General features: G+C 60.0%; 46 protein-coding genes, 4 tRNA genes and 1 pseudogene. 23 read left to right on the top strand and 28 right to left on the bottom strand.

Annotated elements, in window-relative coordinates; all coding sequences use genetic code 11:
* Positions 1-184: 184 nt before the first annotated feature.
* Positions 185-448 carry a DUF4113 domain-containing protein gene (locus LHU53_RS18650; RefSeq protein WP_227334284.1) on the bottom strand — a complete coding sequence of 88 codons (264 nt, stop codon included), beginning with the start codon at positions 446-448 and terminating at the stop codon, positions 185-187.
* Positions 449-581: 133 nt separating this feature from the next.
* On the opposite strand from LHU53_RS18650, the gene LHU53_RS18645 reads away from it, so the two are divergent.
* Positions 582-803, top strand: coding sequence for a hypothetical protein (locus LHU53_RS18645; RefSeq protein ID WP_227334283.1), 222 nt, complete (start codon positions 582-584; stop codon positions 801-803).
* A gap of 657 nt (positions 804-1460) precedes the next feature.
* On the opposite strand, the gene LHU53_RS18640 is transcribed toward LHU53_RS18645, so the two are convergent.
* Positions 1461-4379, bottom strand: a complete 2919-nt coding sequence (locus LHU53_RS18640; protein ID WP_227334282.1) for a CHAT domain-containing tetratricopeptide repeat protein — start codon at positions 4377-4379, stop codon at positions 1461-1463.
* A 183-nt stretch (positions 4380-4562) separates the two neighbouring features.
* Between LHU53_RS18640 and LHU53_RS18635 the strand changes: the two genes are divergently transcribed.
* From LHU53_RS18635 to LHU53_RS18625, 3 genes are read left to right on the top strand one after another with little or no spacing between them, the layout of a single operon-like run.
* Positions 4563-5144 (top strand): RNA polymerase sigma factor, encoded by a 582-nt coding sequence (locus LHU53_RS18635; protein ID WP_227334281.1) that lies wholly within the window; start codon positions 4563-4565, stop codon positions 5142-5144.
* The gene (locus LHU53_RS18630; RefSeq protein ID WP_227334280.1) at positions 5137-5790 is read left to right on the top strand and encodes a hypothetical protein; all 654 of its coding nucleotides are present in this window, start codon (positions 5137-5139) and stop codon (positions 5788-5790) included. The genes LHU53_RS18635 and LHU53_RS18630 overlap by 8 nt, the downstream gene beginning before the upstream one ends.
* A gap of 53 nt (positions 5791-5843) precedes the next feature.
* Positions 5844-7124: a caspase family protein gene (locus LHU53_RS18625; RefSeq protein ID WP_227334279.1), complete on the top strand. Its 1281-nt coding sequence runs from the start codon at positions 5844-5846 to the stop codon at positions 7122-7124.
* 55 nt (positions 7125-7179) lie between these two features.
* Here LHU53_RS18625 and LHU53_RS18620 read toward each other — a convergent pair whose 3' ends face one another.
* Positions 7180-8316: a DMT family transporter gene (locus tag LHU53_RS18620; RefSeq protein WP_227334289.1), complete on the bottom strand. Its 1137-nt coding sequence runs from the start codon at positions 8314-8316 to the stop codon at positions 7180-7182.
* 33 nt (positions 8317-8349) lie between these two features.
* On the opposite strand from LHU53_RS18620, the gene LHU53_RS18615 reads away from it, so the two are divergent.
* From LHU53_RS18615 to LHU53_RS18580, 8 genes are all read left to right on the top strand, one after another.
* Positions 8350-8772, top strand: a complete 423-nt coding sequence (locus LHU53_RS18615) for a hypothetical protein (RefSeq protein WP_227334278.1) — start codon at positions 8350-8352, stop codon at positions 8770-8772.
* 534 nt (positions 8773-9306) lie between these two features.
* On the top strand, positions 9307-10053 hold the full coding sequence (locus LHU53_RS18610) for a hypothetical protein (protein ID WP_227334277.1): 747 nt from the start codon (positions 9307-9309) through the stop codon (positions 10051-10053).
* A 132-nt stretch (positions 10054-10185) separates the two neighbouring features.
* Entirely contained in the window at positions 10186-10536 is a 351-nt protein-coding gene (locus LHU53_RS18605) for a hypothetical protein (RefSeq protein ID WP_227334276.1), read from the top strand.
* 198 nt (positions 10537-10734) lie between these two features.
* Positions 10735-10944: a hypothetical protein gene (locus tag LHU53_RS18600; protein WP_227334275.1), complete on the top strand. Its 210-nt coding sequence runs from the start codon at positions 10735-10737 to the stop codon at positions 10942-10944.
* 8 nt (positions 10945-10952) lie between these two features.
* On the top strand, positions 10953-11012 hold the full coding sequence (locus tag LHU53_RS19910; protein WP_370632347.1) for an NINE protein: 60 nt from the start codon (positions 10953-10955) through the stop codon (positions 11010-11012).
* 300 nt (positions 11013-11312) lie between these two features.
* Positions 11313-12794, top strand: coding sequence for a CHASE2 domain-containing protein (locus LHU53_RS18590; RefSeq protein WP_227334274.1), 1482 nt, complete (start codon positions 11313-11315; stop codon positions 12792-12794).
* The gene (locus LHU53_RS18585; RefSeq protein ID WP_227334273.1) at positions 12791-13153 is read left to right on the top strand and encodes a hypothetical protein; all 363 of its coding nucleotides are present in this window, start codon (positions 12791-12793) and stop codon (positions 13151-13153) included. Before LHU53_RS18590 ends, LHU53_RS18585 begins: the two co-directional genes overlap by 4 nt.
* Positions 13116-14783, top strand: a complete 1668-nt coding sequence (locus LHU53_RS18580) for a M48 family metallopeptidase (protein ID WP_227334272.1) — start codon at positions 13116-13118, stop codon at positions 14781-14783. The genes LHU53_RS18585 and LHU53_RS18580 overlap by 38 nt, the downstream gene beginning before the upstream one ends.
* Before the next feature lie 901 nt (positions 14784-15684).
* Here LHU53_RS18580 and LHU53_RS18575 read toward each other — a convergent pair.
* The 5 genes and pseudogenes from LHU53_RS18575 to LHU53_RS18555 form a co-directional block, all read right to left on the bottom strand.
* Complete coding sequence (locus tag LHU53_RS18575; RefSeq protein WP_227334271.1) at positions 15685-16020, bottom strand: hypothetical protein; 336 nt, start codon at positions 16018-16020, stop codon at positions 15685-15687.
* 84 nt (positions 16021-16104) lie between these two features.
* A complete protein-coding gene (locus LHU53_RS18570; RefSeq protein ID WP_227334270.1) occupies positions 16105-16737 on the bottom strand; it encodes a glutathione S-transferase family protein in 633 nt (210 codons plus the stop codon).
* On the bottom strand, positions 16734-17609 hold the full coding sequence (gene yghU / locus LHU53_RS18565; protein ID WP_227334269.1) for a glutathione-dependent disulfide-bond oxidoreductase: 876 nt from the start codon (positions 17607-17609) through the stop codon (positions 16734-16736). Before yghU ends, LHU53_RS18570 begins: the two co-directional genes overlap by 4 nt.
* Before the next feature lie 176 nt (positions 17610-17785).
* Positions 17786-18160 (bottom strand): annotated as a pseudogene (locus LHU53_RS18560) (universal stress protein).
* 140 nt (positions 18161-18300) lie between these two features.
* Positions 18301-18729, bottom strand: a complete 429-nt coding sequence (locus LHU53_RS18555) for a DUF2383 domain-containing protein (RefSeq protein WP_227334268.1) — start codon at positions 18727-18729, stop codon at positions 18301-18303.
* Positions 18730-19461: 732 nt separating this feature from the next.
* Between LHU53_RS18555 and LHU53_RS18550 the strand changes: the two genes are divergently transcribed.
* Both LHU53_RS18550 and LHU53_RS18545 read left to right on the top strand, forming a co-directional pair.
* On the top strand, positions 19462-20130 hold the full coding sequence (locus tag LHU53_RS18550; RefSeq protein WP_227334267.1) for a c-type cytochrome: 669 nt from the start codon (positions 19462-19464) through the stop codon (positions 20128-20130).
* On the top strand, positions 20127-21206 hold the full coding sequence (locus LHU53_RS18545; protein WP_227334266.1) for a c-type cytochrome: 1080 nt from the start codon (positions 20127-20129) through the stop codon (positions 21204-21206). Before LHU53_RS18550 ends, LHU53_RS18545 begins: the two co-directional genes overlap by 4 nt.
* A gap of 99 nt (positions 21207-21305) precedes the next feature.
* Here LHU53_RS18545 and LHU53_RS18540 read toward each other — a convergent pair whose 3' ends face one another.
* From LHU53_RS18540 to LHU53_RS18520, 5 genes are all read right to left on the bottom strand, one after another.
* Positions 21306-21869, bottom strand: coding sequence for an MgtC/SapB family protein (locus LHU53_RS18540; protein ID WP_227334265.1), 564 nt, complete (start codon positions 21867-21869; stop codon positions 21306-21308).
* Between the two features lie 62 nt (positions 21870-21931).
* The gene (locus LHU53_RS18535; protein ID WP_227334264.1) at positions 21932-22348 is read right to left on the bottom strand and encodes a CBS domain-containing protein; all 417 of its coding nucleotides are present in this window, start codon (positions 22346-22348) and stop codon (positions 21932-21934) included.
* Positions 22349-22362: 14 nt separating this feature from the next.
* On the bottom strand, positions 22363-22851 hold the full coding sequence (locus LHU53_RS18530) for a hemerythrin domain-containing protein (protein WP_227334263.1): 489 nt from the start codon (positions 22849-22851) through the stop codon (positions 22363-22365).
* A gap of 120 nt (positions 22852-22971) precedes the next feature.
* Positions 22972-23538: a hypothetical protein gene (locus LHU53_RS18525; RefSeq protein WP_227334262.1), complete on the bottom strand. Its 567-nt coding sequence runs from the start codon at positions 23536-23538 to the stop codon at positions 22972-22974.
* Positions 23539-23556: 18 nt separating this feature from the next.
* Entirely contained in the window at positions 23557-23949 is a 393-nt protein-coding gene (locus LHU53_RS18520) for a BON domain-containing protein (RefSeq protein ID WP_227334261.1), read from the bottom strand.
* A gap of 424 nt (positions 23950-24373) precedes the next feature.
* Between LHU53_RS18520 and LHU53_RS18515 the strand changes: the two genes are divergently transcribed.
* Genes LHU53_RS18515 through LHU53_RS18500 form a run of 4 tightly spaced genes read left to right on the top strand, consistent with a single transcriptional unit; the run spans position 24374 to position 27806 of the window.
* On the top strand, positions 24374-25387 hold the full coding sequence (locus tag LHU53_RS18515; protein ID WP_370632346.1) for a UDP-2,3-diacylglucosamine diphosphatase: 1014 nt from the start codon (positions 24374-24376) through the stop codon (positions 25385-25387).
* A gap of 7 nt (positions 25388-25394) precedes the next feature.
* The gene (locus tag LHU53_RS18510) at positions 25395-26519 is read left to right on the top strand and encodes a ceramide glucosyltransferase (RefSeq protein WP_227334260.1); all 1125 of its coding nucleotides are present in this window, start codon (positions 25395-25397) and stop codon (positions 26517-26519) included.
* 7 nt (positions 26520-26526) lie between these two features.
* Complete coding sequence (locus LHU53_RS18505) at positions 26527-27102, top strand: DedA family protein (protein WP_227334259.1); 576 nt, start codon at positions 26527-26529, stop codon at positions 27100-27102.
* Positions 27069-27806: a glycosyltransferase gene (locus LHU53_RS18500; protein ID WP_227334258.1), complete on the top strand. Its 738-nt coding sequence runs from the start codon at positions 27069-27071 to the stop codon at positions 27804-27806. The genes LHU53_RS18505 and LHU53_RS18500 overlap by 34 nt, the downstream gene beginning before the upstream one ends.
* 68 nt (positions 27807-27874) lie before the next feature.
* On the opposite strand, the gene LHU53_RS18495 is transcribed toward LHU53_RS18500, so the two are convergent.
* Entirely contained in the window at positions 27875-28984 is a 1110-nt protein-coding gene (locus LHU53_RS18495; RefSeq protein WP_227334257.1) for a sensor histidine kinase KdpD, read from the bottom strand.
* 547 nt (positions 28985-29531) lie between these two features.
* Positions 29532-30236: an HTH-type transcriptional repressor FabR gene (fabR, locus tag LHU53_RS18490; protein WP_227334256.1), complete on the bottom strand. Its 705-nt coding sequence runs from the start codon at positions 30234-30236 to the stop codon at positions 29532-29534.
* 170 nt (positions 30237-30406) lie between these two features.
* Here fabR and LHU53_RS18485 point away from each other — a divergent pair, with 170 nt between their 5' ends.
* The 3 genes from LHU53_RS18485 to LHU53_RS18475 all read left to right on the top strand — a co-directional run bounded on the left by LHU53_RS18485 (position 30407) and on the right by LHU53_RS18475 (position 33180).
* Positions 30407-30907 (top strand): hypothetical protein, encoded by a 501-nt coding sequence (locus LHU53_RS18485; RefSeq protein ID WP_227334255.1) that lies wholly within the window; start codon positions 30407-30409, stop codon positions 30905-30907.
* A 25-nt stretch (positions 30908-30932) separates the two neighbouring features.
* The gene (locus tag LHU53_RS18480; RefSeq protein ID WP_227334254.1) at positions 30933-31370 is read left to right on the top strand and encodes a hypothetical protein; all 438 of its coding nucleotides are present in this window, start codon (positions 30933-30935) and stop codon (positions 31368-31370) included.
* Positions 31371-31473: 103 nt separating this feature from the next.
* Positions 31474-33180 (top strand): AMP-binding protein, encoded by a 1707-nt coding sequence (locus LHU53_RS18475; protein WP_227334253.1) that lies wholly within the window; start codon positions 31474-31476, stop codon positions 33178-33180.
* Positions 33181-33183: 3 nt separating this feature from the next.
* On the opposite strand, the gene LHU53_RS18470 is transcribed toward LHU53_RS18475, so the two are convergent.
* The 8 genes from LHU53_RS18470 to LHU53_RS18435 form a co-directional block, all read right to left on the bottom strand.
* Positions 33184-33258: transfer RNA gene (locus tag LHU53_RS18470), tRNA-Thr, on the bottom strand.
* A 4-nt stretch (positions 33259-33262) separates the two neighbouring features.
* Positions 33263-33338, bottom strand: a tRNA-Gly gene (locus LHU53_RS18465).
* A gap of 13 nt (positions 33339-33351) precedes the next feature.
* A tRNA-Asp gene (locus LHU53_RS18460) sits at positions 33352-33428 on the bottom strand.
* A 23-nt stretch (positions 33429-33451) separates the two neighbouring features.
* A tRNA-Asn gene (locus LHU53_RS18455) sits at positions 33452-33527 on the bottom strand.
* Positions 33528-33765: 238 nt separating this feature from the next.
* Positions 33766-35763 (bottom strand): family 2A encapsulin nanocompartment cargo protein cysteine desulfurase, encoded by a 1998-nt coding sequence (locus LHU53_RS18450; RefSeq protein WP_370632345.1) that lies wholly within the window; start codon positions 35761-35763, stop codon positions 33766-33768.
* A 9-nt stretch (positions 35764-35772) separates the two neighbouring features.
* The gene (locus LHU53_RS18445; protein ID WP_227334252.1) at positions 35773-36702 is read right to left on the bottom strand and encodes a family 2A encapsulin nanocompartment shell protein; all 930 of its coding nucleotides are present in this window, start codon (positions 36700-36702) and stop codon (positions 35773-35775) included.
* Positions 36703-36822: 120 nt separating this feature from the next.
* Positions 36823-37770, bottom strand: a complete 948-nt coding sequence (gene epsC, locus LHU53_RS18440; RefSeq protein WP_227334251.1) for a serine O-acetyltransferase EpsC — start codon at positions 37768-37770, stop codon at positions 36823-36825.
* Between the two features lie 23 nt (positions 37771-37793).
* On the bottom strand, positions 37794-38261 hold the full coding sequence (locus LHU53_RS18435; protein ID WP_227334250.1) for a rhodanese-like domain-containing protein: 468 nt from the start codon (positions 38259-38261) through the stop codon (positions 37794-37796).
* A gap of 376 nt (positions 38262-38637) precedes the next feature.
* Between LHU53_RS18435 and LHU53_RS18430 the strand changes: the two genes are divergently transcribed.
* On the top strand, positions 38638-40032 hold the full coding sequence (locus tag LHU53_RS18430) for an FAD-binding oxidoreductase (RefSeq protein ID WP_227334249.1): 1395 nt from the start codon (positions 38638-38640) through the stop codon (positions 40030-40032).
* On the opposite strand, the gene LHU53_RS18425 is transcribed toward LHU53_RS18430, so the two are convergent.
* Entirely contained in the window at positions 39955-41439 is a 1485-nt protein-coding gene (locus LHU53_RS18425) for a PLP-dependent aminotransferase family protein (RefSeq protein ID WP_227334248.1), read from the bottom strand. The two genes, LHU53_RS18430 and LHU53_RS18425, sit on opposite strands and share 78 nt — an antisense overlap.
* A 74-nt stretch (positions 41440-41513) precedes the next feature.
* On the opposite strand from LHU53_RS18425, the gene ccoG reads away from it, so the two are divergent.
* Entirely contained in the window at positions 41514-42956 is a 1443-nt protein-coding gene (gene ccoG, locus LHU53_RS18420) for a cytochrome c oxidase accessory protein CcoG (protein ID WP_227334247.1), read from the top strand.
* A 32-nt stretch (positions 42957-42988) separates the two neighbouring features.
* Here the strand turns inward: ccoG and LHU53_RS18415 are convergent, their stop codons facing one another.
* The 4 genes from LHU53_RS18415 to LHU53_RS18400 all read right to left on the bottom strand — a co-directional run bounded on the left by LHU53_RS18415 (position 42989) and on the right by LHU53_RS18400 (position 49026).
* Positions 42989-44215, bottom strand: a complete 1227-nt coding sequence (locus LHU53_RS18415) for a DUF2325 domain-containing protein (protein WP_227334246.1) — start codon at positions 44213-44215, stop codon at positions 42989-42991.
* 334 nt (positions 44216-44549) lie between these two features.
* A complete protein-coding gene (locus LHU53_RS18410) occupies positions 44550-46160 on the bottom strand; it encodes a GMC family oxidoreductase (protein WP_227334245.1) in 1611 nt (536 codons plus the stop codon).
* A 129-nt stretch (positions 46161-46289) separates the two neighbouring features.
* Complete coding sequence (xsc, locus tag LHU53_RS18405; protein WP_227334244.1) at positions 46290-48107, bottom strand: sulfoacetaldehyde acetyltransferase; 1818 nt, start codon at positions 48105-48107, stop codon at positions 46290-46292.
* Between the two features lie 70 nt (positions 48108-48177).
* Positions 48178-49026, bottom strand: a complete 849-nt coding sequence (locus tag LHU53_RS18400) for an ABC transporter permease subunit (RefSeq protein ID WP_227334285.1) — start codon at positions 49024-49026, stop codon at positions 48178-48180.
* Between the last annotated feature and the right edge of the window lie 139 nt (positions 49027-49165).

The raw sequence follows: 49165 nt of genomic DNA, 5'->3' as shown, positions 1-49165 counted from the left end.
CCGCCAGCGGGTCTTGCACAACCTCGCCCAGCGTGCCAAGACCATGGGGATGCAACTCGTGGCTACTGAAAATCCCGTTTGAAAACACCATGCAAATCAATCAGTTGTGTGGTGTTTCTTGAGAGGCGCCTCCATTGATGGGATTTGCGCAGGTAGCGCTGACTCTGGCATGGTGCCCTCCCCCTCAAGCCCGCGCCACAGGCATATCTGCCAGGCAGGTGGTGTAGCCCGGTGTGCGACGTTGCTGCTTCATCGACCAGATGCGTTTGTCACCAGCCAGTCCGGCACTGGCCATTTTGAGTGTGCCGCGGCCATAACGGCGGTTCAGTCCATCCATGGCTGACATCAATTGGGTCTTGTCCACTTCTTGATTCTGGTGGTGATTTGCGTCAGTTTGCAGATCCAGTTCACCCTGCACCTCGGTGTTCGACTGCAGGTCCAGCAGCATGACACCAGCTTTGGCCAGTTTGAAGCCGGGTCGGTAGAGGTGCTCTGTGTGTCACGCGAAGATTCGTTTGAATGCGTGCCTGGACTTGTGGTTGGGCAAAGACTATAGAAGCCGTGAATACCGAAATCGCCCCTTGATTGAATTTGCGACTTTGCCTACAAATTTGCAAATGCTGATTTCCAAAAGCAAGTTGAGGAGCCTGAAGCTGGATTCACAGGGCGGAAACATTGAATACGTGACGCCGGACATGGTGCTGGCGCAAAAGGTCACGCTCGAGCTGATGAAAAGATATTTGCTGCATATCGACGCCAATCGTGGCCATAAAAATCCTGAAAGCGGGCAGGCGTTGCTATGAATTAACCAACAACACCGGCCCCTCCCTCCCCTTTTTCGATGAAATACTCGAATCTCCTCTGGAGTCGGTCGAATCAAATCACGCCGTGAAGTGGACCCCGGAGACAGGACAAACTTGATGGCAGTTTAAGTTGCACTCGACCTCTCGCAGCTGGACGGCGCTGCCCCGGTTTTTGCATTTGGTATGTCTGACTCATTGTCAAACCTGACTTCCTCGAACGCAGTCCCGCGGGAGCGCAGCGCAACTGGGAGTCTTTCTGTGCTCTGGAATTTGTCCACGATCATCGCACCGCCCCCGCTTGAAGTCTTGTGAACCTCATGGGAGGTTCGGTTTTCCAAGGACTGGTGCGGGCGCTCGGCGTTGTAGAAGGTAAAGTATTTCGTCAGCCCAAACAGCAACTCACCCATCGTGGCGTAACGAACCAATGGTTTCCCATGAACTTCAATGGGTTCATCTCCCAGTAGCAATTAGTTTCCAGACGAGTGGCTGGTATCAGGCAGGCAGTTTTGGAATCTGGGTGACTCTTGACGACCATCTGCTGCCAGTGAGGATTAGCCGCTGCAGGGAAGGCAAATTTCTAGAAGAAAACGGTCATCACTGACCCTAAGCGCTTCAGTCACCCCAAATAAAAGTTTAGCGTTTGCACCTACCCAAAAATCAAGACTTATCTGATACCTGACGATGCCACGACCCGCCTTCACCCACCACCACAAATGGTGCCCAAAACATTGGGTGGGCATAGTCAGACATGTGAATCAGCCTCAGCATCGCTTTACGATGCGCAGATGCCTTACCATGGCTCGGGCTGGCCTGATATTCCCTCAACAGAGCCGTGGTCAACTGCACTGTGGCGTCAGAGTCAACCGACCAATGTGACACCAGCAAACTTCTGGCACCGGCATACAGAAACGCCTTGGCCAGGCCAGAGAAACCTTCTGCACCAGGGGTGCCATCAGCAGCAGCGGTGTTGCACGCCGACAGCACCACCAGATCGGCGCTGAGCTTGAGACCAGCAATTTCACTGGCCGACAGGTAGCCATCGTCAGCAAGGCTGCCCAAACGCGGTGGCGTCAAGATCAATCCAGGCTCACCCGCCCCAGGAATCTCCCCCGCCATCACGCCATGGGTAGCAAAGGCAAGCGTTCGAAATTTCGTCAGATCAAGCTGTTTCAATTCGGCCTCGGTGAAGCGCTCAGCCAGCCAGAGAAATTGTTGGCCGCCCTTGAGTGAACGGGCCATGGCACGCAGCTCATCTGCCGTTTCGGGCAAACCCGTTTTCTCACGGATCACCTCAACATCCGCAAGGTCTGGCGCGCCAAGTGCGGCAGCCGTTCCCGCGGCTTGGACATTGGTTGAACGAAAAATGTCTTGCACATCGATGCCGCGACGTTTTCCTGGTGTTGTGTTCAGTCGATCTCCAATCACCGGGTCACCAAAGCCAGCAAATGGTTCTTGGGCATCACCCTTCTTGGGAAAACGGCGCAAAGCTTCCAGCGAGCTGACCGCCGGAAGCGCCGAGAGAGCGTACCGTTTGGTCAGCCAATCCACACTGGCATAGTCCGGCGTCTGGCGAACCTCCGGCACCGGCGAAGTCACCAGCATGGCCAATGGCAAGCTCTGCAACGGACCCGATGCCACCACCATGATGTGTTGGATGTCGGCCAGCTGCGGCTCAATGGGGGCAAATAGTCGCTGGTAAAGATCGTGCAGCGTGTCCAAGCTCACGTGCTTTGGGCGCCCGTTGGCATCCAGATCCATTTCAGAGCGAACCTTTGCCACTTGGGCTTCGGTCTCCTTGAAATTGACATTGAGTGGCAAAAACTGAGTGCGCTCAGGCGTGATGACCCAGACAAAACTACGGGATGGCGCCAATTCATAGACCAGCATGGCTTCTTGCGGTTGCAGCCGTGTCTGCACCTGACGCAGAGATAACGGCAGCGGACGGGTCAGCAACTGGTAGCTGGGAAAGCGTTGTGCCAGTTCCGCATCGATCCAGCCAACGAATTCTTCCAAAATGCTGATGTCATCACGTAAACGCTTTTCATCGGCGACCTGACGCAGTTGCGGCTTCATGCCAGCGGCAATGCGCAGTTGTGTTTCCGCTTTGGTGATGCGATCTGCGGCATCTTGCTTGTTTCTGATCAGGCCGGCCAGCGCATCATCGCCACTGGCAAAGCGGGAAGACATTTTGGCCACGGCGGCCGCGGTAGCAGACGTTTGTGCCAGTTGCACCACTTGGAAGGCCTCGTTAGCCACCCGTTCTGCGGGCTCTTGGTCAGGATTGCGCGCCAGAAGGTCCAGATGGGAGGCAAACCCATGTTGATTCCACTTGGCTTCCGCCACGATGTTGTCCGTCGTCACCCCAGCAAGGATGCGATGTTGATGGATGGCAGTCACGCGGCGTGCGGTGTCAAGCGCCCTCGACGCGTGTCCCTGGGCGCTTGACACCTTGGTCAGCAAGTTCCAGATCATGGCCATGCCCGGGTGATCCACCAAGCCCATGCGTTCCTCGATAAGCAACGCGCGCTTTAAAAGTTGCTCTGCCTGATCCAGTTTGCCTTGGACGCGACAAATGTCTGCCAAATTGATCAGGTTGTTCAGCAATTCCGGTGCTTCTGGGCCCAATTGTGTTTCCTGGTCGGCGAGGAAACGTCGAAACACTTGTTCCGCTTTCGTTAGCTGGCTACTGGTCATGTCTTGCGGTGCCAGATGCAGCATGAGCGGGAGCATCACTGGGTCAATGGGTGCCTTGAGCTTGATCAGGTTGGCCAACACCCGGTCATAAAGAAGATTGGCTTTGCTGGTCTGGCCAAGTTGGAGGTACACCCTGACCAGCCCGTACAGATTTGCCGTGGCGATGGGGTGATCAACACCAAGGCGCTTGTCACTGATGGCCATCGCGCGTTTGAACAAGGGCTCAGCCTGGCTTGGCTTCGATTGGGTCAAGTACATTTCGGCGAGCCGGTACAAGCTGATCGCCACATCGACGTGCTCCAAGCCCAAGTTCTCTTCCCGCAACGACAGCACACGTTTGTAAAGCGACTCCGCCAAAACATACTGGCCCAGGACCTCATGAACCGACGCCAACGCTTCCATGCTGACCAGCGTTTGCGGATCGCTTGGCCCCAGCCCCTTTTCCTGCAATATCACGACGCGCTTGAACAGGGGCAAGGTCTGTCCGTATTGCCGCTTCATGCGGTAAACGGTTCCCAGGAGCGCCAATGGCTTTGCCAGATAGGGGTGGTCCGGACCCAGGTAGTCTTCCCAAAAAGTCACCGCCCGACGCGCTAACGGCTCTGCCAGCTCAACTTGATTTTGGAGGCGATACATATGCGCCAGGTTCTCCAGACTGGTCCCCAGGTGGTTGATGTTGGGGTCAAGTGACTTCTCTGCCAAAGCCAGCGCCTGGCGCGCCGCCTGTGTGGCTTGCCGCAAGTCACCTTGCCGATGGAGCGCGACCGCTTGCGCATTGAGTTGGTCCCAGGAAGCCTCTTGGGCCCAAGCCGGGAAATAAATGCCCAGTGCCAGCAGCACCCCTGCGGCGAAAAGTGTGACAAAGCGCATGACAGGGGTCACAGACGAATTCATGGGCATCCCATTGGCCGCACAGCGGCGTATTTTTTATTGAATGCACATAAGTATGGCATTGTTGTCATTTGTATTTTTTATGCACTATGCTCAGGCCATCTGTGCCGTTTTGATGCCGTACCCCTCTTTCTGCCGTAGCGTCGCAGCTTGTGCTGTGGCAAAAATTGTTCAATGACCGACCTGCCAGATCAAACCCTCGCCGAATTACTGAACCAGATTGGCCGATCGGACGACAAAGCCTGTGCCCGGCTTTACCGGCATTACTTTGATTTCGTCTACGCCTTTGTTCGCCACCGCGTGACGGTAGATGCCGCTGCCGAGGAACTGACGCACGATGTTTTTTTGTCTGTTTTTAAAAACCCGCAAGACTTTGAATGTCGTTCCAAATTTTCGACCTGGTTGTGTGCCATTGCGAGGCGCAAAGCCGCTGACTGGTGGCGCGCGCAAAAAAAAGCGTTGGATTTGGACGACGTGGACGAGCAGACGATCGACAACGCACCCGATCCCGACTGGGACTTTGTGGCCCGATTTGAATCTGAGCAGGATGCCCAGGCGGTGCGCTACTGCCTGGACCGCTTGCCAGCCGAGCATCGCGAAACCATGTTCTGGGTCTATTACGAAGATGCTGGGCTGGAGGCGGTTGCCAAACATCAGGACTGCCCGGTGGGTACCGTGAAGTCGAGGCTGTTCAATGCGCGACAACGCATGCGAGAGTGTGTGTCGCGCTGGATCGAAGGAGGTCGCCATGGTTGATACCCGCACTGAGCGCCAACGCTTTGCCGAGTTGTTGCCCTTTTACGTGAATGGGACCCTGGAGGCCACTGACCAGGCCTGGATGGAAACCTACCTGGCCGCTCACTCTGAGGCGCAACAAGAAATGGAGTTCGCGCAAATCTTGCGTGAGTCCACCCGCAACACGACATCCAAGGTGCCCGAAACACAAAGACTGGAGCGGCTGATGAGCGAGTTGCGGGCATCCCGACCTGCACCGTCACTGCTGCAAAAGATAGTGAACTGGTTGCACGGTATGGTCCAAATGCCTGCGCCCGCGCTGGCGCTGGCCAGCGTGGTCATCCTGGCCCAGGCGGGCATCATCGGCTCGCTGCTGTCGAGTGAGTCGGAGCGTGAAGGCTTCCGAGGAGTTCGCCCGGAATGCACCATCGCGCCGGCGATCCGGGTTCAGTTCAACCCCGATGCCAAACATGCAGACATTCTGCTGGTGTTGAGAAGCGTTGAAGCCACCCTTCAAAATGGTCCAACAGAAACCGGGGCACTTTGGCTGGCTGTGCCCAAGGGGAAATCACTGGAAGAAACCCAGTCCGTGTTGCGCAGCAGCCCGCTGGTGGAAGAGGTGGTGCTCGTGAAAGAACGTCCCTTGCCGCCAGAGTGCGCCAAGTGAAGCGCTGCATGGCTGGCGTGGGGGGCGCGGTTCGCATTCTTTGTGTCGCTTTGGTGTGGCCACTCGTTTTGATCGGCGCTGCCCAGGCTCAGGACAGTCCGTCATCCTCCACTACCGGGGTTCCCAAATTTGCCCTGGTGATCGGTAACAGCAATTACGCGGGTTATCGACGCAATCTGAAAAACGCCATCAATGACAGCAAGCTGATTGCCCAAGCCCTGCGCAAATTGGGCTTCAAGGTTCAACAAAACACGGATATGGACCGTTCTCGGATGATCACGGTGGTGACCGAGTTTGCCGACAACTTGCCCGAGGGCGCCACCGCCATGGTTTTTTATGCCGGCCACGGCATGCAGATCGGTGGTGCCAGCTATTTGGTGCCGGTGGACATGAAGATCACCAGTGAGCAGTCGGTGCCGTTGCGTGCCTACCCACTCAAAACCCTGCTGGAGCGTTTGTCGGCATCCCGATCGTCCGTCAACATCGTGGTGCTGGATGCCTGCCGCGACAACCCGTTCCAACCCGAGACCCCGATCAAGTACCGCAGTTTCAACAATTTGGGCTTGGCCCCCGTGCAGGCGCCGGTGGGGACCGTTGTTGCGTATTCCACATCCCCAGGTCAATTAGCCGCGGATGGCCAGGATGCCAACAGTCTTTACACGGCGGCACTGGCGCAAGTGATCTTGGAGCCCCATCTGTCGATCGAGGCCGTGTTCAAGAAAGTTGGCGTCCAGGTACGCAACAAAACGCAGGATGACCAGATCCCCTGGTTTGAGTCTTCGCTGTCAGAAGAGTATTTTTTTCTGCCACCCGATGGGGTGACAGTGGTTGCTGGGCGATCCCTGTCTGCGGTGGAGGGGCGACGCAGCGGTAAATCCAGACGCCGTGATGGCGGTGATCCATTGATCGACGTGAGCAGCGAGTTGTGGTACCTGAATCTCTCAGAGTCTCAGTGGGGTCACGTGGCGGAGGATATGCAACGTGCCATCAGCAGCATGGCGACCGATGACTTGGCCCTGTTGGAGCACAAAGCCACGGGCGGCAATGTGATTGCCCAGACGACATTGGGGCTGTACGGGCTGGCTAAATCATCAGCATTGGCGGTCGACGGCTCCATGTCAGATCCGCTGGATCCGGTCATCAAGGCACGCTCTTGGTTGCGCAAAGCGGCCAACGCGGGTTTTGCGGTGGCGCAAACAGAACTGGCCCATCTCTATTTCAATGGTGATGGTGTGCCGCGTGATGTCAAAGAGGCCCGCCGGTTGCTTGAACTTGCCGCCGCAGCCCACTACCCCAAGGCAAAGCGCGACCTGGAAGCCCTGGACTGGGAGTAGGGGCAGAACCCGAGATGGATGGGTTTTGACAATCAGATGACCATCGCCGCCACGATCAGCGCTTCGAACTACGCCATTCGCAAAGGACCACCGCGCCAACCACCATGACTCCACCCAGCACCGCCTTGACGGTCAAAACTTCTGACAGCCACCACCAGGCAAAGAGCGCAGCAAAAATCGGCTCCATCGCGTAAATCAAAGCGGCCTTGTCCGCAGACACGTAGCGCTGGGCAAAAGCCTGCAAAAACAACATGCCAGCGGAAGCGACTACCCCCAGATAGACCAGGCTCGCGACCAGGTTCAGGTCCAAACGGCCGCCAAGCGTTTGCAACCGGTCGGTGTTGGCCGAATCCAGCACCATCCACAGGCATCCCAAAACCGCCATGCAAACAATTTGTGTGGCCGCCAAATGCTGGGCGCGATGACGCGCTGCGCAGCGCGACAGCAAAATCACATACAACGCATAGCCTGCTGCGCCCAGCAGTGTTGCGACATCGGCCAGCAGGTGGCCGTCACCATCCCAAGACATGAGACCGATGCCACAACATGCCAGCGCCGTTGACAGCAGGATGCGCCATGAGATACGGTTGCCAAAGGCAAGTCCAAACAAAGGCACCATCAACACGTTCGGGCTGGTGAGAAACGCGCTTCGGTTGCTGGAAATGAACTGCAGACCATAGGCCTGAGCAACATACGCCCCCAACACCAGCGCCCCCAGGCTCGCACCGTCCCGCCAAGCCTGAGGTGAAGCCCGCATCGCCCACGGCAAAAGACAGGCGGCGGCAATGACAAAGCGCAGCGCCGAAATCTCCACCCCGCTCAAACTCACCGCCGCCACCTTGAGCACCGGAACCGTCGAGCCCCACACCAGGGTCACCAGCAGCAGTGACAGGCTAAAAAGGCCTGCATAAGCCTGTGCTGTCTTCGTGGCTGGTGACAGGTTTGAAGCGGCAATGGTCTTGGCGGTTTGCGTAGATTCCATGGTGTCCTTGTGAAGTGTTTGACGCGGATGCCCCCTTGGTCGTCGGGAGGCGGCAGGCGGTTCACAGGAAATTTGGTGGATTGACCCGATGGGTGGATCACATGCCCAGGCCTTGGGGCTGGCCAATGAAGAGGCTGAAATAAATCTGAACCGAAGCAGGCAGGCCAACGACAAAGCCGGCATGGGCAAGTTGTCAACGCTGCGAGTCATCAGCACTTGCCCTCCAACGCAGGAGTTCGGTCTATGTTCAACATCACCACTGCAGGATCACTACAAACGGTCCGTATTCAAACCATCGTCTGGATCACAGCGCTCACCGTATTGGTGACCTTGAGTGGCTGCAAGCCTGGCCCCATCGACCGCTTCGATCAGAGGGACCTGGGATTTATGGTCGAGGGGCAGACCAGCCGACAAGAGGTGATCGCCAAGTTGGGGCAACCCACGACCTCAAGCATCAGCCACACCAGGCGGCATCAACTGTCGTGGACATACGACAAAGCGGCGGCTGACGGCAACACATACTTGCCCTTTACAGGTGCACTCATGGGCAAGGGCCCTGCACCAACAAAGGTGATTTCAGCGGCATTTGATCAACACGGCATCTTGATGAATTACGCGCTCACCGAAACACTGGCGCAGCCCATCGTGCAGCAGTCGTCGCCATAAAAAGGTGCTCCCTTTCAGTGCACATGAAAGGGCAAAAAAAGTCAGCCAGCAGGGGTTGAAAGCGAATTTTGTTCCGATATACTGAAAAAAATACAAATGTAACCCGCTGTAAACATCTGGTCTGGAGTGTTTGCGGCAACCATCTGCAAGGGGGAGGAACCGCACCATGCGTTGCCATGGTGAGGATTTTTGCGGTATGTCAAAACCAACAGTTTGCTTCGTTCAAAGAGCATTGGGACGGTTAACACCGTTGCCCAAATCTGTTTCTATCTTTATCAGTCGGACAGGATTCCGCGCATAAATTATGTCAAAGGAAGATCCCGCGATTCTTCAATTGTTTGGTCTGGTGACTTCCGTTGGCATGGCATCCAAACCGTTTGGATTTCAGGGGGGAGAATTATTTTACACAAACGTTTGAATATAAAAGCAGCACTCTAGAACACCAGTTTCTAGAAAAATATAGATAGTCAAAATCAATAATCTCAGGATCCCGAAGAAGCCAATCAAGATTTGATTTAACCTAGCGTCATAAAAATGAATACCAAATTATTACTATGCCTAGTGCTTTCTGTAGGAATTTCCGGTTGCCAATCAAATCCAGATCTGGCAACCGCATTCGAAAATATAAATAAAATTGTATTGCAGCAAAATTCAACCTCTGTGAGTGCAACGAGTACAGACTCGATCAATACCTCACCATCATCAAAAGATGCGATAGCGATGCCCGACGACCGGCGAATTGCAAAGCCATCTGCACCAGCGCCTACATCTATTCAAAAGCCTTCCACAAGCACAGCAAAATCTCAGCCGGCATCTGATATTAAAAATAGTGAAAAGCAACCAGACTGGACCAAACTTTTCAAGTCCTGGGAAAACGGATGCAAAAATTCACCTGAAATAGATGCATTAATACGCAACCTAGTTACATTTAGCAACGATGGCAAGGTAAAGTTAGAAAAAGTTGATTTGCCGACCTCGTACAAAAATGCAACAGGTATCCCTATCATTAAAACACCAACTCAAATCAAAGATAATTACTATACCATCACCATTCCGGTTTTAAATGGAACATATTATGAGATTCCTGTGAAAGCTATTGAACGCTATTTTGGCGACGAGAATGGATTATCTGGTGCAATTCTTCATCTAAATGCATCAACTAAAGACGCAAGACTTGCCTTAAGCAAGCAAAAAGTTCAGTTTAGAAAAAAAGAAGACTTACAGGCCCAACTTAATGGAGATACCAAGGTTAGCGAAGTGACTTGTGATTGGAGTGATTAATTAGTCTGAATTTCTTTGAAAGCCAAAAACAGTCGAAATTAATAAATTTCATCAAAACTTATAAAGTTTTATGTATTTATATTTCGATTTCAGCCCATTCGAATTAAATGTCAAATGAAAGGGAATAATAGAATGAAACATGTGAATAAATATATCCTGTTGCCGCTAATGAGCATGACATTAGTTGCTTGCTCAGGTGAACCGTCTAGCGGTGACATTAAAACCATTGTTGACAAAGAAGTTAAGCCCGCATTGGAAATGCAAATGAAGATGATGAGCAACTTAGGCGCAGCATTTGGTGGAGGTACAAAAAGTACACCCTCCACATTGGATGATGTCAAGAAGATTGGTTGCAAAGCAGACGGCGAGAAGGCTTACAAATGCGATATAGAACTTGTCTTCACATCAGAAGGCAAGAAGGAAAGCAAAGTTGTACCTATGCGTTTCATCAAGACATCTTCCGACTGGCAGATCACCAATTAGATTCGATAACTTAATTCCACAAGCAAAAATTAAATTATCAATCACAAAAGTACGGCAGTAAATAAATATATTTCAACCATACAAAGTAGATTGCACTTGACAAAATAACTTAATTTTTATTTCTTTGCAAAATCAACCATCTAAAAATAAATTACTTATCAATTTAAAGTAATTTAAAAATTTTAAGGAGCAAAAAAAATGAAGTGCAAAGTTTTAAATTACGATGCAACTTCAAAATCTGGAGTTATTTCTGGTGAAGACGGCGCAAGATATTCTTTTCAATCTTCGGATTGGAAGCAGCAGTCGGAGCCTCGCTCTGGCGCAACTGTTGATTTTATCGTAACCAATGGGGTTGCATCTGAAATTTATGCAGAAAGCCTGTTGCCAGGAGGCGCATCAAAAAAATAACAGCCTCTTTGTTTGCATTATTTTTAGGAATATTTGGCGCTCATAAATTTTATCTTGACTACCAGTAGCAAGGGATTATCATGCTCCTGACATTTATGTTTGGCTTCATTCTTTTTGTAATACCATTTTATATTATTGCCGTTATTGCAATAATCGAATTTGTTATGCATATAACAAAATCAGATAGTGATTTTGAGAGAATTTATATTATTGAAAAAAAGAAGTGGTTTTGATGTGATGTATTTTCAATACTTACATCTCCTATCAAGGATTAATCACCGGATCTCCATCAGTTTTTCCAAATGCTGAAGCTAAATTTGCTGACAAAGTTGCGCCAAGGAGCCACGCAACTGGCAATCCTGATCATCGTGTCGTTCACCATGCTCTGGTTGGGCGACAAGATCAACGCCAGTGGCATGGTCTTGACGCGTTTCATGGCGCGTGCACAAGCGCCTTTGACAGCGCAATTCAATTACCCCGCGCAGGCTCGTGACCAAATCACGGTCGTGATGTACGACCAGGAGTTTCTCAAGACCAGTGGCAGCGCCTGGCCCATCAGTTATCAGGACCATGCGGACGCTTTGCTGCGACTGGTCGCAGACCCTGGCGCGCAGCCCAAGGCGATCATGCTGGACATCACGTTTGGCCAGGAGCGCAACGACCCCACGTTGGCGGCCCTGCAGGATGCACTGTGCAGCATCCAGAATGACTACAAGGTTCCCGTTTTTCTGGCGGCCTTGCCTTCACCTGAAGACGGGCGGCTCAAAGTTCGATCCGGCTTGAATGCCGAACTGCCGGGAAAAGCTCAAACCTGTTTCACCCTGGTTGGTGTGGACTATGTCCCGGACGCCCTGGATGGCTTGGCGTGGAGCTATCAGATGAGCCGCCACTTGACAGACTCGGGTTGGCAGCCAGGCGTCGCCCCGGACGCGGGTCGGCAGCCCGCTTACCGCAGCGCTGCGATGGCCATTGCCCAAGATGCAGCGCGTCTGGACTTGGGCCCGGAGACGGTGCCGATGGCGTTGGTCTGGGGACACAATTCGCCGACTCAGACTGATAAGCCAGAAAGTTTGTTGCACTGCAGGCCTGGGCAGTCGCATCTGAAGAACCTGGTTCCTGGCGTGTTGCGTCAAATCTGGGAAGCATCGTCTCAGCTGCCTCTTTGTCCCTACCACCGCACACTGTCCATGGCGCAGTTGGGTGTGCTTTCAGAAGCAGAACTTGCACCAAGCTTGGCTGGCAAATTTGTTTTTGTGGGCGCACAGGTTCCTGGCTACAACGATTTTGCGAATTCGCCGGTTCATGGCCTCACCCCCGGCATCTATATGCACGCCATGGCGCTGGACAACCTTCTCACTTATCAGGACAGATACAAGCTCAGCGCCGAGTGGACCATGCCGCCGTCTTGGGACTTATTGAAACCGGGCTTGCTGGGCATCGTTGTGGTGTTTTTTGTTCACCTCGTTGCGAATGCCCTCAAAGGTTTGTCGGTGTGTTCAAAACTTCATTTGCCTGGTTGGGGCTCAACACCAGAGTTATGCCCCAGCTGTCATCCAGAGTCACTCAGTGCAGGGCAGCAGGTACGTCGGTTTTTGATCGACGCTGCGTTCTGGCTGGCTCAAATCACGCTTCAAACCATTGTGGCCATGGTGCTGATTGGCTGGCTTCAAGCCTACTTCCGCATCGGGATGTTGCCGGTGGTGGAGCTGGTCGGCATGACGCTGGTGACTGAGGGGCTGCAGTTCGTGGAAAAAATCCAAGCGTTCTTCGCGCCGGCCACTGTGGATCCTCCAAATCACCTCACTCACCTTGAACCCGTTAGCGCCGTCACACAGAAAGGTCATTCATGAAGATAAAAATGCCGTTGCTGCTGGCCTTGTTGGCTTTGCCGCTCTCAGCCGTCATGGCGCAAGACAAAGTCATTGCGCCCAGCCCAAGCAGCCGCGCCAGCCTGGACCTGTATGAGCAACCCGGTTCCGCACAGCCTGTGCGCCAGATCAGTGTGAGCGAGGCAGGCTTGCCGCTGGCGATTCAGTCCACCCAGACGGGCTACCACAAGGTGGCCATTGCCGGGCGTGATTATTGGCTGCGTGGCATGCAGGTTCGTATCAGCCGGGACACAACGGCGGCCGGTTGCGGCACGTCAGTTGTTGCCCCGGCAGGCGCCACCATTGCCACACCTGGAGCCGGTAAAGATGCGTGCAAATAAGTTGTTCACACGCCCTTGGCGAAGGATGCAGCTGGGTGCGATCTCGGCCCTGCTGGTTGTGTTGTCGGGGTGTGAGAGCATCCCCAAAAATCTCAAAGACTTCTCGCTGCCTGACGTGGTCACAGGCAAGCAGCTCAGCCCTAAAGCAGATTTGCCACCGCCCACAGAGCGCAGTTGGCCGGATTCAACCCAAGACGTTCTGAACCAGCGTGCACGCGGCTTCGGCCTGGTGAATGCACCAGAGTTGGAGCGTTACTTGAATGGTCTGTATGCCCGTATCAAAACCCAAGCAGGTGTGCCCGGCTGGCCTGGCGGTGTTCGTATTCTGGCCAGTGATGCCCTGCAAGCCTATGCCACCGGGGCCGGCAATATCTATGTGTCGCTGCCGTGGCTGACGTCCGCCCAAAGTGAAGACGAAATTGCGGCCTTGCTCAGCCACGAATTTGGCCACATCTACTTGCACTACCACCAGCTTGAAGGCGCGGTCGCAGATGCGGATACGGCGGCTGGCTTGTTATCTATCGGTGTGGCCATTGCCAACAAAACGGCCGAAGTGACCGGATGGACGCAAGTTGACAGCCTGATAACAGCCTACACCCTGGGCCGAGGACTGGTCACCACCGTTTATGGCCGATCACAGGAAAGTGCCGCCGACACATTTGGCCTCAATGTTAGCTTGAAGCTGGGCTACTCATATGAGCACGGCATGAAAGCATTTCTGGAACGGATGGCGAGTTGGGAAGAAGTCAACGAGCAGCGTGAAAAAGACAAAAACGAGAAAATACTTCAGTACATCCGCCAACAGGCCAAAGACAACGCGGCCAAACAAAATCCTAATGCCAACAAACCAGTCAGCCAAGCTCTGGCTCAATCGAGTGGCGAACTCAGTGGCAATCTGAATTCGGCATTACAGCAGGTCTTTTTTGACATCAACAAGGCGTCAGAGAAGGTGCGTAGCGACCATCCACCAATCGTTGAGCGTATCGATGCGCTTGCTGTCGCGGTTGAGCCGTTTCCGGAGCTTCAGACTGATCAGGCGCCAGTGACCAAACCACTGAAATCCGCTTTGCAAGGCAAACGCAGTGCTGAGTTGATTGCCAACTACGCACTGGCTTTCAAGGCTATCAGCGCGCCCAAGGAGCCGGGGTCCATGGCGCTGGCACGCAAGTCCGCCGTCGGCGTCACGGCCACTCATGCCGTGCCCCTGTTTGCCCTCTACACCGTCTTGAATGAACAGCCCGCGGCGGCGAACCGCAAAAGAGTAGATGCTGGCCAGGTGCTGGAAGCCAATTTTTCGTCCGAACCTGACCGTGCATGGATCACCTACCAGGAGCGCAGCAATAAACTCAAAGACGTTCGGCAAATTCCAGCGGCCAAGAAAATCATGGAACAAGGCCTGGCCTATTTCCAGAATGCCGAGGAAGCCTGGCCGCAGGCGATACGTTTCTATGGTGAAACCCAAGGCTGGGACGAAGCCAAACGCCTGGCTCAGAACTGCAGCAAAAACTTCCGGCGTGTTTCAGTGCGTTGCACGCAGGCCGCTACCAGCCCGGTCGAGGTCGCCAATGTGGAACGCAAGAACAAAGAGAAAGCCGACCAGATCGCAAAAAAATGGTTCAAAACGCCCTGAGGAGTTGCAGCCAATGGAGTCCCGTTGGCCCTTCGTGGCGAGCGAATCGGACTCTGTTGATCTGTCTTGGACTTACCTTCCTTCAATTTGGCGAGCAACTATTGGTGAGTGCAGGTTAATCAACGCCCGAGACGGGAAGTCACGTCACGGTAATGAACGTGCGAGTGACGTGAATGGGTGCGGTAGCCAAACGCCTTCAGGGTTGCTGCATGAGATTTGTGTGGCATAGCTGGGTTCCGGTCAAAAAACCGGGCAGCCTACGCCTCGTTTGGGTCACTCAGGACACTGCTGGGGTGTCCGCCTTCAAAATGGAGTGCTGTCCGCCATCACCGTGGAACGGTGTCCGCGATGACGGTGGAACGCTGTCCGCCATCAGCATGGAATCGTGTCCGCCATCGCGTGGAATACGCAATCTGTTGGAACGACGCCGTCTGCTCAAGTAAGGACTGAACGCGTGAGGAATGCATTTGAAAACAGAAAAGGTGCGCGTCTTTTCAGACATCGGCCTCTAACTGGCCAGCGTGATTTGGTGTTAGTCAACAGCAAAAGGTTACCTAATTATTTCGTTCGAATGTAGCGACCGCACAACTCACCGGAGAGCTTTCGCCCACTAGAATAAGAGTGTGTCTGGCCTTTTGGGGTCAGGTGGTGTGCGGTGTGAGAGGTGCCCCTGGGACTGCAGTAACTTTTGCAGTAACTTTTTTGGGTCGCTTTGAAAACCCGCGCTGGATGCGGGTTTTCGGGAACGTTCGATTCCGCCCCAGGCCACCAAGTCAGCAATAAAAAGCCCGCTATTTAAACACTAGCGGGCTTTTTTTATTGTGTTGCCATGTAGCAGCCGTACCGGTTTGGTACCGTGTAACCATCCCCCTGCGCCAGCACACGCCACGAATGAACGGTATCAGCGATTGACGCTGGCTGCCAAAGTGGCGCGGACAGCCTGTCCGGCCGAGGGTGCGTCGTACCGTTGGCTCACCGCATCCAACTTCGCGATGAGCTGGTCAACCTGGGAAAGAAACACGTTCCGGCTGGCGTGCGGTTGCTCGATAAACATGGCGGCGCAATACTCGGCCAGATCTGTTTCGTCGGCTTGACGTCCCCAGCAGCGCACCTCACAGTAGATCAACAAGGCTAAGCGGCCAAGTTCGTCGTTTCGGCGTGCATGCTGCAATTCAGCAAGCAGATCATCCAGACGCAACTGAAGTTCAAGTGAGGTTCTCATATTGCAGTGCAGCATGAATTTGTGCACTGACAATCGCCTGACGTTGTTTCACATGGGCGTCATGCCCCCAGCCCGAAACAACGCAACAAAATGGTGGGTTTACAAGCTCATGGCTGGCCGCTGAGCCATCTGGGACCGCCACCGCAGCAGATGAGGATGGCGCTCATCGGGCCTGACCTTGACGATGCGGGCAAAGTCGATGGTCACGACCGCCGCGATGTCTGCCACGCTGAACTGCTGAGCTGCGACGAAGTCTTGCTCCCGGAGTTGGGCGTTCAGGTCAACCAGAAACTGCTGCAGCCTGGCCAGACCACGCTCGGCCAGTTGGGGGATTTGCTCGTAGTTCACCGGGCCCGGCAAGGCGCGGTGCAACATGGCGGCTGAACTGTTGCGAAAGGCCTCGGCGATCGGCAAAAAACCTTCGAACTCAATACGACCATGCCAGTCGGCAATGGCCGCCTTGTCCAGCGGCGTGATACCCAGCATGGGTGGCAGTGGAAAGCGGGCCTCCAGATAAGCCGCAATGGCTGAATTGCTGGTCAACACCACCCCCTCGTCGGTGCGCAAGGCGGGCACGGTGCACAGGGGGTTGATCTGTCGGTAAGCCTCACCAAGTTGCTCACCCGATCGCAAATCGACCTGCACAGTCTCGTGAGGGATGCCTTTCTCGGCGAGCAGGATGCGGGCCCGGCGCGGGCTGGGGGCGGTGGCACAGTCGTAAAGCGTGATCATGGTGAAGCTTGCAGTTTGTCCTGGGTGCGGGTGTCGAAATCGCTGGCCTCGTGACGTTCATGCAACTGCGACGCCAACGGTCCGCTGACGCGGTTGACCATGCGCCCACGCTGGACCGCCGGACGTTGGGCGACGGTGTCAGCCCAGCGGACCACATGGGTGTAGGCCTGAACCTGCAGGAATTCACCGGCGTCATAGAGCAGGCCTTTGACCAAGGCCCCATACCAGGGCCAGATGGCCATGTCCGCAATTGTGTAATCAGCCCCGGCCACATACGGGTGCTCAGCCAAGCGCCGGTTCAGCACATCCAACTGGCGTTTGACTTCCATGGCAAAGCGGTCAATGGGGTATTCCAGCTTGGTCGGCGCATAGGCGTAAAAGTGACCAAAACCGCCCCCCAGGTAGGGCGCACTGCCCATCTGCCAGAACAGCCACGACAAACACTCGGCCCGTTGGGCGGGCTCAGTGGGCACAAAGGCGCCAAACTTCTCGGCCAGGTACAACAGAATGGCGCCCGACTCAAACACCCTGACGGGCTCGGGACCACTGCAGTCCAACAGGGCCGGAATCTTGGAGTTGGGGTTCACCTCGACAAAACCGCTGCCAAATTGGTCGCCATCGTTGATGCGGATCAGCCAGGCATCGTATTCGGCACCGGTGTGGCCCAGCGCCAGCAACTCCTCCAGCATCACGGTGACCTTGACACCGTTGGGTGTGGCCAGGGAATACAACTGCAGCGGGTGCTTGCCCCTTGGCAGGGCGTGCTCGTGTGTGGACCCGGCGATGGGCCGGTTGATGCTGGCGAATCGCCCCCCGTTGGGCTTGTTCCAGACCCAGACCTTGGGTGGGGTGTAGGCAGAGGGTTCAGACATGGTGGTGTGGCTTTCAGAAGCTGACGATCCTGCATGGTATTTCAAGCGATGCCTGCATGCTGAAGGCGGGACGCATGAGACTGCTGGCAGCCATTTTGAGCCAGCGATGGTGCAAGCCTTTGACTCTGCCGGACCCGACATCCGCAGAATAAAGGCCGGACCAATCGGCACAGTGATCATCGTATGATGATCCGTTGCGGTGAACGGTACACCCGCACCGGAATCTTCGAGTGGGTCAGCACCCTGTGGGTTTCGCTGCCCAGCAACAGAGCGCTGACACCGCGTCAGCCATGGGAGGCCGTGAAGATCAGGTCGCAGCCTTGGGACTCGGCGGCCTGGATGACCCGTGCATACGGATGGCGGCCCACCAGCACCACCCGCTGGGTGTTGACCCTGACGGCGCTTGCCACGGCTTGCGCGGCGTCCAGAATGTTCTGGGCGGCGCTGTCCAGCCATTGATGAACCTCCTGCGTCAGGTGCGGGTTGCTGATGGCCCCCAGCCCGGCATACGCCGCAGGCGACGGCCATGCGCTGGACGACATCCTGCGCATGGCGGGCAAGGCAAGAGGCTAGCGTCAGCGGCAACTGGCGCGCTTGTCTGTCTCTGCGCTGGGTGCGGTGTTGTGGGCCATGCTGCGTGAGAGGGGTGTTGATGGCGTGACGTCAACTTCGGCCCCTCACTGGCAATGCTTCATTTCTGGGGCAAACGAGCAATCTCAACGTTGATCGCATCCCTCTGCGTCCTGAGCATTTGCGCAACAGACGAGTTCGCAGATACCAGTTCAGCCTGAAGCGCAGTGTCGTACTCTTTAGACAGCGACTCTTCACCTTGTCGCACGGCGGGGAGAGCATCCCGGTCGAGATCGGTTAGCCAATCCCGCAAAATCACCACGACTTTGTTCACCGTGCCCTGCAAGGAGGCATCGTCCTTCCCCGCATCGCGCCAACGTTCCAGTTCAGTCGCTTGCTCCGCTGCGTGCCGTTCGTGCATCGCGATGAGCCGAAGGATCACCGGCTGAATTTCGGGTTCAGCCCGCGCAGACATCTCCCGGTACCCTTTCAGTATGTCGTTCGTGGCGGTGTGAATGTCATGCAGTGCGTCAATCGGTCGAGTGCTCATGGTGTCTCCAGTGGATAAATTAAATAGATCGTCAAGTGCAGTGCCAGGCGCGTCCATCCGGTCAAGAACGCCGGCGACAGCATCACGAGGTGCCCGTTTCAGCGCATGACCTGCCGCACACAGAACTCAAGTCGGTGGATAGCAATTCAAGTTTCGCGGTCAACTATGAGGGTGTCTGTTCGACAACGTACATGGGTGATGCTGGCGTCGTTCCCGGCCAGGACCAGCATGACCTGCCGGTCAAATAGACCTCGGACGGTCGGTCATGTGGCGACGATTTCACGGATCGGCGTAGCCTGACTTCGACCAAGCTGCTAGGCGTTGTGCCCCAAGCCGGGTGTCTTCAATCGTTGAAAAAAATGGTGGTCCTTCAAAACGGCGTGTCGAGATCAGTGCACGGCGAATGCGCAGGCACGGGCCCATACTAGAAATCCATGACGGCACAGGTCTGTGCGTCGCTGTACGTCTCGACCACTTTTGCGCAATGGCGCCCGGCTCGTGGGCCAGCCCGGTGGGACCCAACCGCCGACGGGCGAGCTTATGCGCGCCAACCCACAGACACGGCTGGGCAGCAAGACTACCTTGGACCTCATGGGATGTACGCGGTCTCGGTGCTCAGGGTGACGCTCTCGTTTATCAGCCTATGGCCTGCGCACAAGGTCACAACAGTGCCTGCCAGGTGGCCGACAACGCGCTGAAGACAGCAACAGAATGGTCAAGGAGTGATGAATCATGATCACTGGTGGATGTGTTGTCGGACTCGGCTTGAGTCTGATGCTGAGTGCCAGTTGTTTTGCCGACGGCGCGGCGACGGCCAAAACCGGCGTCGGGGCCGCCCCGGCCTGCCAAACCTGTCATGGCCAGGCGGGCGAGGGTCTCGCGCAGGCTGGTTTTCCGCGCCTGGCGGGTCTGGGCGCGTCCTACCTGCAACGCCAGCTCGCGGCCTTCGCGGACGGTACGCGGGTCAACGCCGTGATGATGCCCATCGCCAAAGCCTTGTCAGCGGCCGACCGCGCCGAGGTGGCCGGGTACTACGCCGCATTGCCTGCGCCGACTGCGCCAGTCCCCACCCTGCCCGCTGCAGCGGCATCTGCCCCGGCGGCAGAAACGGGGCCTGCGCCGGTCGGCGCTACCCTGGCCACCCGTGGTCGCTGGGATGACAAGCTGCCCGCCTGCGACCAATGCCACGGCCCCGGTGGCCGCGGCGTGGGTTCGGACTTCCCCGCGCTAGCCGGACAGAGCGCGACCTACCTCGCCAACCAGTTGACAGCGTGGCAAACCGGGGCGCGCCCCCCCGGCCCCATGGGCCTGATGCCCATCGTCGCCAACAAGCTGTCTGAGGCCGAGGTGCGCGCCGTGGCAGATCACTACGCTGCGCTACCAGCAAGGACCTCACCATGATCACCACCCGTCAACGGCTTTATGGTGGCACCGCGCTGGCCGTGCTGGTGATCGTCGGTGGCCTTTATGCGGGCGGTGTGTTCGATGACCTTGGCCCGCAGGCCACCACGGGGGCCAAGCCATTCGCGCTCGCGCCTGCCCCGCCCGCCGCAGGGGCGTCGACACCACCAGCAGCGAATGACCTGGCGGGTGACCCGCCGCACGCCGAACTCACGGCGCCATCAGCCAATCCGGGCGTGCGCACAACTTTTCGACCCCCACCCGAGACCGACATGCCGCTGGGCGAGTTTGGTGACGTGATCCGTCGTGGCCGCGAGATATTTGTCAACACGCCCGCTGCCGCGCCCGCCTATGTCGGCAACAGCCTGCGCTGCGTCAGTTGCCACCTTGACGCCGGGCGGCTGGCGGATGCGTCTCCGATGTGGGCGGCGTTTGTGAGCTACCCCGCCTACCGCAGCAAGACCAAGAGCGTCACCACGTTCCAACAGCGCTTACAAGGCTGTTTTGAGTACAGCATGAATGGCCGCGCACCGCCGCTCGGCGCACCCGAACTGGTGGCGCTGGAGAGCTACGCCTACTGGCTCGCGTCCGGCGCACCGATCGACCCCAAGATGCCTGGCCGCGGCTACCCGGCGCTGGCCCCACCGGTGGACAAGCCTGACTACGCCCGTGGAGAAAAGGTTTACGTGGAAAACTGTGCGCTCTGCCACGGCAGCGATGGCGCAGGCCAGCGCACGCAAAACGGCTACGCGGTGTTCCCGGCGCTGTGGGGTGCGGACTCGTTCAACTGGGGTGCCGGCATGGGGCGCATCAGCACGGCGGCCACCTTCATCAAAGCCAACATGCCGCTGGGCCTGCCCAGCACGCTGACCGAGCAACAGGCCTGGGACGTGGCGCTGTACATGAACAGCCACGAGCGTCCGCAAGACCCGCGTTACACCGGCAGCGTGCAGGGCACGCAGCACAATTTCCACGCCACCGGGGATTCGATGTATGGCCACACGGTGGCAGGCAAGGTGCTCGGCGCCATCGGTGCGCCCAAGCCTTTCAAGCCGTTCAAGGCCAGCGGGCCCTGAGCACGCCGATCACAGCGCAAGGCGCCAACGGCGCCTCACCGGGGCGCATGACTTGCGTGTGCGGCACAGGTCGGCCATCACCGAACGGGCGCCAGCAGGTCATGGCGAATCCTGATGGACGCTGTGCCCGGTCTGGCGGGTGGACTGTGGTGCGGCCTCCGGTACCACGATCAGGCCGGACTCTTTGGGCGACTTACGCACTTTCAGTCGCCTGAGCCCCACGAGCACCAGCAGGATGAACACGGTGGCCAGCAGGGCCGTGCCTTCGCGCCCCAGGCCCGCCGACATGCCCACCGCCGCTGTGGCCCAGATGGTGGCGGCTGTGGTCAGCCCATGAATGCGGCGCTCGTCGCCCATCTTCAGCACCGCGCCCGCGCCGAGAAAGCCAATGCCGGCAACGATGCCCTGGACGACGCGGCTCAGCGCATCAAAGCCCATGCCCGCTTCGGCGGGAACCAGCACGAACAGCGCCGCACCCAACGACACCAGCATGTGGGTGCGCAGACCGGCATCGGCGTCGCGGCGCTCGCGGTCCCAACCGATCACCGCGCCCAGCAACAGGGCCACGGCCAGGCGTGCGGTCACCCGCGTGACCTGCTCGATCTGCAGCAGGTCAGAGAACTCGGCCCGCAAGGTGGCCGCGACGATGTCCCAGGCTGTCATGCCAACACCTTGCGCCGCGCCACCTGCCAGCCGAACCGGCCCACTGCGTTCGCAGCCCAGGCCTACGGCTGCGAGATGCCAACCAACGCTTCAGCCGTGGGCTGGATGTCGTCGGCTGCGACCGCAAAATCACCCAGTGACACAATGCCCACCAGGCGTTTGTCGCTGTTCACCACCGGCAGGCGGCGGACCTGACACCTGCTCATCATTTCGGCGCCTTTCTCCACGGTGTCGTCCTCATAGCACCAGATCACGTCTTCCGACATCACCTCGCGCACCAGGGTGTCGCCACCCTTGCCCTCGGCGACGGCGCGCACGATGATGTCGCGGTCGGTCACCGCGCCAATCATCCGGTCGTTTTCGCCCACGGGAAGCATCCCGCAGTCGGCGTCGCGCATCCGGGCGGCGGCTTCCTGCAGCGTCGCCTCAGGGCTGATCACTTGCACGTCGTAGCTCATCACGTCTTTGAGTTGTTGCATGTCTATCTCCTGGTTCAAGTGGTCTGCGCCATCAGTTCTTCCTTGCGGGCGAGCATGCGGGCACCCAGCTCGGCCATGTCGGCAGACGATGCCTTGGCCTTGGGGAACATTTCTTCCTGCTCTTCCTTGACGTGGTGCTTCACATACTCGGACAGCACCTTGACCTTGGCGTCGTACATCTCACCATCGGGCTCGACGCCTTCAAGTTGCGCGATCAGTTCCTTCACGCTGGTGTGTTCGACCATGGCTTCCGGCACCAGCAGCTTGTCCTTCAATGCCGCCTTCACGGCGGGGTAGAACACTTCTTCTTCGATCTGCGCGTGCACCGTGAGCGCCGCGCAGATCTCGGCGACCAGTGCCTTCTTTTTGGCGTTGGCGCGGGTCTTTTCAAACTCGGCAAACAGCTGGCTCACCGCCTCATGGTCGGCCTTGAGCAGGGCGATGGCGTCCTTCGGTGTGGCCTTGGCTTTGGCGGAGGCCGCGGTGGTGGGGGTGTTGGTCATGGGGCGTCCTTGGTGGGGTTGGGGGAGACAGGGGAAAGGTTGAGGTGAACAGCGCCATCCAAAGGGTGATCTGGATGGCGCCAGCGCATGCCCGGCGATGGCCGATGCGCTGTCAGAGCCTCACGCGATGTATGGCGGGCTCGAAGGCGTGCCAGGCAGGCGCTTGTCGTCGCTCACCCTGACTTCACCGGTGCTGGTGATGTCTTGCGCCCCGGCCTGTTTCATGATGTCCTTGACCCGGTCAACCACATCGCCATCGGTGGCGTGCACCGAGATCAGGATGTTGCCGGCCTTGATCTTGGCTTCGTACTGCTTGGCCTCAAACTCGGGGATCCCCATGCCGATCAGCGCCCCGGCAATGCCACCGATGGCGGCACCCACGGCCGCACCACTGAGGGCGGCCATGATCGGACCCGCCGCAATGAAGGGGCCGACACCTGGAATGGCCAGGGCGCCGATACCGGCCAGCAGCCCCAGCACGCCGCCAGTGACACCGCCCGCGCTGGCGCCAATGGCGGTGCCTTCGGGTGCCTTGGTGTTGTGCTCGTGCGCAAAATCACGGCTGCCCGATTTGTCCGGAAACAGCGCCGAGACATCGGTTTTGGGAATGCCCGCCTCATCCAGACGCTGAACGATGGTCTCCGCTTGGGCTTCGGTATTGGCCAGACAGATCACAGTTTTTGACATGATGGTTTCCTTTAAAAGTTACTTGACTTGCAATTGGTTGTCGATGCTTTTGACGCCCGGCATGGGTTTGACCAGCGCGCTGATCTTTTTGAGCTCAGCGGCTGACTCGACCGGGCCGCGCAGGGTCACTGCGCCATTGCGGGTGATGACCTTGATGTTTTGGGCATCGGTGGAGAATTCACCTTTCATCAAGGCCTGGCGAATCTCCTGGGTGACTTTCAGATCAGAGGCGTTGTTCATCTGATCCATCGGCGTCAAGGTTTTGCCGTCGCGGTCACGTTCGTTGATGCCGGTGTTGCTGGCATTGGTGTCACGTACCGCAGGCTTGTCGGTGGCGACGGTGTCGCTGGCTGCCATGGCCAGGTAGGGGGTCAGGGACAGGCAGGCTGCGAGAAGAAATGGTTTTTTCATGCGATAAACCTCATGGACAGGGTTGGAAAAAAAATCAGCCTGGCTTCAGGATGACTCGGGGTGCACCAGCGCTTGCAAGTTGGCTGGGCGGTGGGGTTTGCTGGACGTCGCTCACGGGCATCTCCTTGGGGGGTGGCGATGGGGACTGGCAGGGGTCATGCGGTTCGGTTCCATGGTGCTCAGGGGAAGCAAAATCCTGTTCACCGACGGTGCTGCCGCACTTCTCCTTGGCCAGGGGGGTGAGTTTTCGTTCTGGGCCACGTAGCGTCTGTACGCTGTGTCGCACTGGGGCAGGTGGTGCGCACGGCGCAAAGATGGGGTCGATGGGGGCGTGAATGCCAGGCAGGCGGACGCTCAGCCGGGCGGGCGAAAGTGGGCCCGTCGGCCACGGCGCTGTGCCAATGTGCGGTATCGAACTGTCCAGATGCTTCGTCTGACAGATATTGGGCCTGACTCGCCCCCATCCGGACGCCACCCCCTGGCGCCTTGGCCCCGATCCCTTGAACCGGAAAGACCCCTATTGATGACTCAGTCCGTCCAAGATCACATCCTTGCACTCGCTGCGACATCGCTTGCGAGCGAGCCCTCCAGCCCGCCATGGGGGCGGGACCAGCGCCCGCCCGAACCATCGGCAGGTCAACCCGCACAGAGCCACCGGACCATCTTCCTGTCAGACATGCACCTTGGCACCCGGTCGTCACGCGCCAGTCTGATCCTCGATTTTCTGGCGACCCATCACGCCGAGACGGTCTATCTGGTGGGCGATATCGTGGACAACTGGCACCCGATGTCGGGCAACTGGAAGCCCGCCCATCATCAGGTCTTGCAGCGTCTTTTCGATCTGCCGCGAACCGGTACGCGGGTGGTCTACGTGCCTGGTAACCATGATGACTTTTTTCGCAACTATGCTGGTCAGCGTGTGGGGGGTATCGAGGTTGAAATCGACGTTGTCCATCAGGCGACCGATGGACGCCGCTATCTGGTGACGCATGGCGACATTTGTGATCTTTTTTCAGTCAATTCACCGCTGTTGGAAAGGGCTGGCCGTTTGATGGAACGTATTGCAGTGGGGGTTGACGTGGCCCAACGGTCTATCTTGCGACGGGCTGGACAACCCGAATGGTTCGGTATCGAACGCGCCATCAGCCGCACCAGCGCCGCCATCCGGAAATACGATCACTTTGAGGAGCGATTGGCCCACCTGGCGAAATCGGGTGGGTATGACGGCATCATTTGCGGCCACTTTCATCACGCCGCCTTGCATGACGGTTTTGGCATCACCTACGCCAACTGTGGCGACTGGGCAGGCAGCAACACGGCCATCGTGGAGGATTTTGATGGCCGCCTGGACCTGGTTCGGGTGAGTGACCCCGCAGCCTGTGAAGCCGTGATGGCCACCCCGTTTGACAAGGAGGGCGAGCTGCCGCTCGCGATCTGACATGACCATGACGCTCACCGTCTTGCTGGCCGGGTTCTTCTGTGCCGTTGTGGGGCTGCACGCCGTGAGTTGCGCGCTTGTGGTGTGGCGATTGCGTGGATCAGACCCGTCTCAGGTGGCGGCCAACCATCCGCCGCTGAGCGTGATCCGGCCGGTCTGCGGCCTGGACCCCTACCTTGACGAGACCCTGGCAAGTTCTTTCAGCGATTTGGCCGGGGCCTGTGAGGTGATCTTTTGTGTGGCCCAGCCCGATGATCCCGCCATTCCTGTCATTCGTCGGCTGATCGCTGCCCATCCTGAGGCGGCGGCTCAGCTCCTGATCGGCATCGATGTCATCTCTGGCAACCCCAAACTCAACAATGTGGCCAAAGGATGGGCTGCTGCGCGGCACGACGCCATCGTGATCATCGACAGCAACGTCCTCTTGCCACGCGACTATGTGCAGACCTTGTTTGCAAGCTGGCGCCCTGATACCGGGCTGGTGACGTCGCCGCCGGTGGGCATTCGGGCCGAGGGGCTGTGGGCCAAGGTCGAGAGCGCCTTTCTCAACACCTATCAGGATCGCTGGCAAATGGCGTCGGACCAACTCGGCAACGGGTTTGCGCAAGGCAAGGTGCTTTTCTGGCGGCGCCACGTGCTGGAGGCGGCGGGCGGATTGGCCGCGCTGGGACGCGATCTCGCCGAGGATGTGGCCTCGACCAAGGTCGTGCGGGCGGCCGGGCTGAAAGTCAGGGTGGTGCGCCGACCGTTTCCGCAGCCTTTGGGGCGGCGCAGTTTTGGCGAGGTCTGGTCGCGGCAACTGCGCTGGGCGAGAGTCCGCCGCGATGGCTTTCCTGCGCTTTTTGCACTCGAACCGCTCACGGGCCTGGTTCCGCCGTTGGCCACATTGATCGCCCTGGCGCTGGCCGGTGTTGTCAGCACGCTTGTGGTGCCGCTTTTCCTGGGTTTTTGGTACGGCGCGGAATGGCTCGTTGCTCGCCAAGCCGATTGGCCCGCTACCCTTGCTGATGTTGGGGCGTGGCTCGTTCGCGATGTGCTGCTGCTGGCGATTTGGCTGGGCGCCTTCGCGGCCAAGGGGTTCGTCTGGCGCGGCAATGCCATGCAACCGCCGCCGATGCCCACGACGCATTGAACCGGCGATGACTGCCGCTGACACCGTCTTGCAGATGGTCCAGGCGCACGGGCTGTTGCTGCTGTTCCCGTTGGCGGTGATTGAAGGGCCGATCATCACGGTGGTTGCCGGCTGGCTGGCGCGGCTGGGCCACCTGTCGCTTGGCTGGGCGATGCTGGTGCTTGTCGTGGCGGATCTGGCAGGCGACAGTTTGCTTTACGCGCTGGGTCGCTACGGCCCCGGCAAGTTGCCGCCAAGGTGGCGCTCGGCGCTCGGCGCAACCGACACGCGAATTGCGCGGGTGGCGAAGCATTTCAGCCAACAGGGTGGGCGCACCCTGGTTGCTGCGAAGCTCACACATACTTTTGGGTTCGCCGTTCTGGTTGCCGCAGGGGTCAGCCGCATGTCGTTTTTGGCCTTCCTGGGCTACAACCTGGCCGGAACGATTCCGAAAACCCTGTTCTTCCTGATGATCGGCTATGCCGTTGGGGAAGCATACGCAACCATAGACAGCTGGATCGCCAGAGCTTCCCTGGGGGTGGCGGTCCTCGGCGTCGCCGCTGTGAGCATTTGGTACTGGAAAAAGAAAAGGGGTCGACCATGACATCCACAGCCCAGGATCACGAGCCGGTCCGGCGGCTGTCCTGCATCGTTCCCGCCTACAACGAGGGGCCGCGGATCAAGGCTGTTCTGGATGTGGTGGCGGCCCATCCGTTGATCGACGAGATCATCGTTGTGGATGACGGTTCGTCTGACGACACCGCGGCGCTCGCCATGGGCCGCGAGAAAGTGGTTCTGATTCGCCTTGCAAAGAATGGCGGCAAGACCCGTGCCTTGGCCGCCGGGTTGGCGCGGGCGAGAGGCACGCACCTGCTGCTGGTCGACTCCGATTTGATTGGCCTGGGAAGCAGTGAACTGACCGCGCTGATTCTGCCGGTGTTCAATGGACAGGCCGCCATGGCCATCAGCCTGCGTCGCAACGCGCCCAGGCTCTGGCACCTGGTCGGCATTGACTACATTTCCGGCGAACGGGTGCTGCGGCGCAGCCTGATTGCCGACCGACTGGCCGAACTCGATGCCCTGCCGCGTTTTGGTTTTGAGGTCTGGCTCAACCGGATCTGCATCGATGCCGCTGCTGGCCTGGCCGTGGTGGCCTGGGATAGCGTCGACAGCCCCATGAAGAGCCACAAATATGGCGCGCTACAAGGGGCGGTGGCCGACCTTCGGATGATGTCTGACCTGCTGCGCACCGCCGGGCCATGGCAACTGGTGCGCCAAATTGTTTCCATGAGGAAGCTGCGCGTCTGACCGCACCTGAGGCATCGGGCCACGCTCGCAGCGCCCGGGTTGAACCGGCCAACCCCGCGAAAAAGACGTCAGGGATGGTGTTTGGCGCTGACCGGCAAGGTGAAATACATCCGCGTCCCCTGGCCCGGCGTGCTTTGCGCCCGGATGCTGCCACCATGGGCCTGCACAATGCAGCGCGAGATGTACAGGCCCAAGCCCAGCCCCCGCCGGTCGTTCTTGCCGACCTGCCAAAACCGCTCGAACACGGCCTCCAGCATCGCGGCCGGGATGCCTTCACCGGTGTCTTCTACGCAAAATTCCAGCAGATCTCCCACGCGTTCGCAATGCAGTTTGACACTGCCCCCCTTGGGCGTGAACTTGATCGAATTGGCGATCAGGTTGGTGAGCACTTGCAGCAAACGATCGTGATCGAAGTCGGCCAGGCAAGGCGCGGGCACATGACGCACCGCCAGGGACACGCCCTTGGCCGATGCCGTGAGCTGGAGCGCCTCTACCGCCTCATCCACCAGTGAAGCCACGTCGCCCTCAACCACATGCATGGCGAGTTTTCCGGCATCGATGCTGGCGACATCCACCAGATCACCAATCAGACGGTTCATGCGCGTGCCATAACGCTCGATGCGTGCCGTCTCAACCAACAACTTCTCGCGGTCGCTGTGTTTCTCGAGTTTTTGGGCCAGAAACTGCGAACTCACCACGATGCCGTTCAGGAGATCGCGCAGGTCGTGCGCGACCATGCCCAGGAAATCGTCCCGGGTGGCCAGCGCGTCGTCTGAGCGGGCGCGCTCCGTGAGCAGGTATTGATCGGTGGCGTCGCGTTCATGCGGCAAGAGGCGCATCAGCATGCGGGTGCTCGCGCTGCGTTCCTGGCGCAGGGCTTCGTCTGCCGCAGCGCGTTCATCCAGCAAGGTGGCGTCTTCGAGCTCTCGGCCTTGCGCGATGACCGCTGGTGTGTCTTGCGGTGTCTGGTCGTCGACCGTTTTGTCGGCTTTTTCGCGGGCGGCCACAAGGACCGCGTCAGCGTTTTCCCGGGCATGCTCCACCACGGCGTCGGCATGCTTTTCTGTGGCGGCCCGGTTCGCCGTCATCTTTCGATCGGCTTCTATGCGTTCCTCGCGCAGGCTGACATCGGTCAGTTCGCGGTCCGGTGTTTCCTGAGGTGTTGCAGATGGCATCATTGAGCGGTTACTCCCTTCGCTGTCGTCGGATAAATTGGATCTGATGCCACATCGGTTGCCCGTCAGCGCAGACGCCATCAGGCAAAACGCCCTGATCAGCCTGCGGGTCCATGCCCCCCAGCCATCGGCGGCGCGGGGCACAGACGCCAGCCAGGGCGGCGCTGCGGCATCGGGGTCATGCGCATGGCAGGGCTTGACCAGGGGCACCCATCTCTGGTTGCGCCATTGGGCAACTCGCCAGGATGCCACTGAGCTCGGTCGTGGCCAGCATCACCATGGGGGAGCGTTCGGCGCTGGTCTGCGTTTCAGCTTTCAGCGGCTCAATGGGTGTGACGGACATCGCGGTTTCGTGGCGCCAAGCGGCAACGTTTCGCGAACCAACTAAAACGTAGGCCATAACAAGCCAATGTACGAGCGAATATTTTGCCAGTCTGTGCGCCTGCGAACGGACGCCACCCCATGAGTTGGTGCACTCACGCCGCTGTACATCACCAGGCCGTTGCTGGCGCACAGCTTGGACATCACCGACTCCGCCAATTCAGGATCTTTAAAAAAGACCCGCCGACAAGCCGGGGGCACCTGAAGCTTGGCCAGCTTTTTTCTCTTTCCAGCAGGCAGCGCCCAGCAGCACAACTTGCAGCTGATGGACAAAGTTTTCCCTCATCTCAGCTTCCAGCAAGGGCTGATCCGGGGGCAGGTCCAAAATCTCGGGCGCAGCGGCCAGCATGGTGGTGACGATCAGGCCACACACCATTTGCAGGCTGCTGGTCGGCATGTCGGGGTAAATGCCCAGGCGCCGAAAGTCCTGCGCCATCTCGTTGGTGAAATGGGTGACTTCGGTGCGGATGGCCAGCCGCAGGATGCGGCTACCGCCTGAGCGCTCGCTGGAGACAAACAGGAACTGCAAGCGGTTTTGCCGGACGTATTCGTCATACACCTGGACCGATCGGCGCACCATCGAGTTGGGCGCCCTGCCCACCTGGCGCGCTTCACGCAGCAGGCGGCGCAGGGTGACACCCATCTCTTCCACCAGCGCCAGCCCCAGGTCATCGGTGTTGCGAAAGTGGCGGTAAAAAGCGTTTGGAACGATCCCCGCTTCACGCGCAATCTCACGGATACCCAGACTGGTGAAACTGCGTCCCTCCCCAATCAGCGCCAGCGCCGCCTGCAACAAACTGGCGCGCGTCAGGTCTTTGCGTTCGCTGCGGGTCAGGGTGTCAGGGCGCTTTTTGGCGGGTGGTACGGTGGACATTTCTTGAAATGAGTGTACGAACGTAGTTTATCCCGTTCGCTTCATGAATCGAATTCTTCAAATAAATGCTCTAAAAATTGGCTTTCAACTCTAAACGAGAAAAGCAGCATGGACATTCAGTGTACGAATGTACACAATAAAATGCCATCCAGCCATGCCAGGACACCACCATGAATGCTGACAACCCTCTTCCCCCATCCGTTCGCTGGCTTGAAGCACGCATCGAACCCAACCCGGCCGCGGGGCACCCTCCACTGCCTGCGACGCTGCCCGACAGGATGCTGTTGCTGAGCGCGGACGCTGGCGTCACCGCAACCCTGTCCATGCTGCGCGATTTACAGGCGCGCCACTACCAGGGTGATGTGGTGTGGCTGCATGTGTGCCGCAACCCGGCCGAATTGAACCAGGCCCGTGCCTTGCAGCATGCCGCCGACAGCTACCCTGAACTCTCTTTGCTGGTCCATTTCGAGGACCGGGCAGGCCAGTTCTGCGCCGAGGCTCTCACGCTGGCCGTGCCCGATGTGGCCGAGCGCACCACCTGGTTATGCGGCCCCAGTGGCTTCGTCGACATGGTGCAAGCTTACTGGCGCAGCCACGGCTTGACCACGCCGTTGCACGTCGGGCGGTGTCTCACCGCCCCGACCCCAGCCCGCCAACCCGTCCCTGCATGACCTGCCACACCAGAGGCCCGAGACCATGACCACCTCCTCCAAAACACCCGCCGCCAGAACCCCCAAAACGGTCGTCAAACCAGCGGCGAAGAAGCCAGCAACCCGTGCCGCCGGCAAAACGGTGCCCAAGATCGCTGAGCAGCCCTCTTTGCGCTTTCACCACACCACCAGCCTGCGTGCCAAAACAGACGCGGTGCTCAACGCGCTGGAAGCCAAGCCAGAGGCGCCCAGGCACGGCGAAGCGATGGCCGATCTGGTCCACGAACTCATCGAGGCGGGCATGGACTACTATTTCTTCCAGGCGCTTAAGAAAGCGCAGACTGGCTTCGTGATGGAACAGTCAGCGCGGCTGGGCCTGAGTGGCGCGGTGCGCATCATCAGCTCCGTCAGCCGCCAATTCATTGAGCGCATGGACCGTGCGCAGCTTCTGATCGTGTCCCGGCATATTCGCGAGCTGTATTGACAGTTACCATTCAACAGAGCCCCCGCCGACAGCAACCATGCCGCTCTGAACGGACGGCAGGACGGTGGATGCGCGCGATGGCGTCGAGACAGCAAGGAGCAAGATGGAAGCAATCTGGTTGAAAAACTACCCACCGGGCATACCGGCCGAGGTGGATGTGTGTGAGTTCGCATCACTCAGGGATGTGTTGCAGCGCAGCTGCCAACGATTTGCCGATTTGCCCGCCTACAGCAACATGGGGGCGACGATCACCTACGCCGAGCTTGACCGCGCAAGCCGCGACTTCGCCGCCTATCTGCAAAACACGCTGGGGCTGCGCAAAGGCGATCGGGTTGGCCTCATGATGCCCAACCTGCTGCAGTATCCGGTGGCCTTGTTCGGCGTCTTGCGGGCAGGGCTGGTGGTTGTGAATATCAACCCGCAGTACACCCCGGCCGAACTCGAACACCAACTGAAAGACGCCGGTGTCGCGGCCATCGTGGTGCTGGAAAACTTTGCCCACACCCTGCAACAGGTGCTGGACAAGAACCCGGCGCTGTCCCTGACCGTGATCACCACGCAGGTGGGCGACATGTTCGGGGCGGTGAAAAAGCTGCTCACCAACCTCGTGGTGAAACACATCAAACACATGGTGCCGAAATGGACCCTTGCGGGCGCCACGCCGTTCAACGCGGCGCTGCGCGCGGGCCGAAAGCAGGATCTTGACGAGGTACCGCTCAGCCATGACGATTTGGCCTTTTTGCAGTACACCGGCGGCACCACGGGCGTGGCCAAGGGTGCGGCATTGACCCACGGCAACCTGGTGGCGAATGTGCAGCAAATGACGGCGTGGATGGCCCGTGACCTGGTAGACGGCAAAGAGGTGTTTGTCTGCCCATTGCCGCTGTACCACATCTACGCGCTGACCTCCACGCTGGTGTTCACGAAGCTGGGTGCGCGCACGGTTCTGGTGACCAACCCCAGAGACATGCCCGCCTACCTCCGTGACCTGAAGCGATACCCTTTCACGATCATCATCGGTGTCAATACGCTGTACCGGGCCTTGCTGGATGCGCCCGGGTTTGCGGAGGTGGACACCAGCGCCCTGAAAGTAACCAGTGCCGGCGGCATGGCCGTGCAGCGCGTGGTGGCTGAGCGCTGGAAACAGCGCACCGGGGTCACCATCATCGAAGGCTACGGCATGACCGAAGCGTCACCCATTGTCATCGCCAACCCGCTGGACAGCGAGGCATGGACCGGCATGATCGGCCTGCCGATGCCCTCGACCCAGGCCGCGATCCTCGACGAGGACGGCAACCCCCTGGCCACGGGCGAGGTCGGCGAGATCTGTGTGCGCGGCCCTCAGGTGATGCCGGGTTACTGGCAGTGCCCCGAAGAAACCAGCGAGGTGTTCACAGCCGACGGCTGGCTGCGCACCGGCGATATGGGCTTCATGGACGAGCAGGGTTATTTCAAGCTCACCGACCGCAAGAAGGACATGATCATTGTCTCGGGCTTCAAGGTCTTCCCCAACCAGATTGAGGACGTTGTCGCGCTGCATCCTGGTGTGGCCGAAGTCGTGGCCATTGGCGCGCAGGACGAGAGATCAGGAGAGGTGGTCAAGATCGTCGTGGTCAAGCGCGACCCCGCGCTGACCGAGCAGGAGGTGCTCGCGCATTGCCGTCAGCACCTGACCAGCTACAAAATGCCAAGAATCGTCGAATTCCGAAGCGAGCCCCTGCCCAAGTCCAACCTCGGGAAATTCCTGCGCCGCGAGCTCCGCGATGGCACGCAAGCCAATGCTTCAGCCCCTGTGGGGTTACTTGTGTGAGATTGGTGCCCATTCCGGGAATCGGACCCGGGACCTCTCCCTTACCAAGGGAGTGCTCTGCCACTGAGCCAAATGGGCAAACTGGAGCGGGAAAAGAGGTTCGAACTCTCGACCTATACCTTGGCAAGGTATCGCTCTACCAACTGAGCTATTCCCGCATTGTGATCATCTTGGCGGAGTGGACGGGGCTCGAACCCGCGACCCCCGGCGTGACAGGCCGGTATTCTGACCAACTGAACTACCACTCCGCAACAGACCCTGTCTCAAACTCTGGCTCCTCGACCTGGGCTCGAACCAGGGACCTACGGATTAACAGTCCGGCGCTCTACCAACTGAGCTATCGAGGAAAATGCGTCAAAAGAAAAACCCGTCGCGAAACGGGTTTTTAAGCGACCCCAAGAGGCCGAACAGGCCGGTATTCTAGCGAGCGAAAGCGCACAACTCGGCTGTGTGATCCCCAGATTCGCAAAAAAATGGGCTGGCGAGGTCGGCGGGGTCATGCCAAACGTCGGGCGCCAACCCGACAAGCCGCCAAATGGACGCGTAAGCGGCCATTTTTCAGGGGCAGCCTTAGCTTGACCCGCCTCAGTGCGAGCGCGCCACGGCCAGGCGTCGCACCACCGCCACCAGACGGTCCACTTCCTCCCACGTGTTGTAGAACGCCAGCGAAGGTCGCACCGTGGTCTCCAGCCCCATGCGCCGCAGAATCGGTTGGGCGCAGTGGTGGCCGGTGCGCACCGCAATGCCTTCTTCGTTGAGCGCTTTACCGACGTCCTCGGTGCTGTAGCCCGCCAGCACAAAGGACATCACACTGGCTTTGTCTGCCGCCGTGCCCACCAGCCGCGCACCGGGGATGGCACCGAGCTGTTGCATGCCATAGGCCAGCAGCTCGTGTTCGTAGCGGCCGATGTTGTCGATACCGATCCGGGTCACGTAGTCAATCGCCGCGCCCAGCCCGACCGCGTCGGCGATGTTGCCAGTGCCCGCCTCAAACTTGTTGGGGATCGGCTGGAACACGGTTTTCTCGAAGGTCACGTCGGCAATCATGTTGCCCCCGCCTTGCCAGGGTGGCATGTCTTCCAGCACCGCCCGTTTGCCCCACAGCGCCCCAATGCCGGTGGGCCCAAACACCTTGTGCCCGGAGAACACAAAGAAGTCCGCGCCGATGTCCTGCACATCCACCTGCATGTGCGACACCGACTGCGCCCCGTCCACCAGCGTGATCGCCCCGGCGCGGTGCGCCATCTCGACGATTTGCTTGACCGGAACGACCGTGCCGAGCGCATTCGACACCTGCGTGACGGACACGATCTTGGTGCGGTCATTGAGCAACTTGGCGTACTCGTCCAGCAGCACCTGGCCGGTGTCGTCCACCGGGATCACCCGCAGTTTGGCCCCTTTGCTGGATGCGAGTTGTTGCCACGGCACGATGTTGGCGTGGTGCTCCAGGTGGCTGACGATGATCTCGTCACCCTCGCCCACATGCTGCCCACCCCAACTTTTGGCCACCAGGTTGATGGCCTCGGTGGTGCCGCGCACAAAGATCACCTCGTTGACATCTGGGGCGTTGAGGAAGGCCCGCACCTTCTCGCGTGCACTCTCGTAGGCATCGGTTGCGCGGGCTGCCAGTTCGTGTGCAGCACGGTGGATGTTGGAGTTCTCGTGGGCGTAGAAGTGCGCCAGGCGGTCTATCACCGATTGCGGCTTTTGCGTGGTGGCGGCGTTGTCAAACCAGACGATCTGACGGCCGTTCACGCGCTCCTGCAGGATCGGGAAATCCCGCCGGATGGCGTTCACGTCAAACGGCGGATGTTGACCGGCACCTGCGGCAGGAACCGTCGCGTGCGGCGCAGGTTTGGCGGGGGTGACATAGCCGTTTGGCAACACCACCGAATCCACAAAATAGTACTTGGGTTCGGTACTGACCACCCCGGCCGGTGCGGGCGCTTGGGTGCTTGGCGCCGCAGGCGCTGCGCTCAGTGTTGTCGCAGATGTGGGCAGTGACGGCGTGTCGGCAAAGTAGTCTGCCACCGGTGCATTGACAGGTTGTCCTCCCGCAGACGGGTGCCCAAAACTGTCGCTGACAAAGTAAAACGGCGACGCTGCGCCCGTCGCCGGGTGGCGCGAAGCTTCAGAGGCCGAAGCGCCTGATGCTTCAGGTACACCCAGCACACCGCTGCCAAAGCGGGGCTCGTAGGCGGGCAACTGGGTCACCACGGTGTCTGGCAGGCCATTGCCCGCCTGGGCGTGCGGCAGCAGCGACGGTGCCCGGTGCCCCAACGACAGAACCGGGGTCGGCGATGCCGGCAGCAGGTTGGTGCCAGGCACCTGACCTTGTGGAATGGGTGTGCCCGGCACACCGGGTCCGAAACCGGCCGGGCTCACCAGGGGTGAACCCGCAGGTGCCAGATTGACCGGCGCCTGCACACCTGGCGCGCGGGCCTGCTCACCGGGCAGCGCACCAAACAGCGCGGAGGCCATTCTGGCAATCAGCGCCGGGTCAAAGGGTGGCGCAAAGGGTGGCGACAAGCTGGCCCGCGACGGTGCCTGTGCCCCCGTGGAAGGGGTTGAAGCGATGGTCATGACAGCTGCTTATTTGTAAGTGTCGGCATAGTCGTGGTACTTGCCGATTTCCACATCGTCCAGCACCGCCAGCGCATCCGGCGTCAGCACGGCCAGGGAGCAATACAGCGAGATCAGGTAGCTCGAAATCGCCTGGTCGTTGATGCCCATGAAGCGCACCGACAAACCCGGGCTTTGTTCACCCGGCAGGCCCGGCTGGAACAGACCAATCACGCCCTGGCGCTTGTCGCCCACGCGGATCAGCAAAATCTTGCTCTTGCCATCGGCCACCGGCACTTTGTCCGAAGGAATCAACGGCACACCGCGCCAGGTGATGAACTGCGAGCCAAACAGGCTCACCGTAGGCGGCGGTGTGCCACGGCGGGTGGCTTCACGGCCAAAGGCGGCAATCGCCAGCGGGTGGGCCAGGAAGAAGGCGGGCTCTTTCCAGACCTTGGTCAGCAGCTCGTCCAGGTCGTCCGGTGTCGGCGCGCCACTTAAAGGGAAGATGCGTTGCTCGTCCGTCACTTGCGACAGCAGGCCGTAGTCCGGGTTGTTGATGAGTTCACTTTCCTGGTTTTCCTTGATGGTCTCAATCGTCAGGCGCAGTTGCTCCTTGATCTGGTCGTGCGGGCTGCTGTACAGGTCGGAAATGCGGGTGTGCACATCCAGAATGGTGCTGACCGCGTTGAGGAAAAACTCACGCGGCTTTTCGTCGTAGTTGACAAAGGTGCGCGGCAACTGGTTCTCGGTCTGGCGCGCGGTGCACGTCACCTTGATCGATTCCGGGTCCTTGACGGTGTTGAGGCGGAAGATACCGGCTTCGACCGGCACCCACTGCAGCAAATGCGTCAACCAGCGGGGCGAAATGGTCGAGAGCTGCGCCGTGGTTTTGGTGGCGTTGGCCAGTTGGCGTGCGGCGTTGTCGCCCAGTGTGGTGTGGGTGGTGTGTTTGGTCATCGTGGACTCCAGGACAGGTTAAAAAATAAAACAAAGCGGTGGCTGCGCCTGACGGCTTGAGCCGCCAGAACGGGTGTCAAAACTGCTGAAGATGGGGTTGGCAAACAGGGTGGTCCGGGCTCAGCCTCCCACCGACTCGTGGAGCGCCCGCGCCTGGGTGATCACCGCCCCGGCGGGCACGTCGTGTGTCACCCACACATTGCCGCCAATGCTGGCACCCCGCCCGAGGGTGACGCGCCCCAGCACGGTGGCACCCGCGTAAATCACCACCTCGTCCTCGACGATCGGATGCCGGTCCCGGCCCTTGATGGGCTTGCCCGCCGCATCGGTCGGGAAGCTCTTGGCCCCCAGCGTGACGGCCTGGTAAATCCGCACACGCTCCCCAATCACGGCCGTCTCACCAATCACGACCCCCGTGCCGTGGTCGATGAACAGGCCCGCACCAATCTTGGCCCCCGGGTGGATGTCGATGCCGGTTTGCCCATGCGCCAACTCGGAAACAATGCGCGCCAGCAGCGGCACGCCCAGCACATAGAGCTGATGCGCCAGCCGGTGGTGGATCATGGCCAGAATGCCCGGGTAACACAGCAGCACCTCATCCACACTGCGCGCCGCCGGGTCACCCTCAAAAGCGGCCAACACGTCGGCGTCGAGCAGACTGCGGATCTTGGGCAGGGCCAGCGAAAAATCCTGCACCAGCTTCACCGCGTCGGTCTCCATGCCCAAGGCGTTTTGATAAGGCTGGTGTCGCACCGCATAGTGCAGCTCCAGGCGCACCTGCACCAGCAGCGCGTGCAAGACACTGTCGAGCGTGTGGCCCACGTAGAAGTCTTCACTTTCCTGGCGCAGGTCGGCGGGCCCCAGGCGCATCGGAAACAGCACGCCACGCAGGCCGTCGATGATGTGGGCCAGCGCCTCGCGTGAGGGCAACTCACGGCCACCGGGTTCGGTGGAGCGCTTTTGCGACGCGCGCCAGCGTTGGCGCACGTCGGCCAGCTCTTCAACAACCTGTTTCAACTCAAACACGGGTGGCCGAAACTCACCCGGACGCAGGGCGATGACGCTCATAGGTCTGTCCTTCGTGGTGGGGGTTAATCCTGGACCCAGGGCAGGTCATGGGCGCGCCAACCGCCCAGACGGCCACGGTGCCGTTGGTCGTCGATCTCGCCTTCAAAGCCTTCGAGCACGTTGAAGACCTTGGTGAATCCAGCCTTGGCAGCTGCTTCGGCGGCCAGATCGGAGCGTTTGCCACTGCGGCACAGCAGCAGGACGATGGCATCCTTGGGTGCCTTGGCCTCCAGCTCACGCACAAAGCGCGGGTTGCGCGTCAGGGCCGTGCCGCTGGCCCAGGCCACATGCAGGCTGCCGGGCACGTGGCCGACAAACTTGCGCTCTTCGGTGGTGCGCACATCCACCAGCAGCGCCTCACCGGCTTGCACCAGCGCCCAGGCCAGTTTGGGGGGAACCCCTCCGGCATAAGGCAGGCCGGTGGCCCGTGCGAGGTCCCGCACGGTGTTCAGTTCGTCGATTTGTGGGCTGACTTCAATGACATCGCTCATGGTTTGATCCTTGGTCTTGGCAGGTGGTTGCTGGTGGTGAACTGGCCTGAATCCGGTGGGTTCCACACCGTCAGCCCTCGGCCCCAACGCTGGCCCACCCCCACCGCGCCAGCCGGGTTGGCGGCGTTGGCCAACCCGGGGCGGCCAGAATCCTGGCCGTTGCCAGGGAGCGAAGAAGACATCGGGAACAGGTCATACAGGCTGGGGTCCGTCGTGAAACAAGCGGGCCGCATCGCCGCCCGCGCTGGAATGAACTGTCCCGCATGGCGCACGCCATGCCAACGAAGAATTCCGCATAAGCAAACGCGAAATGCGTCCTTCCGGGCGGCTGGGCGCCTGGCTAGCATCCGCCGGGTTTGTCGTTTCCGAGACCACCATGCCCAGTCCTTACAACCCGCATTACGACCCGCTGGTGTCAACCAGCCCCGGCGTCGGCAGTGCCCATGCCCCCACCTACTGGACCGCCACCGCCGGTCTGCCTCCCCAAGACGATGGCCCCATTGACGCCGACCAGGAGGCCGAGGTGGTCATCATCGGCGCCGGATTAACCGGCATCGCCACCGCGCTCTACCTGGCGCGTGAACATGGCATCCAGGCGCGGGTGTTGGAGGCCAACCAGACCGTCTGGGGCTGCTCCAGCCGCAACGGCGGCCAGGGCCAGAACGCCGCCGGACGCCTGTCCCGCTCTCAATGGATCGAACGGTGGGGGCTGGATGTGGCCAAACAGCTTGATCACGAGGTGCGCACCGGTTACGAGAACTTCTCTGACCTCACGCGCCAGATCGACTGTGACGCCTACGCGGGAGGCCACCTGTATCTGGCGCACCGGCCCGAGAAACTGGCCTACCTGCGCAACGAGGCGACGGTGCGCCGCGAGGTGTTTGGTTACGACACCCGCCTGCTGAGTGCTGACGATCTACACCGCGACTATTGCGACGAGCGCGATGCCGTGGGTGCCATGCTGGAGGCCGAGGGCGTTGGCATCCACCCGGTGAAGTTGGCCTACGGTCTGATGGCCCAAGCGCGCGCACTTGGCGTCAAGTTCCACCCAGCCAGCCCGGTGCAGGGCTGGCAAACGGTGGGCGGCGTGCATCACCTGCGCACGCCCGGCGGCACGGTGCGGGCGAAACGGGTGGCGGTGTGCACTGGCGGTTACACCGGGCAGGGATTACATCCGCAACTGCGCAACAAGATCATGCCGATCCTCTCCAACTCGGTGGTGACCCGGCCCTTGACCGATGCCGAGATTGAGGCCACCCGCTTCCAGACCCGCCTCTTCCTGACCGACACCCGCACCCTGCGGTTTTATTACCGCCTGTTGCCCGACAAACGCCTGCAGATTGGCAGCCGCAGCGCCATCCATGGCGCGGATGCGTCGGCACCCCGCCATCTGAAGTTACTCACCGACGCGATTGCGCGCAAGTTCCCGCCGCTTGCAGGCATTGGCATCGACTACTCGTGGTGGGGCTGGGTCGATGTCAGCCACGACATGATGCCGCGCATCACCCAGCCTGACCCGGCCCAGACCATCTGGTATGCCCTGGGTTATGGCGGCAACGGTGTGGCTTTCTCGACCTGCGCGGGCAAGCGGTTGGCGCAGCGGGTGGCAGGCAAGGACGCCGGGCAGGAGGTCTTCAAGCTGCCCATCTACAACGCACCGCTTCAGGCGCCGAACCTGTTCGGCGTGGTGCGCTCACCCGCGTTGGCGCCGTTTCGTCGTCTCGGGCAGCGCATCCTCTACCGGTGGTACCACTACCGGGACGAGCGCTGACAGCTCACAGGCGACCTGCCCGACACGTTGGAGCGCGTCTTCAAACCGGGCGTTCGCAAGCTGGCCGTAGTTCAGGCGCAGGCAGTGGCAAAAACGCCGGTCAGCTGAAAACAGGTGGCCGGGCGCGATGCTGATGTGTGACGCCAGTGCCCGGCGTTGTAATACCAGCGTATCCACCTGCGCGGGCAATTCCAGCCACAGGAAATAGCCGCCTTGTGGCCGGGTGACGCGGGTGCCCGCCGGAAAGTGCGCGGCAATCACCTTCAGGGCGACCTCCTGTTGTTGGGCCAGACTGAGCCGCAACTGGCGCAAGTGGCGCTCAAACTGGCCACCTTGCAGGTAGTCTGTGATCGCCAGCTGCGACGGAATCGCGCTGGACAACGTGGTCATCAGCTTGAGACGCTGCACCTGCCGGGCAAACCGGCCTGCTGCAACCCAGCCCACCCGGTAACCAGGTGCCAGGTTTTTGGAGAATGAACTGCAGTGCAGCACCAAACCGTGCTGGTCATAGGCCTTGGCGGGCGCCGGGCGGTTCAGGCCAAAGTACAACTCACCGTAAACGTCGTCTTCGATCATCGGCACCTGATGTGCGGCCAGCAGCTTGACCATGGCCTGTTTGCGTGCCTCGGGCATCAGGCTGCCCAATGGGTTCTGGAAGTTTGGCATGAACCAACAGGCTTTCACCGGGTGAGCCTGCAACACCGCCGCCAGCGAGGCCAGGTCGATGCCGTCACGCGGGTGGGTCGCCACCTCGACCGCGCGCAACTTGAGCCGCTCCAGCGCCTGCAGCGCCGAATAAAACGTGGGCGCCTCCACCGCCACCAAATCACCGGGCTGGGTGACCGCTTGCAGGCACAGGTTCAGGGCTTCCATTGCACCGTTGGTAATGACCACCTCGTCCATGGCAAGCTTGGTGCCGTTGCTGGCATACCGCAGGCTGATCCATCGGCGCAGGCGCTCGTGGCCCTGGGTCAGGTCTTCCACCAGACGTTCGGGCGCCAGTTGCCGCATCGCGGGTGTCAGGCAACGCGCCAGTTTGTCGAGCGGGAACAACGCCGGGCTCGGAAAGGCCGAACCCAGCGGCACCACGTCGGGCTGGCGGGTGGACTCCAGCACCTCAAACACCAGATCACTGATGTTGACCGGGGTGGCGTCTGCGCCGGGCGGCGCGGTGCTTGGCTCGGCCTGCAGCGGCTGGGCTTGTGTCTTGACGTAGTAGCCAGAACGCGCGCGCGCCTCGATCAAGCCCTGCGCTTCCAGCAGGTAATAGGCGGCAAACACCGTGGTCGGGCTGATCTGGCGGCTGGTGCTGGCCTGGCGCACCGACGGCAGCCGGTCACCAGGGCGCAAGGTCTGGGCCTTGATCAGCCGGGCGATGTCCTGCGCATAGTGTTCGTAACGTTTCATGGACTCAACTGATATGGTTTTTTTCTCAGAAACTGAATCTACCATTTCAGATGCGCCTGCGGCATCCTTGATGTATGTCACGAAAGACCATTCCCATCCTGCCCATTGCTGACAGCGCCACCGACGGTGGCCTGTTTGTGATGGATGCCAAAAACAAGATTTATGTACGTGCCGTCACCGGCCGGTTTGCCGCCTGGCGCTGGGCGGCGGTGTGGCTGACCCAGCTGGTGTTTTACGGCCTGCCCTGGTTGTCCTGGAACAACCGTCAGGCGGTGTTGTTTGACCTGGGGCAGCAGCGCTTTTACTTGTTTGGCCTGGCGTTGTACCCGCAAGACCTGATTTACCTAGCGGTGTTGTTGATGCTGGCCGCCTTGCTGCTGTTTTTTGTGACGGCGGTAGCTGGGCGCATCTGGTGTGGTTTTGCCTGCCCACAGACGGTCTATACCGAGATTTTCCTGTGGGTGGAGCAGCGCCTGGAAGGCAGCCACCACGCCCGCAAACGGCTCGATGCCATGCCCTGGACAGCTGAAAAGCTGGCACGCAAGGGCGGCAAACAGGCGGCCTGGCTGTTGATCAGCCTGTGGACTGGTTTCACCTTTGTCGGCTACTTCACCCCGATCCAGTCCCTGGGCGCGGCAGCCCTGGCCTTGGCCTGGACCCCGTGGCAGCTGTTCTGGGTCGGTTTTTATGGCCTGGCCACCTATGTCAATGCGGGTTATCTGCGTGAGCAGATGTGCAAACACGCCTGCCCCTACGCCCGCTTTCAGGGCGCGATGATGGACCGCGACACCTTGGTCATTGGTTACGACACCGCCCGTGGCGAGTCACGCGGCGCACGCTCGCGCAGTGCCGACCCCAAGGCGCTGGGCCTGGGCGACTGCGTCGACTGCACCCTGTGTGTGCAGGTCTGCCCGACCGGCATTGACATCCGCGACGGTTTGCAAAGCAACTGCATTGGCTGTGCCGCCTGTATTGACGTGTGCGACACGGTCATGGACCAGATGAATTACCCCAAGGGTCTGATCCGTTATTCGACCCAGAATGGCCTGTCCAACGGCTGGGACCAGCCGACCCTGCGCAAGCGGGTGTTGCGCCAACGGGTGCTGATTTACGCGGCTGTGCTGTTGGCAGCGGTGCTGGCCTTTGTGAGCAGTGTCGCCCTGCGCAGCCCGATGCGGGTGGATGTGGTGCGTGACCGCGGTGTGATGGCCCGGGTGGTGAACGATGGCGCGGTGGAAAACGTCTATCGCGTGCATGTCATGAACGCCACCGAAGAAGTTCAGCGCTACCGGGTGGCGGTACTGGGTCACGCCGGTTTGTCCCTTGGCGAACCGCTGGAACTGGCATTGGGTCCGGTCGAGGCCCGCACCGTGCCCCTGCGTGTGCGCCTGCCGTTCACCGACGCCAGCAGCCTGGCCGGGCAGACCTTGCCGATCCAGCTGGAGGTCACGCAGCTTGGGTCAGATGAAGAGCAGGCCCGGGTGCGTGAGAAAACCACCTTTCATGTGCCGCAGTGAGGCTGCGGCACGCTTAGACCAGCCAACCCGGCTCAGACCAGGCTGCTGCTGGTGCCTGACGCCAACTGCCCCAAGGCTCGCTCCAGCGCCGAGCGGCTCGGCATTTCGACAAACAGGCAAGGTTTGCCAGTGCGTTTGCAATGCTCCTTGACGCGCCAGTAGGCGCCATGGCTGACACACGCCACCTGGCAAATCACCACATCGGCCGCCTGCAACTGGTTGTTCAGGCGGCTGGCCTTGTCCTCTTCACCGCCGTCGTGGTGCATGAACCTGGCGCCCCGGTGCTCGATCACCTGCCGGTAGATGGGAATGCCCTGGGTGCGGCCACCGACACACAACACGGCGCGGTCGGTCAGGTCCACCAACAAGGGCGCAGCGCTGTCCTGCCCCGCATCCGCTGTGCCCTGGGAGCGGCCTGGTTTGTGCGGGCTGGGGGTGTTGGTATTGAGTTCTGCCTCCCGGCGCAACTTGCGCATCAGCAGCTTTTCGTTGTGATCGGCCAGCCGCTGTTGGCCCGCGATCTGACGCTGACGCAAGCGGGCTGCGGCATCGGTGGCTGGGGCGGTCACACCCTGGGTGCGCGCCAGATCCCGCTCGGCCTCGGTGCGGATCAGCTTGGCGCGTAGGTCGGCGTATTGAGCCCGCCAGGCCTGCTGCGCTGCGGCCTGTTCCGTCGCCTGGGTTTGCAAGCGTTGTTGGGCCGCTGCAAGCTCCAGGGTCAACCGCTGGTTCTCGGCCAGCACCTCTTTGAGTCGGGAGGCATCGGCGCGCGCTGCCAGCCCGGTCTGGTGTTGCCACATGTGCACCTGGCCCAGCACCTGGTTCTCCAGTTCGGCGGTGCAGCGTGGGTGGGTCAGCACCGCCCAGAAATCACCGGCCCAATCACCGTTCAGGCTGGTTTGTGCCCAGTTTTGGGCCAGGGCGTCGGTGGTCTTGATACGTTGTAATTGCTGGATCTGCCGGGCATAACGCCGGTCAAGTTCGCGCTGAAGTTGCTCGGCCAGCGCCGAGCGGCTGTGGCAAGCCTGAAGCACCTGGCTGTGCACCTCGTAGTCTGAGCAGCCATCGACAGGTAGCCCTGACTTGCGCGCCAGTTTTTGCAGGTCGGCCAATACCAGGCAGACACCGGTGATCGGGCAGGCGGCGCTGTGCCCCATGTCCCAGAGCCTGCGCCGAGCCGATCCGCTCACCGGCTCAGACGGGACCGCTGGTGGCGGTTCTGCCATCGCGTTGTCGGCACTGGCGCGGTCGTACCGCATCACATCACCGAGACATGTCGCTGCACTATGGACATGCACACGCGTGAGCGCGTGGTTCCGGTGCCATTGTTCTGATTGGTGAACCTGATTGCTGGTCAAAAAGGTCATCGTGGGGTCCCTGCGTGAGTCAATGGATGCCCCATGCTAGAGACCGAAGCAACCCGCCACAACGAAGAAAATCACGCAAGCACAGGCGTCGATGATTTGCGCATGAGCTTATGCCTGGAAAACGGCTTCCAGCCAGACAACGGTTTCGGGAACGGACATCGGGATCAAGCCAGACAAAACATCAGGCCGGACTGTAGCAAGGCCTGCTGGCGCGTTTCCCAGGGGTTCAGCGTCCTGACCGGTGGTCTGTGCGAATCATGTCCACCGCCTTCTCGGCCAGCATCACGGCTGCAGCATGGGTGTTGCCCGACACCAGGGTGGGCATCACCGAGCAGTCCACCACGCGCAGGCCCTGGACGCCGTTGACCCGCAACTGGGGGTCGACCACCGCCGTGGCATCCACCCCCATGCGGCAGGTTCCCGCCGGGTGGAAGATGGTGGCGCCGTGCTGGCGGCAAAAGGCCAGAATCTCGGCATCGGTGTTGACCTCGGGGCCGGGTTTGACCTCACGGCGCACCAAGGGGCTCAGGGCGTTGCTGGCGGCGACAGCGCGCGCGGCCTTGACCGCAGCCACCACGGTGCGTTGGTCCAGCTCGGTGCTCAGGTAGTTGGGCGAAATCTCCGGTGCCTCCAGCGGGTCGGCGCTGCGGATGCGGATCTGGCCGCGCGACTCGGGGCGCAACTGGCACACCGACAGCGTGAAGCCCGAATACGGGTGCACCTGCCCACCCGCCATGTCAGCCGATAACGTGGCCACATGGAACTGGATGTCAGGCGTCGGCGATTCGTCGGGCAGGGCTCGCATGAAACAGCCGCCCTGGTTGATGCCCACTGCCAACGGGCCGCTACGCTGCAACAACCATTGCAGGCCGATCTTGAGCTTGCCCAGCCACGCGTTGAGCTGGTCGTTGGTGGTGATCGGCTGGCTGCATTCAAAACCCAGGCGAATCTGCAGATGGTCCTGCAGGTTGCTGCCGGCTTCGGGCGCATCGTGGATCAGCGGGATGCCGTGTTGTGCCAGCAAGGCTTTGGGGCCGATGCCTGAGAGCTGCAGAAGCTGCGGTGACTGCACCGCACCGGCGGCCAGCAGCACCTCGGTTGTGCATCGTGCCTCTTTGATCACACCGTCCTGGCGGTAGCGCACACCCACGGTGCGTTTGCCGTCGAAGATCAGCCCGGTACCGTTGGCATTGGTCTGGATGCTGAGGTTGCGGCGTCGCCGTGCGGGCTTTAGGAACGCGGTGGCGCTGCTGCAGCGCCAGCCCTTGAAGGTGTTGAGCTGGTAGTAGCCCGCGCCGGTCTGCTCTGCGCCGTTGAAGTCGTTATTGCGGGGCACACCAAGTTCAGCGGCACCCTGGATGAAGGCCTCGATCAGCGGGTGGGTGGTGCCGATATCGCTCACTTTGAGTGGCCCGCTGGCGCCGTGGTACTCAGAGGCGCCGCGCTGGTTGCCCTCGGAGCGTTTGAAGTAGGGCAACACATCGGCATAGCTCCAGCCGGTGTTGCCCAGGCTGGCCCAGTGGTCGTAGTCCTGCCGCTGGCCACGGATGTAGATCAGGCCATTGATGGCGCTGCAACCACCCAGGGTTTTGCCACGGGGCCAGTAGATGCGCCGCCCGGCCATGGTGGGCTCGGGTGTCGTTTCAAAACGCCAGTTGTAGGTGGCGCTCCACATGGTTTTGCCGTAACCGATGGGCAGGTGTAACCACAGAGAGTGGTCGGGTGGCCCGGCTTCGAGCAGCAGCACCCGTGTGGCCGGGTCTTCACTCAAGCGGCCCGCCAGCACACAGCCGCTGGAGCCTGCACCCACGATGATGCAGTCAAATTCTGGGGGCATGGTGAATCAAACGAAGGCGTTGGCAAGTGGCGTCATGGCGCTATATTTAAAATAGCTATTAGCCCTCTATTCATGAGGGCTAGAGGCCAAAATAGCTTGTAGACCTTGCGCCTGTGGTGCGCCAAACGCTCACACGTAGTCCTTGTACTTCTCCAGAAAACGCACCGGCTTGGACAGCGCGTCGCGGCGGAACGGGTCACCCAGCTCCTGGGTCACCAGAATCTCGATCACCGTGGTTTTGCCCTGGTTCATCTGCGCGTCGACAGCGCGTTTGAGCGCGGGGCCAACGTCTTCGAGCCGGTCCACCACCACCCCTTCGGCACCCATGGCGATGGCGATGCCGGCAAAACTCGGGTTGTCCAACTCACCGGCGACAAAACGGCGGTTGTAGAAGTCCACCTGGTTTTTCTTCTCGGCACCCCATTGCCGGTTGTGGAACACCACGGCGGTGACCGGAATGTCGTGGCGCACGGCGGTCAAGATCTCCGACATGCTCATGCCCCAGGCACCATCTCCCGCATAGGCCACCGCCGGGCGATCCGGCGCCGCGCGTTTGGCGCCGATGATGGTGGGCAGCGCATACCCGCAGTTGCCAAAACTCATCGGCGCGAAGAAGCTGCGCGGCTCCTCAAAACGCAGGTAGCTGTTGGCCACCGAGTTGATGTTGCCTATGTCGGTGGAGACCATCACGCGTGGCGGCATGGCTTTTTCCAGCTCACGCAGCACCTGGCGCGGGTGCAACCACTGGCCACCGTTGAAGGTAGATTCCTTGGCGTTCTCGGCCATGATGTCCAGGCTGAACGGGTCACGCTCATGAGTCCAGGCGTTGAGTTCCTCTTCCCAGGCGGCCTTCTCTGCGGCAATAACAGCAGCGCGTTGCTCCCAATTCTCCTGGGCTAAAAGTGTTTTTCCTTCCAAACGTTGCAACAGCGCCCGCGCCGTGGCCCGGGCGTCGCCGTGAATGCCCACCGTGATTTTTTTGACCAGACCCAGGTTGGTGTGGTCGGCCTCGACCTGGATGATCTTGGCGTCCTTGGGCCAGTAGTCCAGCCCGTGTTGCGGCAGCGTGCCAAACGGCCCCATGCGCGAGCCCAAGGCCAGCACCACGTCGGCCTGGGCAATCAGCTTCATCGCGGCCTTGGAGCCCTGGTAACCCAGTGGCCCGGCCCACAGCGGGTGGCTGGCCGGGAAGGCGTCGTTGCGCAGGTAGCCGGTGACCACCGGCGCACCCAGGCGTTCGGCCAGCGCTTTGAGTTCTTCCACGGCGTTGCCCAGCACCACCCCACCGCCAGCCAGGATGACCGGGAAATGGGCGTTGGCCAGCAGTTCGGCGGCGGCGTTGAGGCTCTGTTCACCCCCGGCGCCGCGTTCCACGCGTTGCGGTTGCGGGATCTCGGTGGTGATTTCGCCATAAAAGTAGTCGCGCGGGATGTTGAGCTGGGTCGGGCCCAGGTCACTCAAGGCGCGGTCAAAGCAGCGTGCGGTGAACTCGGCGATGCGCCTGGGGTTGTTCACATGACCTTGGTACTTGGTGAACTCCTGGAACATCGGCAGCTGGTTGGCCTCCTGGAAGCCACCCAGGCCCATGCCCATGGTGCCGGTCTCGGGTGTGACGATCACCACCGGGCTGTGTGCCCAGTAGGCCGCAGCAATCGCGGTGACGCAGTTGCTGATGCCCGGGCCGTTCTGGCCAATCACCACACCGTGGCGGCCACTGACACGGGCGTAACCGTCGGCCATATGGGCGGCGCCCTGTTCATGCACCACCGACACCAGGTGGATGCCAGCGGGCTCAAAAATGTCCATGGCGTCCATGAAGGCCGAGCCCATGATGCCAAAGATGTCGGTCACGTCGTTGGCCACCAGGGTTTCGACAAAGGCCTCGGAAGGCGTCATTTTTTGCGGGCCGGTGGCCACGGTGCGAGGGATGGGGGTGTTTGGAGCCATGGAAAATGCTTGGTATCGAAAAAGTTGAAACGACGCGGGCCCACACAGGGCACGGCACGCTGTGGACAGGTCAGCTGCGCCCCTTCCAGGGCACCAGCCGCCGTTCGGCCCAGCGCATCAAGGTGTCAAAGGTGTAAGCCAGCAGGCCGATCACCACAATGCCCATGACCACAATGTCGCTGCGCAAGAAGTTGGACGCGTTGAGCACCATTTGCCCCAACCCGACGGAAGCCGCCACCATTTCTGCCGCCACCAGGGTGGTCCAGCCAAACCCGATGGCAATGCGCATGCCAACCAATATTTCAGGCAAGGCGGCTGGCAACAGCACATGCTGAATCACTTGCCAGCGGCTGGCCCCCATCGAGTACGCCGCGTGGATTTGCTCTGGTGTGGCGCTGCGCATGCCAGAGCGCGCCGCCAAGGCCAAAGGGGCAAAGCAGCCCAGGTAAATCAGCAGCACCTTGGGTGTTTCATCAATGCCAAACCAGATGATGATGAGCGGTAAATAGGCCAGCGGTGGCAAGGGCCGGTAAAACTCAAGCGGCGGGTCGAACACACCACGTACCCAAGGCGACACGCCCATCGCCATGCCCAGCGGGATGGCTGTCAGGCACGCCAGCAGGAAAGCCAGCAACACCCGCGAGAGACTGGCCAACGCATGCTGCCAGAGGGGTTGATCGTTGGCTTGGCCGCTGAGGTAGTCAAAAAATTGCTGCCATACCGCCCCGGGCGACGGCAAAAACAGGGGCTTGACCCAGCCGGCCTGGGTGACCCCAAACCACAGGGCCAGCAACAGCACCACGGTCGCGATGCTGACGCCGCGGCTATTGCCCTCGCCGATGTCGCGGAACGAACTGGTGGCCGCCGGCGGCGCGTCGCCGCGACTTGCAAAACCACCGGTCGCCAGAAAACCAGCCATTTTTTTCAAGCTCTCTCAAGAAACACCACACAACTGATTGATTTGCATGGTGTTTTCAAACGGGATTTTCAGTAGCCACGAGTTGCATCCCCATGGTCTTGGCACGCTGGGCGAGGTTGTGCAAGACCCGCTGGCGGTA

Source organism: Rhodoferax sp. U2-2l (assembly GCF_020594515.1).
Classification (GTDB): domain Bacteria; phylum Pseudomonadota; class Gammaproteobacteria; order Burkholderiales; family Burkholderiaceae_C; genus Rhodoferax.
This window is presented reverse-complemented; position numbering and strand designations above follow the sequence as displayed.

Excerpts from the sequence above, each read along its gene's own strand:
- LHU53_RS18650 (WP_227334284.1), bottom strand. The coding sequence starts at position 448 with ATGCTGCTGGACCTGCAGTCGAACACCGAGGTGCAGGGTGAACTGGAT.
- LHU53_RS18635 (WP_227334281.1), top strand. The coding sequence starts at position 4,563 with ATGACCGACCTGCCAGATCAAACCCTCGCCGAATTACTGAACCAGATT.
- LHU53_RS18630 (WP_227334280.1), top strand. The coding sequence starts at position 5,137 with ATGGTTGATACCCGCACTGAGCGCCAACGCTTTGCCGAGTTGTTGCCC.
- LHU53_RS18620 (WP_227334289.1), bottom strand. The coding sequence starts at position 8,316 with ATGACTCGCAGCGTTGACAACTTGCCCATGCCGGCTTTGTCGTTGGCC.
- LHU53_RS18615 (WP_227334278.1), top strand. The coding sequence starts at position 8,350 with ATGTTCAACATCACCACTGCAGGATCACTACAAACGGTCCGTATTCAA.
- LHU53_RS18610 (WP_227334277.1), top strand. The coding sequence starts at position 9,307 with ATGAATACCAAATTATTACTATGCCTAGTGCTTTCTGTAGGAATTTCC.
- LHU53_RS18605 (WP_227334276.1), top strand. The coding sequence starts at position 10,186 with ATGAAACATGTGAATAAATATATCCTGTTGCCGCTAATGAGCATGACA.
- LHU53_RS18600 (WP_227334275.1), top strand. The coding sequence starts at position 10,735 with ATGAAGTGCAAAGTTTTAAATTACGATGCAACTTCAAAATCTGGAGTT.
- LHU53_RS18585 (WP_227334273.1), top strand. The coding sequence starts at position 12,791 with ATGAAGATAAAAATGCCGTTGCTGCTGGCCTTGTTGGCTTTGCCGCTC.
- LHU53_RS18575 (WP_227334271.1), bottom strand. The coding sequence starts at position 16,020 with ATGCTGCACTGCAATATGAGAACCTCACTTGAACTTCAGTTGCGTCTG.
- LHU53_RS18570 (WP_227334270.1), bottom strand. The coding sequence starts at position 16,737 with ATGATCACGCTTTACGACTGTGCCACCGCCCCCAGCCCGCGCCGGGCC.
- yghU (WP_227334269.1), bottom strand. The coding sequence starts at position 17,609 with ATGTCTGAACCCTCTGCCTACACCCCACCCAAGGTCTGGGTCTGGAAC.
- LHU53_RS18555 (WP_227334268.1), bottom strand. The coding sequence starts at position 18,729 with ATGAGCACTCGACCGATTGACGCACTGCATGACATTCACACCGCCACG.
- LHU53_RS18550 (WP_227334267.1), top strand. The coding sequence starts at position 19,462 with ATGATCACTGGTGGATGTGTTGTCGGACTCGGCTTGAGTCTGATGCTG.
- LHU53_RS18545 (WP_227334266.1), top strand. The coding sequence starts at position 20,127 with ATGATCACCACCCGTCAACGGCTTTATGGTGGCACCGCGCTGGCCGTG.
- LHU53_RS18540 (WP_227334265.1), bottom strand. The coding sequence starts at position 21,869 with ATGACAGCCTGGGACATCGTCGCGGCCACCTTGCGGGCCGAGTTCTCT.
- LHU53_RS18535 (WP_227334264.1), bottom strand. The coding sequence starts at position 22,348 with ATGCAACAACTCAAAGACGTGATGAGCTACGACGTGCAAGTGATCAGC.
- LHU53_RS18530 (WP_227334263.1), bottom strand. The coding sequence starts at position 22,851 with ATGACCAACACCCCCACCACCGCGGCCTCCGCCAAAGCCAAGGCCACA.
- LHU53_RS18525 (WP_227334262.1), bottom strand. The coding sequence starts at position 23,538 with ATGTCAAAAACTGTGATCTGTCTGGCCAATACCGAAGCCCAAGCGGAG.
- LHU53_RS18520 (WP_227334261.1), bottom strand. The coding sequence starts at position 23,949 with ATGAAAAAACCATTTCTTCTCGCAGCCTGCCTGTCCCTGACCCCCTAC.
- LHU53_RS18515 (WP_370632346.1), top strand. The coding sequence starts at position 24,374 with ATGCTTCGTCTGACAGATATTGGGCCTGACTCGCCCCCATCCGGACGC.
- LHU53_RS18510 (WP_227334260.1), top strand. The coding sequence starts at position 25,395 with ATGACGCTCACCGTCTTGCTGGCCGGGTTCTTCTGTGCCGTTGTGGGG.
- LHU53_RS18505 (WP_227334259.1), top strand. The coding sequence starts at position 26,527 with ATGACTGCCGCTGACACCGTCTTGCAGATGGTCCAGGCGCACGGGCTG.
- LHU53_RS18495 (WP_227334257.1), bottom strand. The coding sequence starts at position 28,984 with ATGATGCCATCTGCAACACCTCAGGAAACACCGGACCGCGAACTGACC.
- fabR (WP_227334256.1), bottom strand. The coding sequence starts at position 30,236 with ATGTCCACCGTACCACCCGCCAAAAAGCGCCCTGACACCCTGACCCGC.
- LHU53_RS18485 (WP_227334255.1), top strand. The coding sequence starts at position 30,407 with ATGAATGCTGACAACCCTCTTCCCCCATCCGTTCGCTGGCTTGAAGCA.
- LHU53_RS18480 (WP_227334254.1), top strand. The coding sequence starts at position 30,933 with ATGACCACCTCCTCCAAAACACCCGCCGCCAGAACCCCCAAAACGGTC.
- LHU53_RS18475 (WP_227334253.1), top strand. The coding sequence starts at position 31,474 with ATGGAAGCAATCTGGTTGAAAAACTACCCACCGGGCATACCGGCCGAG.
- LHU53_RS18450 (WP_370632345.1), bottom strand. The coding sequence starts at position 35,763 with ATGACCATCGCTTCAACCCCTTCCACGGGGGCACAGGCACCGTCGCGG.
- LHU53_RS18445 (WP_227334252.1), bottom strand. The coding sequence starts at position 36,702 with ATGACCAAACACACCACCCACACCACACTGGGCGACAACGCCGCACGC.
- epsC (WP_227334251.1), bottom strand. The coding sequence starts at position 37,770 with ATGAGCGTCATCGCCCTGCGTCCGGGTGAGTTTCGGCCACCCGTGTTT.
- LHU53_RS18435 (WP_227334250.1), bottom strand. The coding sequence starts at position 38,261 with ATGAGCGATGTCATTGAAGTCAGCCCACAAATCGACGAACTGAACACC.
- LHU53_RS18430 (WP_227334249.1), top strand. The coding sequence starts at position 38,638 with ATGCCCAGTCCTTACAACCCGCATTACGACCCGCTGGTGTCAACCAGC.
- LHU53_RS18425 (WP_227334248.1), bottom strand. The coding sequence starts at position 41,439 with ATGAAACGTTACGAACACTATGCGCAGGACATCGCCCGGCTGATCAAG.
- ccoG (WP_227334247.1), top strand. The coding sequence starts at position 41,514 with ATGTCACGAAAGACCATTCCCATCCTGCCCATTGCTGACAGCGCCACC.
- LHU53_RS18415 (WP_227334246.1), bottom strand. The coding sequence starts at position 44,215 with ATGCGGTACGACCGCGCCAGTGCCGACAACGCGATGGCAGAACCGCCA.
- LHU53_RS18410 (WP_227334245.1), bottom strand. The coding sequence starts at position 46,160 with ATGCCCCCAGAATTTGACTGCATCATCGTGGGTGCAGGCTCCAGCGGC.
- xsc (WP_227334244.1), bottom strand. The coding sequence starts at position 48,107 with ATGGCTCCAAACACCCCCATCCCTCGCACCGTGGCCACCGGCCCGCAA.
- LHU53_RS18400 (WP_227334285.1), bottom strand. The coding sequence starts at position 49,026 with ATGGCTGGTTTTCTGGCGACCGGTGGTTTTGCAAGTCGCGGCGACGCG.